At 63.3% G+C, this 57671-nt stretch carries 49 protein-coding genes, 1 tRNA gene and 1 pseudogene (1 of these 51 running past the window's edge); 22 read left to right on the top strand and 29 right to left on the bottom strand.

Annotation, left to right across the window (positions count from 1 at the left end; all coding sequences use genetic code 11):
* The 5 genes from prsT to RT688_RS00235 all read right to left on the bottom strand — a co-directional run.
* A protein-coding gene (prsT, locus tag RT688_RS00255; protein ID WP_313702851.1) for an XrtA/PEP-CTERM system TPR-repeat protein PrsT crosses the window boundary here: on the bottom strand, positions 1-968 show its beginning. The gene continues 1807 nt to the left of window position 1, outside the view; only the first 968 of its 2775 coding nucleotides appear in the window; it begins with the start codon at positions 966-968; its stop codon lies beyond the left edge, outside the window.
* Positions 969-1139: 171 nt separating this feature from the next.
* Positions 1140-1451 (bottom strand): hypothetical protein, encoded by a 312-nt coding sequence (locus RT688_RS00250; RefSeq protein ID WP_313702850.1) that lies wholly within the window; start codon positions 1449-1451, stop codon positions 1140-1142.
* 143 nt (positions 1452-1594) lie between these two features.
* Positions 1595-4882, bottom strand: a complete 3288-nt coding sequence (icmF, locus tag RT688_RS00245) for a fused isobutyryl-CoA mutase/GTPase IcmF (protein ID WP_313702849.1) — start codon at positions 4880-4882, stop codon at positions 1595-1597.
* Positions 4883-5094: 212 nt separating this feature from the next.
* Positions 5095-8649: an indolepyruvate ferredoxin oxidoreductase family protein gene (locus RT688_RS00240; RefSeq protein WP_313702847.1), complete on the bottom strand. Its 3555-nt coding sequence runs from the start codon at positions 8647-8649 to the stop codon at positions 5095-5097.
* 206 nt (positions 8650-8855) lie between these two features.
* A complete protein-coding gene (locus RT688_RS00235) occupies positions 8856-9788 on the bottom strand; it encodes a LysR substrate-binding domain-containing protein (RefSeq protein WP_313702846.1) in 933 nt (310 codons plus the stop codon).
* Positions 9789-9910: 122 nt separating this feature from the next.
* Between RT688_RS00235 and RT688_RS00230 the strand changes: the two genes are divergently transcribed.
* The gene (locus RT688_RS00230) at positions 9911-11131 is read left to right on the top strand and encodes an HD-GYP domain-containing protein (protein WP_313702844.1); all 1221 of its coding nucleotides are present in this window, start codon (positions 9911-9913) and stop codon (positions 11129-11131) included.
* A gap of 115 nt (positions 11132-11246) precedes the next feature.
* Here RT688_RS00230 and RT688_RS00225 read toward each other — a convergent pair whose 3' ends face one another.
* Positions 11247-12287, bottom strand: a complete 1041-nt coding sequence (locus RT688_RS00225; protein ID WP_313702842.1) for a GGDEF domain-containing protein — start codon at positions 12285-12287, stop codon at positions 11247-11249.
* A gap of 358 nt (positions 12288-12645) precedes the next feature.
* On the opposite strand from RT688_RS00225, the gene RT688_RS00220 reads away from it, so the two are divergent.
* The 12 genes from RT688_RS00220 to RT688_RS00165 all read left to right on the top strand — a co-directional run bounded on the left by RT688_RS00220 (position 12646) and on the right by RT688_RS00165 (position 23742).
* Positions 12646-12831 carry a Flp family type IVb pilin gene (locus RT688_RS00220; RefSeq protein ID WP_313702841.1) on the top strand — a complete coding sequence of 62 codons (186 nt, stop codon included), beginning with the start codon at positions 12646-12648 and terminating at the stop codon, positions 12829-12831.
* A 64-nt stretch (positions 12832-12895) separates the two neighbouring features.
* Entirely contained in the window at positions 12896-13444 is a 549-nt protein-coding gene (locus tag RT688_RS00215) for a prepilin peptidase (protein WP_313702840.1), read from the top strand.
* Between the two features lie 100 nt (positions 13445-13544).
* Positions 13545-14951 carry an ATP-binding protein gene (locus RT688_RS00210; protein WP_313702839.1) on the top strand — a complete coding sequence of 469 codons (1407 nt, stop codon included), beginning with the start codon at positions 13545-13547 and terminating at the stop codon, positions 14949-14951.
* Entirely contained in the window at positions 14948-15811 is an 864-nt protein-coding gene (gene cpaB / locus RT688_RS00205; RefSeq protein ID WP_313702838.1) for a Flp pilus assembly protein CpaB, read from the top strand. Before RT688_RS00210 ends, cpaB begins: the two co-directional genes overlap by 4 nt.
* A 24-nt stretch (positions 15812-15835) precedes the next feature.
* Complete coding sequence (locus RT688_RS00200) at positions 15836-17350, top strand: type II and III secretion system protein family protein (RefSeq protein WP_313702837.1); 1515 nt, start codon at positions 15836-15838, stop codon at positions 17348-17350.
* Positions 17351-17359: 9 nt separating this feature from the next.
* Positions 17360-17632: a hypothetical protein gene (locus tag RT688_RS00195; protein ID WP_313702835.1), complete on the top strand. Its 273-nt coding sequence runs from the start codon at positions 17360-17362 to the stop codon at positions 17630-17632.
* An 89-nt stretch (positions 17633-17721) separates the two neighbouring features.
* Positions 17722-18897, top strand: a complete 1176-nt coding sequence (locus RT688_RS00190) for an AAA family ATPase (RefSeq protein ID WP_313702834.1) — start codon at positions 17722-17724, stop codon at positions 18895-18897.
* A gap of 11 nt (positions 18898-18908) precedes the next feature.
* Positions 18909-20255 carry a CpaF family protein gene (locus RT688_RS00185; RefSeq protein ID WP_313702833.1) on the top strand — a complete coding sequence of 449 codons (1347 nt, stop codon included), beginning with the start codon at positions 18909-18911 and terminating at the stop codon, positions 20253-20255.
* Between the two features lie 33 nt (positions 20256-20288).
* Positions 20289-21266 (top strand): type II secretion system F family protein, encoded by a 978-nt coding sequence (locus tag RT688_RS00180; RefSeq protein WP_313702832.1) that lies wholly within the window; start codon positions 20289-20291, stop codon positions 21264-21266.
* Positions 21267-21275: 9 nt separating this feature from the next.
* On the top strand, positions 21276-22211 hold the full coding sequence (locus tag RT688_RS00175; RefSeq protein WP_313702831.1) for a type II secretion system F family protein: 936 nt from the start codon (positions 21276-21278) through the stop codon (positions 22209-22211).
* Between the two features lie 16 nt (positions 22212-22227).
* Complete coding sequence (locus tag RT688_RS00170) at positions 22228-23334, top strand: LytR C-terminal domain-containing protein (protein ID WP_313702830.1); 1107 nt, start codon at positions 22228-22230, stop codon at positions 23332-23334.
* A gap of 96 nt (positions 23335-23430) precedes the next feature.
* Positions 23431-23742: a BON domain-containing protein gene (locus RT688_RS00165; protein WP_313702829.1), complete on the top strand. Its 312-nt coding sequence runs from the start codon at positions 23431-23433 to the stop codon at positions 23740-23742.
* A gap of 153 nt (positions 23743-23895) precedes the next feature.
* On the opposite strand, the gene RT688_RS00160 is transcribed toward RT688_RS00165, so the two are convergent.
* Entirely contained in the window at positions 23896-24666 is a 771-nt protein-coding gene (locus tag RT688_RS00160) for a GIN domain-containing protein (protein ID WP_313702828.1), read from the bottom strand.
* 668 nt (positions 24667-25334) lie between these two features.
* Between RT688_RS00160 and RT688_RS00155 the strand changes: the two genes are divergently transcribed.
* A complete protein-coding gene (locus tag RT688_RS00155; protein WP_313702827.1) occupies positions 25335-26816 on the top strand; it encodes a sensor domain-containing diguanylate cyclase in 1482 nt (493 codons plus the stop codon).
* Between the two features lie 32 nt (positions 26817-26848).
* Here RT688_RS00155 and RT688_RS00150 read toward each other — a convergent pair whose 3' ends face one another.
* The 5 genes from RT688_RS00150 to RT688_RS00130 are packed head-to-tail and all read right to left on the bottom strand — an operon-like array spanning position 26849 to position 33898.
* Positions 26849-29488: an ATP-binding protein gene (locus RT688_RS00150; protein ID WP_313702826.1), complete on the bottom strand. Its 2640-nt coding sequence runs from the start codon at positions 29486-29488 to the stop codon at positions 26849-26851.
* Positions 29489-29493: 5 nt separating this feature from the next.
* Positions 29494-30678 carry an ABC transporter substrate-binding protein gene (locus RT688_RS00145; protein WP_313702825.1) on the bottom strand — a complete coding sequence of 395 codons (1185 nt, stop codon included), beginning with the start codon at positions 30676-30678 and terminating at the stop codon, positions 29494-29496.
* Positions 30675-32888 carry an EAL domain-containing protein gene (locus RT688_RS00140; RefSeq protein WP_313702824.1) on the bottom strand — a complete coding sequence of 738 codons (2214 nt, stop codon included), beginning with the start codon at positions 32886-32888 and terminating at the stop codon, positions 30675-30677. Before RT688_RS00140 ends, RT688_RS00145 begins: the two co-directional genes overlap by 4 nt.
* A gap of 9 nt (positions 32889-32897) precedes the next feature.
* Positions 32898-33299 (bottom strand): response regulator, encoded by a 402-nt coding sequence (locus tag RT688_RS00135; RefSeq protein WP_313702823.1) that lies wholly within the window; start codon positions 33297-33299, stop codon positions 32898-32900.
* Positions 33287-33898: a response regulator gene (locus RT688_RS00130; RefSeq protein WP_313702822.1), complete on the bottom strand. Its 612-nt coding sequence runs from the start codon at positions 33896-33898 to the stop codon at positions 33287-33289. The genes RT688_RS00135 and RT688_RS00130 overlap by 13 nt, the downstream gene beginning before the upstream one ends.
* 249 nt (positions 33899-34147) lie before the next feature.
* On the opposite strand from RT688_RS00130, the gene RT688_RS00125 reads away from it, so the two are divergent.
* Positions 34148-35794 carry a methyl-accepting chemotaxis protein gene (locus RT688_RS00125; RefSeq protein WP_313702821.1) on the top strand — a complete coding sequence of 549 codons (1647 nt, stop codon included), beginning with the start codon at positions 34148-34150 and terminating at the stop codon, positions 35792-35794.
* Positions 35795-36298: 504 nt separating this feature from the next.
* On the opposite strand, the gene RT688_RS00120 is transcribed toward RT688_RS00125, so the two are convergent.
* From RT688_RS00120 to petA, 12 genes and pseudogenes are all read right to left on the bottom strand, one after another.
* Positions 36299-38104 carry an AAA family ATPase gene (locus tag RT688_RS00120; protein WP_313702819.1) on the bottom strand — a complete coding sequence of 602 codons (1806 nt, stop codon included), beginning with the start codon at positions 38102-38104 and terminating at the stop codon, positions 36299-36301.
* A 113-nt stretch (positions 38105-38217) separates the two neighbouring features.
* Complete coding sequence (locus RT688_RS00115) at positions 38218-38919, bottom strand: hypothetical protein (RefSeq protein ID WP_313702818.1); 702 nt, start codon at positions 38917-38919, stop codon at positions 38218-38220.
* Positions 38916-40034: a hypothetical protein gene (locus tag RT688_RS00110; protein WP_313702817.1), complete on the bottom strand. Its 1119-nt coding sequence runs from the start codon at positions 40032-40034 to the stop codon at positions 38916-38918. Before RT688_RS00110 ends, RT688_RS00115 begins: the two co-directional genes overlap by 4 nt.
* Complete coding sequence (locus RT688_RS00105) at positions 40031-41131, bottom strand: hypothetical protein (protein ID WP_313702816.1); 1101 nt, start codon at positions 41129-41131, stop codon at positions 40031-40033. The genes RT688_RS00110 and RT688_RS00105 overlap by 4 nt, the downstream gene beginning before the upstream one ends.
* 461 nt (positions 41132-41592) lie before the next feature.
* On the bottom strand, positions 41593-41796 hold the full coding sequence (locus RT688_RS00100; RefSeq protein WP_313702815.1) for a hypothetical protein: 204 nt from the start codon (positions 41794-41796) through the stop codon (positions 41593-41595).
* Between the two features lie 519 nt (positions 41797-42315).
* Positions 42316-43370 (bottom strand): annotated as a pseudogene (locus RT688_RS00095) (tyrosine-type recombinase/integrase).
* Between the two features lie 108 nt (positions 43371-43478).
* Positions 43479-43554, bottom strand: a tRNA-Thr gene (locus RT688_RS00090).
* A 27-nt stretch (positions 43555-43581) separates the two neighbouring features.
* Complete coding sequence (locus RT688_RS00085; protein WP_313702813.1) at positions 43582-44067, bottom strand: ClpXP protease specificity-enhancing factor; 486 nt, start codon at positions 44065-44067, stop codon at positions 43582-43584.
* A 224-nt stretch (positions 44068-44291) separates the two neighbouring features.
* A complete protein-coding gene (locus tag RT688_RS00080) occupies positions 44292-44903 on the bottom strand; it encodes a glutathione S-transferase N-terminal domain-containing protein (RefSeq protein WP_056342583.1) in 612 nt (203 codons plus the stop codon).
* A 98-nt stretch (positions 44904-45001) separates the two neighbouring features.
* Positions 45002-45763 carry a cytochrome c1 gene (locus RT688_RS00075; RefSeq protein ID WP_313702812.1) on the bottom strand — a complete coding sequence of 254 codons (762 nt, stop codon included), beginning with the start codon at positions 45761-45763 and terminating at the stop codon, positions 45002-45004.
* Positions 45764-45787: 24 nt separating this feature from the next.
* Positions 45788-47203 (bottom strand): cytochrome bc complex cytochrome b subunit, encoded by a 1416-nt coding sequence (locus RT688_RS00070; protein ID WP_313702810.1) that lies wholly within the window; start codon positions 47201-47203, stop codon positions 45788-45790.
* Position 47204: 1 nt separating this feature from the next.
* Positions 47205-47819, bottom strand: a complete 615-nt coding sequence (gene petA, locus RT688_RS00065) for a ubiquinol-cytochrome c reductase iron-sulfur subunit (RefSeq protein ID WP_313702809.1) — start codon at positions 47817-47819, stop codon at positions 47205-47207.
* A 307-nt stretch (positions 47820-48126) separates the two neighbouring features.
* Between petA and mscL the strand changes: the two genes are divergently transcribed.
* From mscL to RT688_RS00045, 4 genes are read left to right on the top strand one after another with little or no spacing between them, the layout of a single operon-like run.
* A complete protein-coding gene (mscL, locus tag RT688_RS00060; protein WP_313702807.1) occupies positions 48127-48561 on the top strand; it encodes a large conductance mechanosensitive channel protein MscL in 435 nt (144 codons plus the stop codon).
* The gene (locus RT688_RS00055; RefSeq protein ID WP_313702806.1) at positions 48558-49742 is read left to right on the top strand and encodes a Do family serine endopeptidase; all 1185 of its coding nucleotides are present in this window, start codon (positions 48558-48560) and stop codon (positions 49740-49742) included. The genes mscL and RT688_RS00055 overlap by 4 nt, the downstream gene beginning before the upstream one ends.
* A 24-nt stretch (positions 49743-49766) precedes the next feature.
* Complete coding sequence (locus RT688_RS00050; protein ID WP_313702805.1) at positions 49767-50453, top strand: DUF2461 domain-containing protein; 687 nt, start codon at positions 49767-49769, stop codon at positions 50451-50453.
* A 12-nt stretch (positions 50454-50465) separates the two neighbouring features.
* Positions 50466-50840, top strand: coding sequence for a cupin domain-containing protein (locus RT688_RS00045; RefSeq protein ID WP_312547910.1), 375 nt, complete (start codon positions 50466-50468; stop codon positions 50838-50840).
* A gap of 342 nt (positions 50841-51182) precedes the next feature.
* Here RT688_RS00045 and RT688_RS00040 read toward each other — a convergent pair whose 3' ends face one another.
* The 5 genes from RT688_RS00040 to RT688_RS00020 all read right to left on the bottom strand — a co-directional run bounded on the left by RT688_RS00040 (position 51183) and on the right by RT688_RS00020 (position 54233).
* Entirely contained in the window at positions 51183-52214 is a 1032-nt protein-coding gene (locus RT688_RS00040; protein WP_313702804.1) for an NAD(P)H-dependent glycerol-3-phosphate dehydrogenase, read from the bottom strand.
* 6 nt (positions 52215-52220) lie between these two features.
* Complete coding sequence (locus RT688_RS00035; RefSeq protein WP_313702803.1) at positions 52221-52664, bottom strand: SH3 domain-containing protein; 444 nt, start codon at positions 52662-52664, stop codon at positions 52221-52223.
* 152 nt (positions 52665-52816) lie between these two features.
* The gene (gene secB, locus RT688_RS00030; protein WP_312547914.1) at positions 52817-53275 is read right to left on the bottom strand and encodes a protein-export chaperone SecB; all 459 of its coding nucleotides are present in this window, start codon (positions 53273-53275) and stop codon (positions 52817-52819) included.
* A gap of 270 nt (positions 53276-53545) precedes the next feature.
* Positions 53546-53809: a glutaredoxin 3 gene (grxC, locus tag RT688_RS00025; protein WP_313703142.1), complete on the bottom strand. Its 264-nt coding sequence runs from the start codon at positions 53807-53809 to the stop codon at positions 53546-53548.
* A gap of 22 nt (positions 53810-53831) precedes the next feature.
* A complete protein-coding gene (locus RT688_RS00020) occupies positions 53832-54233 on the bottom strand; it encodes a rhodanese-like domain-containing protein (RefSeq protein WP_312547939.1) in 402 nt (133 codons plus the stop codon).
* Positions 54234-54340: 107 nt separating this feature from the next.
* Between RT688_RS00020 and gpmA the strand changes: the two genes are divergently transcribed.
* The 3 genes from gpmA to RT688_RS00005 all read left to right on the top strand — a co-directional run.
* Positions 54341-55087, top strand: a complete 747-nt coding sequence (gene gpmA / locus RT688_RS00015; protein ID WP_313702801.1) for a 2,3-diphosphoglycerate-dependent phosphoglycerate mutase — start codon at positions 54341-54343, stop codon at positions 55085-55087.
* A gap of 3 nt (positions 55088-55090) precedes the next feature.
* Positions 55091-56500: a murein hydrolase activator EnvC family protein gene (locus tag RT688_RS00010; protein ID WP_409521852.1), complete on the top strand. Its 1410-nt coding sequence runs from the start codon at positions 55091-55093 to the stop codon at positions 56498-56500.
* 8 nt (positions 56501-56508) lie between these two features.
* On the top strand, positions 56509-57671 hold a 1163-nt coding region (locus RT688_RS00005; protein WP_313702800.1), incomplete at its 3' end, for a S41 family peptidase.

Raw genomic sequence — 57671 nt, 5'->3', positions numbered from 1 at the left:
TCGGCCTGGCCGTTCGACCCCAGATTCAGCTCGACCGCACCGGCCAGCAGGATGCTCGGCAGGTGTTCCGGCGCGCTCTTGAGGATCTTCTGCAGCGACTCGCGCGCGGCCGCGTATTTGCCCTCGGTGTGGTCGACCAGGGCCTGGGCGTGGAGCACGCCCAGGCTGTTCGGCGCGGCCTTGCGGCCCGCTTCGATTTCGGCGCGCGCTTCGGCGTACTTGCCCTGCTCGATGCGGATGTAGGCCTTCTCGACGTTGGCATTGCGGTCCTGCGGACGCAGCGCCAGCACCTTGTCGAACGCGGCCAGGGCCTCGTCCGGCTTGCCGGTGGCGCGCAGCATGCCGCCGCGGAACATCCAGACTTCGGGGTTGTTCGCATCCTTGGTGGTCGCCTCGGCGGCGTAGCGCTCGGCGGCTTCGCCGTCACGGGTCACCAGCGCGTGGCGCGCGAGGCCCATCAGCGCCGCGCCGCTGTTCGGCTGCAGCGCCAGCGCCGCGTCGTACGATTTCTTCGCTTCGGCCTGCTGGTTCTGCGCCAGCAGGGCGTCGCCGCGCAAGGCCAGCAGCGGCGCCGACTTGGCGACCAGCTCGGGCTTGAGTTCGTCGAGCGCTTCCTTGAACTTGCCTTGCGACTGCAGGGCGCGCGCCAGTTCCGGCAGCACGCGCTCGCTGGCGCCGCCCAGGCTGGCGGCGCGGCGCAATTCCTTCTCGGCCGAGACCGGGTCGCCGGTCTCGACATACAGGGTGCCGAGCGCCAGGCGCGCCTCGACGTCCTCGGGGCTCTTCGCCACGGCATTCTTCAGCTGGATCAGGGCGGCCTTCTGGTCGCCCTTCTGCTGGTACTGCTTGGCTTCGGCGAGCAGGGTAGCGGTCGATTCGTCGCGGCTGCAACCACCCAGGCCGGCCAGCAGCAGCGCGCTCGTCACGACGGCGGTGGTGAGTTTGATCTTGGAGACTTTACGGGACATGGGTTCCTCAGGGTGTGTGCTGACGCCGTCCGGAATCCGGCCGACGAGTTTCCTCACTAACAATAATACCTCAAGGAATGGCTTGTATCCCGCACAATGGAAATCGCTGTTGCATACGCGCGATTTCTTTTTGGACAGGTTTCCTGACGGCTGCGTTCAGACGGCAGCGGCTCATTCGGTGTCGCCCTTGCGCAGGCGGCTCAGCAGGGCCTCGACATTGTCGCCAACCGGCAAACCGTGCCGGCGCAGCAATTGCACGTGCAACACCAGGTTTTCCAGCACCAGCTTGGCCGATACCGCAAGCAGGGTCAAGAGGCGGTCCTCGGTGCTGAAGTTTTCCATCGCCGCGGCCATCTCGCACAGGTGGCTCGCCACCAGCTGGCGCAGCTCGTCCTCGGCAAAGGGCAGGTCGGCGAAATCGATCGGATCTTCCTGCTCGACTTCGCGCATCAGTTGCGCAAGGTGTTCGGGCTTGATCGGCATGCGTGGCTCCGAGGGTCGTGGTGAAGCCATTGTAGGGGAGGTGGCGTGGCAGTGGCCACGGGACTGCGCGCCGCCTGTTCGGAGTCATGCGCAAAAAAAAAGCCGGCGCCCGAAGGCGCCGGCCGGCGGCAAGGCGAAAGGCCTTACATGTTGCGGCGATACTGCCCGCCCACCTCGAACAGGGCGGTGGTGATCTGGCCCAGTGAGCAGACGCGCACGGCGTCCATCAGCTTCTCGAACACGTTGTGGTTGTCGATCGCGGCCTGCTGCAGCGCGGCCAGGGCGGCCGGCGCCTCATTCGCGTGGCGCTGGTGGAAGTCCTCCAGGCGCTTCAATTGCGACTGCTTCTCGTCGTCGGTCGAACGGGCCAGCTCGATCGTGGCCGGGGCGCCGGCGCCCTTCGGATTGCGGAAGGTGTTGACGCCGATGATCGGCAGCGAGCCGTCGTGCTTCTTGTGCTCGTAGAGCATCGACTCTTCCTGGATCTTGCCGCGCTGGTAGCCGGTTTCCATTGCGCCCAGCACGCCGCCGCGCTCGGCGATGCGCTCGAACTCCTGCAGCACCGCTTCCTCGACCAGGTCGGTCAGCTCGTCGATGATGAAGGCGCCCTGGTTCGGGTTTTCGTTCTTGGCCAGACCCCATTCGCGGTTGATGATCAGCTGGATCGCCAGCGCGCGGCGAACCGATTCGTCGGTCGGCGTGGTGATCGCCTCGTCGTAGGCGTTGGTGTGCAGCGAGTTGCAGTTGTCGTAGATCGCGATCAGCGCCTGCAGCGTGGTGCGGATGTCGTTGAAGTCGATCTCCTGCGCGTGCAGCGAGCGGCCCGAGGTCTGGACGTGGTACTTCAGCTTCTGCGAGCGGTCGTTGGCGCCGTACTTGTCGCGCATGGCGACGGCCCAGATGCGGCGCGCGACGCGGCCCAGCACCGTGTATTCCGGGTCCATGCCGTTCGAGAAGAAGAACGACAGGTTGGGAGCGAAGTCGTCGATGTGCATGCCGCGCGCAAGATACGCTTCGACAAAGGTGAAGCCGTTCGACAGGGTAAACGCCAGCTGCGAGATCGGGTTCGCGCCCGCTTCGGCGATGTGGTAGCCCGAGATCGACACCGAGTAGAAGTTGCGCACCTGGTGGTGCACGAAGTACTCCTGGATGTCGCCCATCACCTTCAGCGAGAACTCGGTCGAGAAGATGCAGGTGTTCTGGCCCTGGTCTTCCTTCAGGATGTCGGCCTGCACCGTGCCGCGCACGTTGGCCAGCACCCATTCCCTGATCTTGGCCGCTTCGTCGGCGGTCGGCTGGCGGCCATTGTCGGCCACGAACTTGTCGATCTGCTGGTCGATCGCCGTGTTCATGAACATGGCGAGGATGGTCGGCGCCGGGCCGTTGATGGTCATCGAGACGGAGGTGCTCGGGCTGCACAGGTCGAAACCGTCGTACAGCACCTTCATGTCGTCCAGGGTCGCGATCGAGACGCCCGAGTTGCCGACTTTACCGTAGATGTCCGGGCGCAGCGCCGGGTCGGCGCCGTACAGGGTCACCGAGTCGAAAGCAGTGGATAAGCGCTTCGCGTCCATGCCGGTCGACACCAGCTTGAAACGTTTATTGGTGCGGAAGGCGTCGCCTTCGCCGGCGAACATGCGGGTCGGATCCTCTCCCTCGCGCTTGAAGGCGAACACGCCGGCCGTGAACGGGAACGAGCCCGGTACGTTTTCCAGCATCAGGAAGCGCAGGATTTCGCCGTGGTCCTCGAACTTCGGCAGGGCGACTTTACGGATGGTGGTGCCGGACAGGGTTTTTTGCACCAACTTGGTGCGAATTTCCTTGTCGCGGATTTTGACGACGTAGTCGTCGCCGGCGTAGGCCGCCTGCATGTCCGGCCACATGGCCAGCAGCTTCTTCGCGCCGCCGTCCATCGCGTTCTCGCGCTCGGTGATCAGGTCGTCCAGGACCACTTCGCGGTTGGCAGCAAGCAGCATGCGCTTGGTTTCGCTCAGTTGCTGGCGCTCGCGGGCGAGCTTGACCTGTTTCGCGGTGTTCTTGTGGTAGCCGCGCACGGTGTCGGCGATCTCGGCGAGATAACGCGCGCGCGCCGGCGGCACGATGACGTTCTTGCCGCTCGAGTGCTTCTGCGACGGCGCGGCCAGTTTCGATGGCTCGACCGGCAGGCCCAGTTGCGCCAGCTTCGGCAGCAGGCCGTGGTACAGGGCGGTGACGCCGTCGTCGTTGAAGCGCGAGGCCTGGGTGCCGAACACCGGCATCTCGTCCGGGCTTTGCGACCACAGTTCGCGGTTGCGCTGGTACTGCTTGGCGACGTCGCGCAGCGCGTCCTGGGCGCCCTTGCGGTCGAATTTATTAATCGCGATGAAATCGGCGAAATCGAGCATGTCGATTTTTTCGAGCTGCGAGGCGGCGCCGAATTCCGGCGTCATCACGTACATCGAGGCGTCGACGTGCGGCACGATGGCCGCGTCGCCCTGGCCGATGCCCGAGGTTTCGACGATCACCAGGTCGAAGCCGGCGACCTTGCAGGCGGCGATCACGCTAGGGAGCGCGGCCGAGATCTCCGAACCGGCTTCGCGGGTGGCGAGCGAGCGCATGAAGACGCGGGATTGACCGTTCCACGGATTGATCGCGTTCATGCGGATGCGGTCGCCCAGCAGGGCGCCGCCCGACTTGCGGCGCGACGGGTCGATCGAGATCACCGCGATGTTCAGGCGGTCGTTCTGGTCGAGGCGGATGCGGCGGATGAGTTCATCGGTCAGCGAGGATTTGCCGGCGCCGCCGGTGCCGGTGATGCCCAGCGCCGGTACCTTCAGCGTGTCGGCCGCTTCCAACACCTGCTTGCGCAGGCCTTCGTCGGCCTTGCCGTTTTCCAGCGCGGTGATCAACTGGGCCAGCGGACGGTGGCGTTCGGCGATGTCGCCGGCGCGCAGGGCGTCGATCGAGGTCGGGGCATAGGTCGACAGGTCGATGTCGCAGGCTTCGATCATCGAGCGGATCATGCCCACCAGGCCCATGCGCTGGCCGTCTTCCGGGCTGAAGATGCGTGCGACGCCATAGGCGTGCAGTTCCTCGATCTCGGACGGGACGATGACGCCGCCGCCGCCGCCGAAGACCTTGATGTGGGCGCCGCCGCGTTGTTTCAGCAGGTCGATCATGTACTTGAAGTACTCGACGTGGCCGCCCTGGTAGCTGGAGATGGCGATGCCCTGCACGTCTTCGGCCAGGGCCGCGGTGACGACCTCGTCGACCGAGCGGTTGTGGCCGAGGTGGATGACCTCGACGCCGTTCGACTGCAGGATGCGGCGCATGATGTTGATCGAGGCGTCGTGGCCGTCGAACAGGGAGGCGGCGGTGACGAAGCGCACCTTGTTGGCCAGCTTCGGTTGCTCAGGCAGGCCGAGCTTGGCGGCGGGGGTGATGTCGTTCATGGTGTTCCTTCTGGAATCGGAAGCGGACAGGTTCGATTTGTACGGTATATGACGTTAACGTTAACGTCAAGCTTGAGGTGTGGTGATGAGGCGACCCGTAGGGTGGACGGGTTCCCCGTCCACGCGTTCAAGCAGCGTTAAATCGTTCGCGATGGATCAGACATGCGTTGGACGCGTGGACGGCAGAGCCGTCCACCCTACGTTCCTCCGCTTCAGGCGGCGCGTTTCTTGACGTTGCCGCTCAGCAGCTCCGCCTTGCGCAGGCGGAAGGCCTCGACCGCCTTTTCCTTCACGTGGCCGAAGCCGCGGATCTGCTCCGGCAGGCTGGCCAGCGCGACGGCGTCGGCATGCGAGGCGCCGTTCAGGGTCGGCAGCAATCCTTCGATCATCTGGCGGTATTCATTGATCAGCGCGCGTTCCATCTTGCGCTCGGTGGTGTAGCCGAACACGTCGAAGGCGCCGCCGCGCAGGCCTTTGAGTTTGGCCAGCAGCTTGAAGGCGCCCATCATCCACGCGCCGAACTCCTGCTTCACCAGTTCGCCCTTGGCGTTCTTCTTCGCGAACAGCGGCGGGGCCAGGTTGAACTTCAGCTTGACGTCGCCTTCGAACTGCGATTTCACCTGCTCGAGGAAGCGGCCATCGGTGTACAGGCGCGCCACTTCGTACTCGTCCTTGTAGGCCATCAGCTTGAAGTAGTACTTGGCGACCGCCATCGACAGCTTGTTGCCGAGACCTGCCGCGGTTTCGGCGGCGCGCACCTTCTCCACCAGCTCGGCATACACGCCGGCATAGGCCGCGTCCTGGTAGCCGGTCAGGAATTCGACGCGCTTCTTGACGACGGTCTCCAGGCTCTGCGGCATCTGCACCAGCACGGCCTGGGTCGGCGTGGCGGTCTTCTCGACGCGCTTGAAGTCGACCGCGGCGCGACGGCCCCACAGGAAGCTCTTCTTGTTCGATGCCACCGCCACGCCATTGAGTTCGATGGCGCGCAGCAGGGCGGCCTCGGTCAGCGGGATGCGGCCCTTCTGCCAGGCGTAGCCCATCAGGAACAGGTTGGTCGCGATCGAGTCGCCCATCAGCGCGGTGGCCAGCTTGGTCGCGTCGATGAAGTCGGCGCCGTCCGCGCCGCCCACGGCTTCCACGATCAGGCCGCGCACGTCCTCGGCCGGGAACTGCCAGTCGGCGTTCTGGGCAAAGGTGCCGGTCGGCTGTTCGTGCAGGTTGACGATGGCGAGCGTGCGGCCCGGGCGCATCTTCGAGACCGCGTCGGCGGCGCCGGTGGTCAGCATGTCGCAGCCGAGGATCAGGTCGGCCTCGCCGGTGGCGATGCGCTGGGCGCGCAGGCGCTGCGGCGACATCGCGATCTTCACGTGCGAGGTGACGGAGCCGTTCTTCTGGCTCATGCCGGTCATGTCCAGCACCGAGGCGCCCTTGCCCTCCAGGTGGGCGGCCATGCCCATCAGGGCGCCGACGGTGATCACGCCGGTGCCGCCGATACCGTTGATGAGGATGTTGTACGGATGCTCGACGGACGGCAGCACCGGTTCCGGCAGCGCGCCCCAGCCGTCGTCGTCGCTCTTGCTGACGCCGGCCTTGCTCTTCTTGAGCGTACCGCCTTCGACGGTGACGAAGCTCGGGCAGAAGCCCTTGGCGCACGAGTAATCCTTGTTGCAGGAGGACTGGTCGATCTGGCGCTTGCGGCCGAACTCGGTTTCCTTCGGCAGGATCGAGACGCAGTTCGACTGCACGCCGCAGTCGCCGCAGCCTTCGCAGACGGCTTCGTTGATGACCATGCGCTTGGCCAGGTCGGGGAACTCGCCTTTTTTACGACGGCGGCGCTTCTCGGCGGCGCAGGTCTGGTCGTAGATGATGACCGACACGCCCGGCAGTTCGCGCAGCTCGCGCTGGATGGCGTCCATCTCCTTGCGGTCGTGCAGGGTGACGATGGCCGGCAGGGCGCTGCGGTCCTCGTAGCGCGACAGGTCTTCGGTCACCAGCGCGATGCGCTTCACGCCCTCGGCCGCCATCTGCTGGGCGATGTGCGGCACCGACGTGGTGCCGTCGACCGGCTGGCCGCCGGTCATCGCGACCGCGTCGTTGTACAGGATCTTATAGGTGATGTTCACCTTGGCCGAGACGGCCGCGCGCACGGCCAGGTAGCCCGAGTGGAAATAGGTGCCGTCGCCCAGGTTCTGGAACACGTGCGGCACTTTCGAGAACGCGGCCTGGCCGATCCAGGGCGCGCCTTCGCCGCCCATATGGGTGGTCAGCTTGTTCATCTCGGGATAGATCGAGGTCGCCATCACGTGGCAGCCGATGCCGGCCAGCGCGAAGGAACCTTCCGGCACCTTGGTCGAGGTGTTGTGCGGGCAGCCGGAGCAGTAGAAGGCCGGGCGGAACGGCGTGGTGATCGCCTTTTGCAGCACGGCGTCCTTCGCGTCCAGGAAGGCCAGGCGGGCCTTGATCAGGTCGCGCGTGGCGCCGTCCTCGACCAGGCGCGCGATGCGGCCGGCGATCACGCGCGCTACTTGCGCCACCGAGAAATCGGCCTTCGGCGGCAGCAGCCAGTCGCCGCGCGGCGCGACCCATTCGCCCTTGTCGTCGAACTTGCCGATGATGTGGGGACGCACGTCGTCGCGCCAGTTGTAGAGCTGCTCCTTGAGCTGGTACTCGACGACTTGCCGCTTTTCTTCGACCACCAGGATCTCTTCCAGGCCTTGCGCGAATTCGCGCACGCCTTCCGGCTCCAGCGGCCAGATCATCGCGACCTTGAACAGGCGCAGGCCGACCTTGGCCGCCATGGCTTCGTCGATGCCCAGCTCTTCCAGCGCTTCCAGCACATCGAGGTAGGATTTGCCGGAGGCGATGATGCCGAGCTTGGCGTTCGGGCTGTCGATCGTAGTGTGGTTCAGCTTGTTTTCGCGGGCGTAGGCCAGGGCTGCATAGATCTTGTAGTCCTGCATCAGCGCTTCCTGGGCGCGCGCCTGCTGGCCCAGCGGCACCGACGACAACTTCGTGTTCAGGCCGCCTTCGGGCATGACGAAGTCCTGCGGGATCTTGACCTGCACGCGGTGCGGGTTGGCGTCGACCGAGGCGCTCGATTCGACCGTGTCGGCCAGCGCTTTAAAAGCGACGGCGCAGCCCGAGAAACGCGACATGGCCCAGCCGTGCACGCCGAGGTCCAGGTATTCCTGCACGTTGCAGGGGTAGAGCACCGGGATCATGCAGGCCGAGAAGATGTGGTCGGACTGGTGCGGCAGGGTCGACGAATACGCGCCGTGGTCGTCGCCGGCCACCAGCAGCACGCCGCCGTTCTTGCTCGTTCCGGCATGGTTCATGTGCTTGAAGACGTCGCCGCAGCGGTCCACGCCCGGGCCCTTGCCGTACCACATGGCGAACACGCCGTCGTACTTGGTCGGGCCGATCAGGTCGACCGTTTGCGTGCCCCAGACGGCGGTCGCGGCCAGGTCCTCGTTCACGCCCGGCACGAACTGCACGTGGTTCGCTTCCAGGTGCTTCTTCGCCTTCCACAGGGTCTCGTCGAGACCGCCCAGCGGCGAGCCGCGGTAGCCCGAGACGAAGCCGGCCGTGTCCAGGCCGGCGGCGGCGTCGCGCTCGCGCTGCATCATCGGCAGGCGCACCAGGGCCTGGATGCCGGACAGGAAGATGTTGCCGGTCTTGGCAGTGTATTTGTCGTCGAGGGTGACAGTGGTCAGACGCGAGGTGTAATCCTGCGCGGGCTCGCGCGGCGCGACGGTATCGGGCATGTGAGTCTCCAAGCTTTGTAGTTGGTGTTGTCCCGCCGGGCTGGCGCACCGGGTAGGTGCTGGGCGCGGCGGACGGGTGTCGCGGTCGGCGACGCATGGTGCAGACGAACCGGCAGGGGTTCATCGGTCGGCGTGGAGTGTATGGCCTTGCCGGCGGAAGGGGAAATACGGAATCGGGATGGGGGTATAAGAAAAACTGATAGCAGTTATTCAAGAAGCTGAGCACCGGGCCATTGCCCATTCGTGCACAGCATTTCGGTGACTTCACGCACCAGGCGGCTGATCGCGGAAGCCGCGTTCGTCAGCGGGATGTTGCGCGAGGCACAGAGGGTCACCTTGCGCCGGATTGCCGGGCTGTGCACCGGCGTAGCGATCAGGGCGCCGCTGTCGATTTCCGCACGCAGCGGAGCCAGCGGCAGCAGGGTGGCGCCCATGTCGGCCAGCAGGGCCGATTTCAGGATCGCGATCGAATTGATCTCGATGATGTTGGCCAGCGCCAGCCCGGCGCTGCCGGCGGCCTGTTCGATCAGCGGGCGCACGCCGTGCTGCTGGGCCGGCAGGATCAGGGTGCTTGCCAGCGCCGCGCCGAGGGTGATGGCCGGGCCTGGCGGCACCCAGCTCGCGCCGGCGCGGCAGATGTACATCAAGTCTTCCTCGACCAGGGGCGTGGTGTCGAACCCGGTCAGCTGGCCGTCGTCGAACAGGACGGCCAGGTTCAGCCGTCCGGATTTCAGCTGTTCGTTCAGGTTGCCCGAGATTTCCTCGGTCAGCTGCAGTGTGATTTCGGGATAGGTGGCGCGCGCGGCGGTCAGCAGGGGCAGGGCCAGGGCGCCTGAGATACTGTGCGGCAGCCCGAGCGTGACGCTGCCCGAGGGACGCGTGGTCGACTGCGTGACGGCCGCGCGGGCATCAAGCACCTGCTTCAGGATGGCCTGGGCGTGTTCATAAAAAATCTTGCCTGCATCGGTACTGAGCACGCCGTGGGCGGAACGGTGCAGCAGCTGGGCGCCGAGTTCTTCTTCCAGCTGGCGCAACTGTTGCGTAAGCGCCGGCTGCGCCACGTGCAGCACCAGCGCGGCGCGCGAGAGCGAGCCGTGATCGACGATGGCCACGAAATAGCGGAGCTGGCGTAGTTCCATAAGGAATTATTTTGTGCCTGGTTGCAACACTTAGTGGACAGAAAGTTTATGTAGGGAAAGTAGGTTGTTATACTGCATGGTCCGTCACGGTGGCGGAGATTAACACATCGTCAGACCGTAGCATGCTCAAGAAAATCGATTCCTCCCGGCTGCGCGTGGGCATGGCCATCCACGACCTGGACTGCGGCTGGATGGAACATCCCTTCGTTCGTGCCAGGTTTGTGCTGACCAGCGAGGACGAGATCCGCAAGATCGTCAACGCCGGCATCCGCGGCGTCGTCATCGACTGTTCCCGCGGGCTGGACGTGGCCGAGGCGCCGACCCTGGCCGAGACCCAGGCCCAGACCGAGAAGGAAGTCGCGGAAATCGCGGCCAGGCCGGTCAAGCCGGCGCGCACCACGCTCGCCGACGAGATGCAGCGCGCGGTGAACATCCGGCGCCAGGCGGTCGGCCTGGTGCGCACGGTGATGCAGGACGCACGCCTGGGCAAGGCGGTCGAGCTCGATAATGTGTCGCCGGTGGTGCAGAACATCACCGAGTCGATCCTGCGCAATTCCGGCGCACTGCTGGGGCTATTGCGCATCAAGACCAAGGACGACTACACCTTCCTCCATTCGGTGAGCGTGTGCACGCTGCTGGTGGCGTTCTGCCGCTCGCGCGGCATGGACGACGAGACGATCTACCAGGCCGGTATCGGCGGGCTGCTGCACGACACCGGCAAGGCGCTGGTGCCGGACCACATCCTGAACAAGTCTGGACGCCTCACCGACGAGGAATTCGCGATCATCAGGAAGCACCCGCGCGACGGCTACGACATCCTGCGCCAGACCCCGGAGATCGGCCAGATCCCGCTCGACATCACGCTGCACCACCACGAGCGGCGCGACGGCAGCGGTTATCCGGACCGGCAGGCCGAAGGCCAGATCAGCGAACTGGCGCAGATGGCGGCCATCGTCGACGTCTACGACGCCATCACCTCGGACCGCTGCTACCACAAGGGCATGTCGGCGGCCGACGCGCTGCGCAAGATCTACGAGTGGAGCAAGTTCCACTTCAGCCCGTCGCTGACCCAGGAATTCATGCGCTGCGTCGGCATTTATCCGGTCGGCACCATGGTCATGCTGGAATCGGGCCGCCTGGGCGTGGTGGTCGAGCCGCACGAATCGAACCTGCTGACGCCCAAGGTCAACGTGTTCTTCAATACCCGCAGCCAGACCTACATCCGTCCCGAGCTGCTCGACCTGTCGCGCGCGCTGGGCTTCGGCGGCGGCGACAAGATCGTGCGCCACGAGTCGCCCGAGAAGTGGGGGGTCGACCCGAACCGGTTTTTGCTGGTCGCCTGAGCGTCCGGCACGACCCTCATGGCTGCGTTGCATCGTCTTGCCGTACTAGCGTACTGTCTTCGACGATGCGCCTTGCCCTGAGAGTCGTGTCGAACGCTCGAAAACGTTCTGGAGCTTAAAAAAACTCGGCGGTGTCGTTCGAGGCGACGGTCTGCAACAGGCCGCGCTCGATCAGTTCGTCGTAGTGGCAGACCTGGTTGCGGCCGTGGGTCTTGGCGTAGTACAGCGCCTGGTCGGCATGGCCGAGCGTGACCACCGGCGAATCGTAGGGGCTGATGCTGACGAAGCCGACGCTCACCGTCACCCGCCCCACCTGCGGGAAATCATGCGCTTCCACGTTCGCGCGGAAGCGATCGATGATGCGGCGCGCGTTTTCCAGCGTGGTCGAGCGCAGCAGCACCACGAACTCTTCGCCGCCGAAGCGGAACACCCGGTCCTGGGCGCGAAACGCGGCCTGCAGCTGGTTTGCGATCAGGATCAGCACCTCGTCGCCGTACAGGTGGCCGAAGGTATCGTTGACGAGCTTGAAATGGTCGACGTCGACCACCGCCAGCCATTGCTTCTCCTGCGCATGATGCTGGCGCCGCTCGGGCTGGCCCGGCAGCGGCGGCTCCTGCTCGTGCGGGCACTGGAGCATGCGCGCCAACTGGTCCTCGAAGGTCTTGCGGTTCAGGAGACCGGTGAGCGAATCGCGCTCGCTGTAGTCGAGCAGGTTCTGGAAATTGCGGTAGACGCCGACGATGCCGGCGACCATGTGGATGGTCTGCTCCGGAAAGGGCGCGCCGCGCACGATCTCGAGACAGGTATCGGCTTTTTCGCCGAACCAGATCGGCAACCATAAAGTCCGCGTGCCGTCGGCAGCGACGGCTTCGGCGCTGGTCTCGCGCGCCGCCAGGCAGCCCGCCAGTTCGGGCAATGCGGTCAACGGCAAGTCCGGGGTGGCGCCGTCGAGCGGTTCATGGATCCGGGCGCGGCCGCCGGCCTCGATGCTGGCGCGCGGCCGGACGTAAGGCAGGCCGCCGAAGGTGAAGACGGACAACACCCGCGTCTGCGCGGCGGCGGCCAGTTCCTGCACTGCCGCGATTACCGAAACGTCGAGCATCGCGTGGTCGCGGTGGCCGGTCATGTCCACCATATGTTTCAGAAGGGAATCCATGTCATTCTCTGAAATGTAATCAACCCACTCGTCGCCCACGGCACGCTGCTATTTGCTTACCGAAGTCGAAATTTCCGAAGAGCAAGCGAAACAGCATAATCTGTTTTTGCATTTACAGCAATAATCTCGTCGGCTTTTCAGCATGCTGCGTGGCATCCGAACGCCACGTTTGCGCCCGCTCAAAAATTTCCCCAAGTAAATGATTCCTGTGGGAAAGCTTGCGTGCAGTCAACTTGCCGTACGGCATCAAAACGTATGATGAACTCACTGAAACGGAAACGACAAAGCAGCGTCAGCCGAGTCAGGGAACCACCTCCGTTTCAGGGTTGTTCTTATAAACCACCATATGGAGTTTGTCATGAAAACGATCTTTACCGCTATCCAAGCTTTCGTTGCTGACGAAGACGGTGTGACTGCCATCGAGTATGGCCTGATCGCCGCCCTGGTCGGTGTCGCGATGGCCGGTGCGGCCACGCTGCTGGGTGATCAGATCGAAGCGACCTTCACCAACGTGAAAACCACGCTGGAAAATGCGCTGAAATAATCACTTGGTCTCGCCCTCCGGACTCCGGTCCGGAGGGCTTTTTTTTTTTTTGAGGAGCGCACTCATGCCCGTCCAGACCTGGCTCGACTTGATGCTGCTTGTTCTCGTCGTCGCCGCCGCGATCACCGACCTGGCGACCAGAAAGATCCCGAATCTCCTGCTGCTCGCCGCCTGGTGCGGCGTGCTGGGCCTGCACCTGTCGGGCGCGACCCCCGCGGGGGCGGCCGGCAGCGCGCTGGCCGGCGCCGCCATCGGCTTCGGCCTGTTCATTCCCCTGTATGCGCTGCGCGGCATGGCCGCCGGCGACGTCAAGCTGATGGCGACGGTCGGCTTGTTCCTTGGCCCCGCGCAAACCCTGCATGCGTGCGTCCTGGCCTGGTGCGCCGGCGGCCTGATGGCGCTCCTGATGATCCTGGCCACGCGCCGCTGGCAGCTGGCCTGGATCAATCTGCGCCGGCTGCTGGTGGCGCTCCTGCCGCTGCCATGGCAGGCGCGGCTGTACCCCGGTCCGGTGCCGGACGGAGCGGGGCTGAAGAGCGCGGGCTCGATGCCCTACGGTCTGGCAATTGCTCTCAGTGCCTTATGGCTGCTGGGGCAGCGCTATCACGGCTGAGCCGCCAGCTTGCTTCATCTCAAGGGTGCCCAGGAAGCCCGTCGCTAGAATCAAATCAATGTCGTTAGAGAAATATTTTATTGTCTGCGAGGAGAATGCCATGATCGAAACGCTGTCGTTTGGCTCGGCCGAGCACGGCGCCGCGGCGTCGGCCGGCATGGCCGGGCGCATGCCGCCGGCGCCGCCGGGCGAGCCGGAGGTGGCGGCGATCCTGCCGCGCCAGGCGAAGTCCGTCAGCGATACCGGGCTCGATGCACGCCTGGTCTGTGCGCTGATGCTCAAGACCCTGCATGCGAACGGCCGCGCGCCCTTGCCTCTGCTCGCGGGCAAACTCAAGCTGTCGGTCAGCGTGCTGCGCGAAGTGCTGGCCAGCCTGATGGCCGAGCAGCACGTGGAAGTAGCCTGGTGCGGCGAATCCGACATCGACGTCCAGTACCAATTGACGCCGATCGGCCAGCGCGCCGCGCTCGACTGCCTGGCCGAGTGCCGCTATATCGGCCCGGCGCCGGTCACGCTGGGCGCCTGGCGTGCGATGGTCGAGCGCCAGTCGCTGCGCCAGGCCGGGGCGGGCCGCCCCAGTGCGGCCGACATCGCCGCCGTGCTGGCCGACGACGGCCTCGAGACGCAGCAGCGCACGCTGCTCGGCGCCGCCCTGCATGCACAGCGCGCCTTGCTGTTGTACGGGCCGAGCGGCAGCGGCAAGAGCACGCTGGCGCGCAAGCTGGCGCGCCTGCTGCCGGGGGCCGTGGCGGTGCCCTACGCGATCCTGGTCGGGGACCGCATCGTGCGCTTCCATGATCCGCTGCGCCATCCGGCGCCGCTGCCCCTGGCGCGCCAGCAGGAGGAGCGGCGCAGCTGCGATGCGCGCTGGGTCGTGTGCCAGCGTCCGCTGGTGCATGTCGGCGCCGAACTCGAGCCGGAAGCGCTCGAGCCGCGCTACGACGCGGACCAGGGCGTGTACCAGGCGCCCCTGCACCTGCAGGCGAACAACGGCATCTTCGTCATCGACGACCTCGGGCGCCAGCGGGTGCCGGCGCCCGAGCTGCTCAAGCGCTGGTTCGGCATCCTCGACGGCGGCCCGGCGCGCATCACGCTCGGCGGCGGCCAGGCCGAGACCATGCCGTTCGAGGCCATGCTCGTCTTCGTCACCGACCTGGCGCCGGCCGGCGTATTCGATCCCGCCCTGCTGCGCCGCATCGGTTACCGCATCGCGCTCGGGCCGCTGGCCGAACCGGCCTACCGCGCGCTCTGGCGGCGCCTGTGCCGGCTGCGCCGCCTCGATTGCGATGAAGCGCTGCTCGACCACCTGGTCGCGCGCCTGCACCGCGCCAGCGGCACGCCGCTCCTGGCCTGCCATCCCGAGGAGCTGCTCGGACGCCTGTTCGACTTCGCCGGCAGCGCCGGCACCGAGCCGCGCCTGACGGTCGCCGCCCTGGAGCAGGCCTGGAGCAGCATGTCCGCCGGCGCCGCCCCGGCCCCGAACCACCTTGCAGGAATCGCATCATGAAGAACAAACGCGCCCTCATTGTGATGGCCGTCGCCATCCTGTTCGGCCTGACGGCCGTGGTGCTGGCTTCGCGCTGGCTGCTGCAGCAGCCGGGCGCCGGCACCGGCCACATCGTGGTCGCCGCGGCCGACATCAATCTCGGCCAGCGGCTCACGCCCGAGATGCTCAAGCTGGCGGAGTGGCCGGCAGACAGCCTGCCCAAAGGGGTATTCACCGATCCGCAGAAGCTGGCCGGGCGGGTGGTCAAGAGCAGCGTGCTGGCCGGCGAACCGGTGAGCGAGGCGAAGCTGGCGCCGAGCGGCACCCTGGGCGGCTTGTCGGCCCTGATCACCGAAGGCAAGCGCGCCATCACGGTGCGCGTCAACGACGTCATCGGCGTAGCCGGCTTCACCCTGCCGGGCAACTACGTCGACATCATCGTCAGCACCCAGAAGGATCCGGTTCCGGGAGCGGGCGGGCGCGAGCAGGATATCTCGAAGATCGTGCTCGAGCGGATCCTGGTGCTGGCCGTGGCCCAGGAAGTCAACCGCGACGAGACCAAGCCGCGCGTGGTGAATGCCGTCACGCTCGAGGTCACGCCGGAACAGGCCGAGAAGCTCGACCTGGCGCGCAGCGTCGGCACCCTGTCGCTGGCCCTGCGCAACCAGGTCGATCCGCAATCGGCCCAGACCGACGGCGCCACCAAGCTCACCCTGCTGCCGGGCGTCGAGCCGGTCCCGACCAAGCCGGCGCCGGCCAAGCCGGCCGCCGCGCCGCGCCGCCCCGACAAGCCGGCCGTGCACCGTGTCGCCACGCCGCCGGTACGGCGCAACTGCGTCAGCGTCATCAACGGCCTGCAGTCTTCGCAGGAATGTTTCTGATCCCCTTCGCGTGCAGGTGAAACCATGAACACGAGTACCAATCAATCCCGCCTTGCATGCCGCGTTGCGCTCAGCGGTATGGCGCTGGCGCTGGCGGGCGCCGCCCAGGCGGCGCGTCCGGTGGCGCAGGCCGAGACCCCCGTCGTGGCCGGCGAGCATGCCGAAGTCGGTCCACGCTGCAAGGGCGAGGCCGCGCGTCCGGCGCAGGTCGCGCTCCAGATGGGCAAGTCGACGCTGATGCGCCTGCCGGAGTCGGTGCAGAACCGCAGCGTCGGCAACCCTTCCGTGGTACAGGCCATGTTGGTGGCGCCCGATACGATGTACATCGCCGGGGTCGACGTCGGCACCACCAACATGATCGTGCAGGGCCGCAGCGGCCTGTGCAGCGTGCTCGACATCACGGTGGCCATGGATCCGACTGCGCTGCAGGCGACGCTGGCGGCCGTCATGCCGGAAGAGAAGGACATCCGCGTGCTGGCGGCGGCCGACTCGCTGGTCCTGACCGGCACCGTCTCCGACGCTTCCGCCGCCGCCCGCGCCGCCGAGCTGGCGCTGGCCTATGTGCGCAAGCCGCTGCGGCCGATGAGCGCGGTGCCGAAAGAGCTGGCCCCCGACCAGGCCGGCGGCGGCGGGGGAAATGCCGCCAGTGCCGCCAACCTGCGCGTGGTCAACCTGTTGAGCGTCAGCGCACCGCAGCAGGTGCAGCTTGAGGTGAAGGTCGCCGAGGTGTCGAAATCCCTGCTGGAGCGGCTCGAGGCCGGCGCCAGCTGGCGTTTCACTTCGGGCAGCTGGGCTGCCGCCCTGGTCTCGAATTTCCTGACCGGGAACGCCGCTTCCAGGCTGGCCGCCGGCCGCAGCACCGACAAGGGCTTCGTCCTGGACAGCGAGACCAAGGACAGCCTGGTGCGCGTGCTGGCCGAGCCGAACGTGATGGCGATCAGCGGCCAGGAAGGCAGTTTCCTGGCCGGCGGCAAGTTCTATATTCCGGTCGCGCAGGAGAGGGACAAGGTCACGCTCGAAGAAAAGGAATTCGGCGTCGGCCTGCGCTTTACGCCGACGGTGCTCAGCGGCGGCCGCATCAACCTGCGCGTGGCGCCCGAGGTATCCGAACTGTCGCGCGAAGGCATCGGCATCAGCACCAATGGTCTGATCGGCGGCGCCGTCCTGCCGGTGGTGACGACACGCCGTGCCAGCACGACCGTCCAGCTGTACGATGGCCAGAGCTTCGTCATCGGTGGCCTGATCAAGAACAACCTCGTCACCAACCTGAAGGGCGTGCCGGTGCTCGGCGAGCTGCCGGTATTGGGGGCGCTGTTTCGCAGCACCGACTTCCAGCAGGATCGCACCGAGCTGGTGTTCGTGATCACGGCGCGCCTGGTCAAACCGCTCACCGCCACCGGCTACGCGCTGCCGACCGATGGCGTGGATGCGCCTTCGCGCGCCGCCCTGATGCTCGGCGGACGGCTCGAGGGCGCGGCCAGGCTTCCCGAACGCAGTGCGCCGCCGGCCCAGAGCGTCGACGGTTTCGAACTCAAATAGGAGAAGGTCATGGCTACTTACAAGACCATTGCATGTGTCGCGGCGCTGCTGCTGGTACAGGGCTGCGCGACCGCGCCGCGCTTCGACCGCCAGTTCGGCGCGTCGGTGCGCGCCAACGTGGCGGCGCAAACGATCGATCCGCGCGGCGCGGCGAATGCCAATCCGGCCGCCGGCATCGACGGTCCGGCCGCGCGCGCCGCGCATGCCCGCTACCAGCGTTCGTTCGCCCAGCCGCAATCCGAGTCCGGGTCGCTGGTCAACACGCTCGGCACCGGGCAGTGAACAGCGCTCCGCCGCGCCCGCATTCCAGTCCGTTGCGCCCTGCGCGCCCGCCTCCGCCATCGATAACCTGAGCCTCGATGAGGATCGTCATGAAAGCCCTTTTGATCAGCCGCGACAGTCTGCTGTATGCCGAAATCGCCTCACAGGGCGCGGCACGCGTGCCGCCGCTGAACGTAGCCGCCAGCCGCGTGTCGATGCGCGAAGCACTCGACCGCCCGGTGGCCGACGCGCCGGGCCTGGTGATCGTCGACGCCAGCGCCGGCAGCGCCGAGGACGGCGATTTGCTCGAACGCCTGGCGCGCCAATACCCGGAAGCGCAGTTCATGCTGCTCACCAGCGAGCATCGTCCGGAACTCCTGATCCGGGCGATGCGCGCCGGGGTGCGCGAAGTGCTGCAGCTGCCCCTGGTGCACCGCGCCTTCCACGAAACGATGGACCGCATCGCGACCGCCGCCGGGGTTGCCCAGCTGCGCGACGGCAAGGTGCTGGCCTTTATTGCCTGCAAGGGCGGCAGCGGCGCGACCTTCATCTCGACCAACTTCGGCTATGCGCTGGCGACGCTGGCCGAGAAGAAGGTCCTGCTGATCGACCTACACGGCCAGTTCGGCGACGCCGCGCTGTACGTCTCGGACCAGAAGCCGACCATGACCCTGTCCGACGTCTGCGAGCAGATCGCCCGCGTCGACGGGCCCTTCCTCGATTCCTGCCTGGTGCACGTCACGCACGGCTTCGGCGTGCTGGCCGCGGCCGACGACCCTTCGCAGGCGAAGGAAGCCAAGCCCGAGCACATGGATGCCATCCTGCGCGTGGCGCGCCAGCACTACGACTACATCGTGCTCGACGTCGGGCGCCAGATCGACGCCGTCTCGCTGCGCGCGCTCGACAGCACCGACACCATCTATCCGGTGCTGCAGCTGGCGCTGCCCGACATCCGCGACGCCCGCCGCCTGCTCGACATCTTCCGCTCGCTCGGCTATCCGAACGAGAGCATCCGCCTGATCGTCAACCGCTACGAGAAGGGCGGGCGCCTGCGCCTGCCCGACCTGCACGCCGCGCTCGGCTGCGAAGTCGTGCACACCGTGCCCAACGATTACATCGCCGTCACCGACTCGGTCAACCAGGGCGTGCCGGTGCTCGAGCTGTCGCGCGCGAGCGCGGCGGCGCGCAGCCTGGCCGACCTGGTCGAACTGGTCACCGCGCGCCGCGCGCCCGAAAGCCGCGGCCTGTTCAATCGCCTGTTCGGCCGCGGCGATACCGATTATTGAAAGGAGAAGCCATGTCGCTGCGTGAACGCCTGTCCGTATCCGATGACGAGCGCCGCTCCGGCGTACTTCCGGCCGAGGCCGGCAACAGTGCCTACCAGGAGCTCAAGAAGACGATGCACCAGATGATCCTCGACCGGATCGACCTGGAGCGTCTCAAGCGCCTGACCGCCGAGCAGTTCAAGCACGAGTTGGCCCTGCTGATCCAGCGCATCATCGAGGAAGAACGCATCGTCCTCAACCAGCACGAGCGCCACAACCTGGTGCTCGACATCCAGCACGAGATGCTCGGCTTCGGCCCGCTCGAGCCGCTCCTGAACGACCCGAGCGTCTCCGACATCCTGGTCAATACCGCCAGCCGCGTCTATGTCGAGCGGCGCGGCAAGCTGGAATTGACCGACGTGTCCTTCCACGACAACGCGCACCTGATGAAGATCATCGAGAAGATCGTCTCGCGCGTGGGCCGCCGCGTCGACGAATCGAGCCCGATGGTCGACGCGCGCCTGCCGGACGGTTCGCGCGTGAACGCCATCATCCCGCCGCTGGCGGTCGATGGCCCGCTGCTGTCGATCCGCCGCTTCGGCGCGACGCCGCTGACGGTGCAGAACCTGCTCGACTACAAGAGCATGACGCCGCCGATGATCAAGGTGCTGGAGGGACTGGGCATCGCCAAGATCAACATCCTGATCTCGGGCGGTACCGGCAGCGGCAAGACCACGCTGCTCAACCTGCTGTCGGGCTTCATTCCGGCCACCGAGCGCATCGTCACCATCGAGGACGCGGCCGAGCTGCAGCTGCGCCAGCCGCACGTGGTGCGCCTGGAGACGCGCCCGCCGAACATCGAGGGCAAGGGCGAGGTCACCCAGCGCGCGCTGGTGAAGAACTCGCTGCGCATGCGGCCCGACCGCATCATCCTGGGCGAGGTGCGCGGCCCGGAAGCGCTCGACATGCTGCAGGCGATGAACACCGGCCACGAAGGTTCGCTCGCCACGATCCACTCGAACACGCCGCGCGACGCACTGGCGCGGCTCGAGAACATGGTCGGCATGGCCGGCGTGAACCTGACGCCGCGTGCGATCCGCCAGCAGATCTGTTCGGCCGTGACGGTGGTGGTGCAGGCTTCGCGCCTGATCGACGGCTGCCGCAAGGTGGTCAGCATCCAGGAAATCACCGGCATGGAAGGCGACATCATCTCGATGCAGGAGATCTTCCGTTTCGAGCAGACCGGGGTCGACCGCGACGGCAAGGTGCTCGGCCATTTCAGCGCGACCGGGGTGCGCCCGCGCTTCGCCGACCGCCTCAAGATGTACGGCGCCGACATCCCCGACGACACCTTCGACCCCGACCGCATCTACCAATGAACCGGCAGGCCGCGCCTGCAGTGGAGCCGTGCAATGGATCTCCTTTTCTACAGCTTCGTCGTGTTCCTGTTCGCCGCCGTGATCCTGCTGTGCGAGGGCGTCTGGCTATGGTGGTCGAGCACCCACGGCAAGGCGGCGCAGCGCGTGGCGCGCCGGCTTCAGGTGATGTCGGGCGGGACCGGGCGCTCGGGCGAACGCATCTCGATCCTGAAGCAGCGCCGCTTCAGCAGCCACGACGGACTGGACCGCCTGCTGCACCGGATCCCGGCGGCGCACCGTCTCGATGCGTTGCTGGTGCAGGCCGGCAGCAAGCTGACGGTCGACCGCTTCATCGGCTGCTCGCTGGCGGCGATGCTGCTTCCCCTGCTGCTGGCGGCGCGCTGGCCGCTGCCGCTGCCGGTGCGGCTGGCGCTCGCGCTGCTGGCGCTGGCGACGCCCTGGATGCTGGTGCGGCGCGCACGCACCCGGCGCCTGCGCCGCATCGAGCACCAGTTGTCCGATGCCGCCGACTTCATCGCACGCGCGCTGCGCGCCGGCCACTCGTTCACCAATGTGCTGCAAATCGTCGGCAACGAACTGCCCGAGCCGCTCAGTGGGGAATTCCGCATCGCGCGCGAGGAGATCAACTACGGCGTGCCGATGGGCGAAGCGCTGCACAACATGGCTGCGCGCATCCCGCTGACCGACCTGCGCTACCTGATCATCGCGGTGCTGATCCAGCGCGAGTCCGGCGGCAACCTGGCCGAGATCCTCGGCAATATCAGCCAGATCATCCGTGACCGCCTGAAGCTCGCCGCCCAGGTGCGGGTGCTGTCGGCCGAAGGGCGCATGTCGGCCTGGATCCTCGGGCTGCTGCCGTTCGCGGTCACGCTGGTGCTGGTGGTGGTGAATCCGAAATACGTGAGCATGCTGTGGACCGATCCGGCCGGCGTGCGCCTGCTGTGGTACGCGGCCGGGATGATCCTGTTCGGGGTCGTCTGGCTGCGCAAGATTATCCGCATCCGGATCTGAGGAATCGTCATGAATGCCGCCCAACTATGCTTCCTCCTGCTTGTCTTCGCGATCGTGTGCGCCCTGGCCTGGCTGGCGATGGCCTTGTTCGCGCCGGAGGCCCTGCGCGCCAGGCTGCGCCGCTCCGTCGGCAAGTCGGAAACCACCCAGCTCGAGTCGAACGGCTGGGTCGAGAAGGTGGCCAAGGTCAGCCAGCCGCTGACCAAGCTGTCGATTCCCGAGGAGGGGTGGGAAAAATCGGCGCTGCGCACGCGCTTCATGAACGCCGGCTGGCGCAATCCGGTGGCGCCGACCCTGTTCTTCGCATCGAAGACGGTGCTGGCGCTGCTCGGGCCGGCCATTGTCGGGACGCTGGTGGCATTCTCGGTGATCGTGCTCTCGGGCGGCAAGCTGATGTTCCTGCTGCTGCTTAGCGCCACGGTCGGCTATTACTCGCCGAACATGGCGCTGCACCGCCTCGCAAGCCGGCGCAAGCGCGAGATCTTCGAAACCCTGCCCGATGCGCTCGACTTGCTGACCGTCTGCGTCGAGGCTGGCCTGAGCCTGGAGCGCGCCTTCGTCAAGGTGGCCGGCGAGATTCACATCAAAAGCGTCACGCTGGCCCAGGAATTGCAGATCGTGCTGATGGAAATGCGTGCCGGCTTCACCAAGGAAAAGGCGCTGCGTAACTTCGCATTGCGCAGCGGCGTCGACGACGTCGATACGCTGGTGGCGATGCTGATCCAGTCCGAGCGTTTCGGCACCAGCGTGGGCGACTCGCTGCGCGTGTATTCGGAAAACCTGCGCAACAAGCGGCGCACGATGGCCGAGGAGTGCGCCGCCAAGATCGGCCTCAAGCTCCTGTTCCCGCTCATCTTTTGCATCTTTCCGACGCTGCTGATGGTATTGCTGGGGCCGGCAGCGATGCAGCTCAGCCGGACGCTTGCCGCCGTTGCCACACGTTGAATTACAGGGGATGGTCATGAAAACACGCAGGATTCTCAAGAAAATGTCGATACTGGGCGCCGGCATGCTGTTGCTGGCCTGCGCCGACGTCGCGCGCCAGCCGGACGCCCAGCCAGGGCCGGATGCCGACAGCGCCTACAGCCAGGGCCGCGCGCACCACCTTGCCGGCCGCTACGACGAAGCGGTCCAGGCCTACCGCGCGGCGCTCGCCGCCGATCCGCGCCATGTGCGGGCCCGCAATGCCCTGGCGGCCGCCTATGCGCGCCAGGGCGATTACGCCCAGGCCATTCCGATCTGGCGCGAACTGACCGCGGACCTGACGCTGTCGTCCGGCCCCGCCAACGCCTACCTGTTCGCCAACCTGGGCTACGCCTATCTGCTCGGCGGCGACTATCAACAGGCCGTCGCCGCACTGGAAAAGGCTTGCCTGCTCGATCCACTGAACCACCGCGCCTGGGAAAACCTCGGCGAGACCTTACGCCGGCTGGGGCAGGACGCGCGCGCCGGGCTGATGTTCCGCCAGGCCAGCGCGCTGCGCGAGCACGATTTCCGCAGCGATTACGCGGCCGCCGGCGGCAGCGCGGTGAGCGCGATCCAGGCCGCGGTCGAGGCGCCGCGGCCCGACCCCGAATGGGCCGTAACCCAGGTGCTCACGGGCGCCGACGGCATCCTGACGGTGCGCCGCATTCCGTCGCAGCGCGCACTGGCCCAGGCACTGGCCCGGGAAATGCCGGGCAACCTGCCGCCGGCGCCACCGCCATCACCCGGCGGTTCGGCGCCCGTATTGCTCGAAATTCGCAATGGAAATGGGGTGACCGGCATGGCGCGCGCACTGTCGCGCCAGGTCGGCGGCGATGGCGTGCGCGTCACACGGCTGAGCAACGAGCAAGGCTTCAACGTGCGCCGCACCCGCATCGAGCACCAGGCCGCTTATCGCGACGCGGCCGAGCATCTGGCCGCACGCTTCGATGGCGTGGCCGTGGTCCAGGTCGAAAGCACCAGGCCGGCCGACCTGCGCCTGGTCATCGGCAAGGATCTGGTGGACGGCAAGCTTGCATTACGGCCCGCCGCGCCCGGCGCCACATCGGCTGTTGCGATCGCGTCACTCATGAAGACGCCTTGAGGCCGCATACACCCGGCACTGTTGTTCCGTATCGAATCGCGTCGACAGGCGCACCCGAAATGGGACGATACCGTCTCGTTTGAAGGGAGCGTTGCCATGAAAATTGCACAGCGTTTCATCACCATCCTCGTCGCCGCCGCCGCAGTGTCCCTCACAGCCTGCGCGCCGACGGCCACCAGCGAGGGCACCGGCGAATACATCGACGATGCCGTCATCACCAGCAAGGTGAAGGCCGCCTTCGCTGCCGATCCCACTGTCAAGGCCACCGAAGTGCAGGTCGAGACCTTCAAGGGAACGGTACAGCTGAGCGGCTTCGTCGAATCGCGCGAAAGCGCCCAGAAGGCCGTGCAGCTTGCCCGCGACGTCAAGGGCGTGAAGGAAGTGCGCAACAATACGGTCATCAAGTAAGCGGTCATCAAGTAAGCGGTCGTCAAGTAGGCGGTCGTCAAGTAGGCGGTCGTCAAGTAGGCGCCGCCGCGACGGCGCGCCTGCCCCGGCAGGCAGCCGGCGCCGCCTCATGCGTGCGCCGGCACCACTGCGCCTCCTGCCGCGATCGCCGCTTCAGCGCCAGCTGACCTTGCCCAGGCCCTCGGTCGTGGCCCTGCGCTGCGCCGGCTTGCCGTACACCGTGGCCGACCCCATGCCGCTGAGGTTCAGGTTCGCCGCCGAGCCGGCGTACACGGTCGCGCCGCCGAGGCCGCTCATGTCGAGGTCGACGACGTCGGCGCGCAGCTTCTCGGCGTCGAGGTTGCCCACGCCCGCCAGCGTGGCGCGCAGCGTCTTCGTCTGGCCCGCCACGGCCAGCTGGCCGGCGCCGCGCAGCGCCAGGTCCATGCGCTCGGCACGGCCGGCGTCGATCGTCATGCTGCCGACGCCGCCCAGGCGCGCATCGACATTCCGGTAATTCCCGTTGAGGGTGACCGTGCCGGCGCCGTCGAGCGCCAGCACGATGCGCTCGCCGCCGAAACCGCTGACCGTGCTCGCGCCCACGCCTTCGGACACGAACTCGGCCAGGTTCGGCACGGTCAGCTCGGCGCGCAGCTTCGGCTCCTTGCTGCCGCGCCTGTCGTTGCTGCGTTTTTCGGTATCGATCTCCAGCGTCTCGCCGTGCTGGCGCGTCGTCACGCGCGCCACGTCCTCGCGTTCGCCCGAGATCACGAGCGCAGGCTTGGCGCCCTGGCGCAGGACCAGGTCGACCACGCCGTCGAGTTTGACGCGGGTGACACGGGCATCGACAGCGCGCGCCTCGCGGATCACATCGGCGGCGCAAGCCGTGCCGGCGCCGAGCGCCAAAGTGGAAGCCACCAGGGTGGCGCCGAGCAGTTTGTTCATGGTCGTCTCCGTGCGTGTGTGGATGGCTGCACTCTATACGTCGTCGCCCTGCCGCGGCGGGGTCGTGCGACGGACCGTAAGATACGCGGAGTGAAGCGTTGGAAATTCCAGCCGAAGCAGACGGTACAGCGCAGCCAGCGGTGCAGCGTGCGCTCAGCGGTAGCTTGGCGCCGACCACCGTCACCCAGCTTTCGTATTCATGGACCAGTTACAGCACGCCGGTGCAGGACATGCGCCGGGTCGGTGATGAAACAGCGGCGCTGCCCGCAAGGAAGGCAAAAGGCGAAGCGGGGTTCCAGGCGCGAAGCGCGGGTTGTTCAAGATGTGTTTTCGCTTTGACCCGGCGCGCTGAGGAAGCTGTAAAACCTGTAATAAATAAGCGTTTCCGTCTACATCTATGTGTTTCCAGAAACCATCATTTGTTGATTTTCATAAGCTATAATGCAAGATTATCAGTTTCTTCAGACTGGCTGGTTCACCGTTCATTTTGTCGTCCTTGCGAGGTGCGCAGCAGTTTAACTGTGGAGTGCCGTGGACATGTTTTCCGGTGATAGAAGCTTCCTGTTTTGTTCGCTCCAATGACTCTTCGGCTTTCGATCAGGTCCAGCCTGGCAATCATGATGGCAGTATGCCTGGTGCCAGCCTCTATAGTTGGGGTGGGGCTGCTGATGTATTCCTACCACCAGAGCAAACTGCAGTTAATCGAGAACTCTCTAACGATGGCGCGCACGATTTCGCACCTCGTCGATCAGCATTTCTCGAACGTCGAGTCGACGCTGCAGGCCCTGTCGACCTCACCTTCCTTGTCTTCGGGCGATACGTCGGCTTTCTACTGGCAGGCCAAGGAGGCGCTGCTGACCCAGAAGGTCGCCAACATCGTCCTGACCGATGCGAACGGCTTGCAACTGATGAATACGTTGAAACCGCTGGGCGAGACCTTGCCGGAAAACGGTTCGCAGATCCGGGTGCACGATTTCAGGGTGGGGAACACCGCCATCGTCTCCAACCTGTTCAAGGGAAAAGTCGCGGGCCGTCCGGTGATCGCGGTGGCCGTACCGGTGCGCCGCTCCGGCCAGACCTTGTACGGCCTGAGCGCCGGCATGTCGCCTGACATTTTCGAGACCATGCTACGGCAGCAGAAACTGCCTTCGCAGTGGCTCTCGGCAGTTGTCGACCGCAACGGCGTCATCGTCAGCCGTATCGGCAGTCCACGTTCCTATGTAGGGCAGCCTGCCACGGCGGAGCTCAAGCACGCGATGGCGGAAAGCGACGAGGGCAGGTTCGACGGCATGACACCGGATGGCGTGCCCACCTATTCCGTCTTCAAGCGTTCCGAAAGAACGGGCTGGACCGTGGTCATCGGGGTTCCCACCCAATATATCGATGGACAGCTGCGCCAAGCCTTGTCGAGTCTGTTCACCGTCATCGGCGTCGTGTTCCTGGCCGGGCTGCTGGCGACCAGGCTGCTGGGAAACCGGATTGTCGCGGCAATTTCGGCCCTGGTCTCGCCAGCGGCCGCCTTGGGAAGCGGAAAAGTGGTGACGGTGCCGCCACTGCCGCTGGTCGAGGCGGACCAGGTGGGCAAAGCGCTGATGCGTGCATCCGAAATGTTGGCGCAGACACGTTACCAGGCCACCCATGACAGTCTGACCGGATTGCCCAACCGCGTCCTGTTCCACGAAATTATTGGACAGCAGGTGTCGCTTGCGGAACGCAACAAGACCAGCCTGAGCCTGCTCTACATCGACTTGAACCGCTTCAAGCCTGTCAATGACCAGTATGGCCATGCTGCCGGCGACCGGCTGCTGGTGCATGTGGCCATGCAACTGCGCCGCAGCCTGCGCGAATCCGATTTTGCGGCGCGGCTCGGTGGGGACGAGTTTGCCGTCGTCCTGATCGGTACCGGGGCGGCCAACGCCGTGCGTGTCGCAAGCAAGATCCTGGAAAAGCTTGCCGTTCCCCTGGTGCTCGACACCGCAACGGTCCAAGCCGGCGCCAGCGTCGGGATCGCGAGTTATCCCGAGAACGGGCGCGGCGTCCAGGAATTGCTCCATGCTGCCGACGAAGCCATGTATCAAGCAAAAGCGGCTGGCGAGAATCAGATCATTTTGAGTTCTCTGATGAAAACAGAAGCCGAGGCGGCAGCCTGATCGGCCGGGGCTATCGCGCCCCTGCCGCAGCCCTACCTGGCCTCGGCGCCCGCCAGAGTAGACGAGGGCGGCGCTTGTGCCGGCTTGTCGGCAACAGGCACCGGCGCGGCCGGCAGCCACAGGACGATTTCGGTACCCTTGCCGAGCTCGGACTCGACGGTGATGGATCCATGGTGCAGATCGATGATTTCCTTGACGATGGCCATGCCCAGGCCCGTACCCGGTATCTTGCCTGAGGCATCGGCCCGGAAAAAGCGCTCGAAGATCCTCTCGGTATGCGCTTTCGACATGCCGATGCCGGCGTCGCGGACCGCCACGCCCACTTGGCCGCTGTGCTTGCCTGTCCCGTTCTCGATGCGCACACGGATCGGGCCGCCATGCGGGGAGTACTTGACGGCATTCGACACGACGTTCAGGAGCGCCTGGCACAGCTTGTCCGGATCGCCCCATACTTCCACCGATTGCTCAGGATGCAGCACGTCGACCGGCCAGCGTGCGGGATCGGCCGCCAGCGCGGCCAGCGCCCGCTCCACCAGCGCGACCGGCAGCACACGTCCGTAGCGGAAATCCTTGCCTCTCCGGGCCTCGATGCGCGCGAGATCGAGCAGCTCATTGATGATTTTCACGAGTCGTTCGGTTTGCTCATGAATGGTGCCGAGCAGGTCGCGCCGGACCTCGGCCTCGAATTCGTCCGCCAGCAACAGTTCGGTGAACCCATAAATGCTCGCCATCGGCGTGCGCAGTTCATGTGCCGCCGTGGCCAGGAAGTCGCTCTTCATGCGATCGATCTCCATCTCGTGCGTCACGTCCCGAAAATAGAAAAGTTTGCGCGCGGTATGTGCCTTGCTGGTCACCCCGGTTATCGCCAATACGCCATGGCGCGGCAGGGAAAGCGTGAGCAGGTGGAGCGCCGGGTTGCCGGGGACCTGCTGCGAGGCGGAACAGAAGGCGGCAAGCCCCGGGTATTCGGCAGGCTCCTCGATGATTCCGCGCAGGCAGGCGTCCAGTCTTTCCTCGGGCTGGTCCAGGATCGCCTCGGGCGCAATCCCCGTCATGCGGGAGAAGGCCGCGTTGACAAACCGCACCATGCCATGATGGTCGATCGACAACAAGCCGGTCGGGCTGGACGACAACATGGTGTCGAGCTGGTCGTTCCTGTCCTGCAATGCTGCCTCAGCGATCTTGGTCGCCGTAATGTTCTCGTGGGCGATGACGACGCCGCCGATGCCGCCGCGCAGGCGGCTGACGCGTAGCCGGTACCAGCGCGGCTGCGCCGGGGCATGGCAGGCATACTCGGTTTCGAACAGGTGCGATTCGCCGCGCAGGACCGCGCGCACGCCCTCGGCCACGGCGGCTGCGCCTGGAGCGCCCTGGGCCTGGCTGCATATCTCGAGATAGTTGACGCCGGTGCCGATCGCCTCGGGAGCGGCGCCGTTGGCGCTGCCGAACTCGCGCCACGACTTGTTGACGGACAAGATGAAACCATCGGCGTCGAGTACGCAGATATGGGCCGTCAGTCCGTCCAGTGTGGATTGGGCAAAGTCCAGCATGTAGCGCAGCTGGTTCCTCGACTCGCTCAGCTCGCGCGTGCGCTCTTCGACGCGCTGTTCGAGCTCTTCCTGGATCTGCGCGAGGCGGCCGACCATCGACGCGAACGAGCGCCCGAGGCGGCCGATTTCATCCTCCACCGGGTAATGCCAGGTGAAGTCGAGGCGGCCGCTGTCGCGAATGCCGTCGACGCGGGAAGTCAGTTTCTCGAGCGGCGCGGTCAAGGTGCGCGCCATGCGCCGTACCACGAACAGGATCGGCACCAGCACGGCGATGCCGACCAGGGAGTAGCCGGCCAGCCAGAGGCTCAGCGGACGCAGCAAGCTGCCCGCCGCGATCCCCGCTTCCAGCGCCAGCTCGCTGTTGCTGAACGGGCCGCCCAGGTGGACCGGATAGTGCACCTTCAACAAGCTGCTGCGCGAGCCGTCGCCGATCAGCACGCCGCCGGCATCGACCAATTGCAGGTGATAGGGCATCGGCCGCGTCTCGTCACGCGGCGACAGGGTCACCAGTTGCTCCAGGTCCGCCTGCATCAGCAACACGCCCTCGGCCCGGGCCGAGGCTGGATACACGACCGGGATCAGGATCTGCAGCTGGTAGGGGCCCTGGCCATCGCGACGAATCAGCTCCGCCGATGCGACGCCGCCCTCCATGATCTGCGTGATTTTCGAAGGCGGCACCTCGACATCCGCGGCGGCGTGCTGCGCCAAGCCGACCGGGGCGCCGGCATAGTCCAGCAAGGCCAGCGTAGCGCCGCGCCGGACCAGCACATCGCTCTGGAGAAAGGGCGCCAGGTATTCTTGCCTGCCTGAGCTTGTATCGGTCAAGCTGTTGCTCACCAAAGGGTTTTGCGCCATGGCGAGGACGTGGCTATACACATTGCCGATTTCCAGCTCAACCCGCTGGGCAGCCAGTTGGGCGTCATGGCGCAGGCTCGCCTCGACCTGCTCCTTGATGAGCAGGGCGGTGACCGCAAACGATGCCGCGCCGCCCGTGACCAGCACGATGGACAGCAGGGACAGGGCGCGAATACCGATGCGCCCGGCCAGCCCGGAACTGTCGAAACGGCGGCGCAGCCATGTCGACGCCGCAGCGCGTGCGCGCCGCATCGTGTTCAAACACATTCGCATCATCTTGCTTCTTGCTTGACCAGGCGGCCGTCCCTGGTGAATCGGGCCATGAACACATCGTCGGCGTCCAGCGCGTCGCGCCGTCCTTGTGCGAATGGCCGGACATAGCGCTTGACGAGGCCGGCATGCGTGTCGATGCGTTCGAGCGCCTGGCGCACGCGCGTGCGGTCGGTGGTGCCGGCCAGGTCGATCGCTTTTCCAAGCAGGTGCATGAGGTCGTAGGCATGCGCAAAGCCGGCTGAAGACACCCGTTCGACCGCAACTTTTCCTGGCGCCGCGGACACGGCGCGCAGCACGCGTTGGCGCACGGGCGACAGTTCGCCATCGAACGTGAAGCTCTGCACGATGCTCAGGTCGACCTGCGCGATGGCCGGGCCCGCCATGGCGAACAGGTCGCCGCCCGTGACCCCGGAATGCGCCGCGACCGGCATGCGTTGCGCTGGCGGCAACGTGGCGATCTCGCGCAGCAGCAGCGCCGCCTCGTGCTCGTTGGCGACAAGGATGACGCCGCTTGCCCCGGCATCGCGCAAGGCCCAGTACTGCGGCAGCAGGGTCTGCTCGCCCCAGCTGTACCACTGGATGTGAAAGGGAAAGGAGGCGCGCTGCGCGAACCGGCGCAGGGCCTCGGCGCTGCTGCGGCCCCATGCCGTGTTCGGCACCAGCAAGCCGATGGTGCGCACCGCCTTCCGGCCGGTCAGGAAACGGCTCATCGCCTGCATTGCCCAGTTGTCGGTGACGGCCAGGCGGAACACGACCGATGGCTTGCCATGATCGGCCGTCACATCGTTGGCCGCCGACCAGGGCGCCAGCAGCGGCACGTTGGCGCGCCTGGCAAATGGTTCGAGTTCCAGCAGCACGGGGGAGAACTTGCCGCCGAACACGGCCACCAGGTCGGGAAGCTGCAGGAATTCCTGGAAGTTCCCGATGGCGCGGGCGGGAATCGAGCGGTCGTCCCGCGTGATCAGGTTCAGCATGCGGTTGCCGAGTACGCCGCCGCCGGCATTGATCTCGGCGATGGCGAGCCGGATGCCCTGCTCGATCGCCTGGGCCGAGGTGCTGTGGACCAGTCCGAATTCGGCCGTCAGCGCGACCGTCACCGGCCGTGGCGGACGCGCCGCGGCCCAGGTGGGGGCGAACGGCAGGGCGCACAGGGCCAGCCAGGGCAGGGCGGCGCGGCGCTTCATGCCAGCATTGCAGCGATCTGATCGGCGTGGACCGGCCGCGAAAACAGGTAGCCCTGCAATTCCTGGCAGCCCCATTCGCGCAGCATTGCGGCTTGGGCTTCGGTTTCCACGCCCTCGGCAACGACTTCCAGGCCGAGCGAGGCCGCCAGTGTCAGGATGGTGCGCGGAATGGCCGAGCTGCGCTCGTCGCCCCCCATCGCGAACACGAAGGAGCGGTCGATCTTCAGGCGATCGATCGCCAGGTGATGCAGGCGGCCCAGGCTGGAGTGGCCGGTGCCGAAGTCGTCGACCGCAATGCCGATGCCGCTGGCGCGCAGCTGCACCAGCACTTCCGCGGCATTGTCCACTTCATCCATGAGTTCGCTCTCGGTGACTTCGATTTCCAGGTAGCGCGGATCGGCGCCGCAGCGCTCGACCACGGCCGCGACCTGCGCTCCGAAGCCGGGCTCGCGCAACTGCCTGCCGGCGATATTGACGGCGACACGAACCGGCCGCAGGCCGCGCTTGCGCCAAGCCACCTGCTGCAGGCAAGCCTGTTCGAGCACCCAGGCGCCGATGGGCACGATCAGGCCGGTTTCTTCCGCGAGCGGAATGAACTCCGCCGGGGAGATATCTTTCTGTCCCGGGATGCTCCAGCGCAGCAGGGCTTCGACACCCGTGATGGCGCCGGTTGCGGCTGCCACCTGCGGTTGGTACACCAGGTGCAGTTGTTGCTTTTCAAGCGCCTGGCGAAGTGCACTGGTGAGCGAAAAACGCGCCATGCGGCGCCGGCTCAGCTCGTCTTCGTAGATCTGGGTGCAGTTGCCGCCATTGCGCTTGGCCGTGTCGAGGGCGATCTCGGCATTGCGCAGCAGCGTGCTCGCGCTGCCTCCATGGTCGGGAAAGGCCGCGATGCCGGCACTGAGCGACACGTATAACTCACGGCCGGCATGGACGGCCGGGCTGGCAAGGCCGGCGCGCAGGGCGGCGATCAGCGTGGTCATCCTGGCACAGTCATTTCCCATCGCCAGGACGATGAATTCGTCGCCGCCCAGCCTGGCCACCAGCATCTCCGCGCCTGCGACCCGCTGCAGGGCAAGCGCCACCGTGACCAGGATGTGGTCGCCGACATCATGGCCGAGCGTATCGTTGACTTCCCTGAAATGGTCGATGTCGATTGCCAGGATGGCGAAGGGCTGGCGCTGGTCGCGCGCGCGCTGGACCGCCTGCGCCAGCCGGTCCAGGAACAATGCCCTGTTGGGCAGTTTTGTCAGCGCGTCCGTATGCACCAGATAGTCGATTCTCTCGTAGGCCTTGCGTGCAAACATCAGGTCATAGAACAAGGCGACGTAGCCGCAGACTTGCCCAGCCCGGTCCCGGTAGGCGCTGATGTGCAGCCACTCCTCGTATAGTTCGCCGTTACGCCGGCGGTTGCAGATTTCTCCCTGCCATTCGCCCTCGGCATCGATCGTCTGCCACATCTGCGCATAAAACTCCGGCCCATGGCGGCCGGAACTGAGGACGTGCGGCGTGCGGCCGACGACTTCGCTCGCCTCGTAGCCGGTGGTGGCGGTAAACCCCGCGTTCACGCCGATGATGCGCCGCATGTGGTTCGCCACCATCCAGGCATCGCTCGTCCCGGCAAAGACATCGGCCAGAAGCAACTGCTGGACCGGACGTTCGACTTCGGTGGCGGCGGCGGGACGCAACAGGCACAGGAGCGATTCCGAGGAAGGCGGTTCGGCACGCAAGGCGTGCAGGAACAGCATCGCATGCGAGCCGCGCACGGCGTGCACGGCCAGCTTTTCGATGCGCCCCCGCTGGCCCGAAGCCAGGTCGAACAGTTCCTGCGCCAGCGGGCGTCCGGCTGAAGCCTTGATGAGCTCCGTCAGGCGCGCGCCGATCAAGGTCCGCGTTTCGAGGCCGAACAGTTTTTCGGCCTGCAAAGTCGCGTGGGTGATGACGCCTTCCTGGTCGATCACGACGAAACCGAAGCTGCTCAGTGTGCGCACCATGTCCGCAAAGGCGCCCTGGATGCGCGAAGCGATCTCGCTCTCCGGGCTTTCGTGCGCCTGCCGGCTGCGCAGCAGGCGGAACTCGGCCGCCAGCATGCCGAAGTCCTCGGCGTAACGGGCCAGTTGCTCCTTCAGGCCGGCAATCGACAGCTCGCTGCCGCTGTCGGAGACAAAGGACGATCCCGCCAACGCATTATCAACGTGGATGCTTGTCATGGTGGTCACTCACTCGGCACCAAGGGCGTGCTCAAGATGCGAAATCAGGGCCAAAGGACTGAACGGCTTGACGAAATACGCGTCCGCGCCAGCGCTCTTGCCGTGGGCGATGTCGCTTTCCTGGCCGCGCGCCGTCACCAGGACGACATGGATGCCGTTGAGCTCGGGAGAGTGCTTGATGCGCCTGCAGAGCTCGAACCCATCCATCTCGCCCGGCATCATTACGTCGAGAATCACGGCGTCCGGTTGGTCTTGCGCGATCCCAGTCATGGCCTCGGCGCAGTCGGATGCTTCGCGCACGTCAAACCTGCGATGCAGCGTGAGGGAGATCAGGCGGCGCAACACTGCCTGGTCGTCGACGACCAGTACTTTTTTGGCGGGCGAGGGTTGCACCATACTCAGGTCGAACATTCCACCGCCTCCCGTTGGGCCAGGAGGCCTTCTGCAAGCTCGCGCAACTGCGCGAAAGGCACCGGCTTGGGAAGGAGCGTCACGCCGCGCGGCAAGCCGCCGCGGTCAGCGATCTCGTCCGGACCCAAGCCCGTGACGACGACAATCTCCATGCCTTCCCGCAGAGGGGAGACGGCCAGCGCCTGCAGCATCTGGAAACCGTCCATGCCCGGCATGCGCAGGTCGAGGATGAGCAGGTCCGGGCTTTCTCGGCCGATACGCATCAGGCCTTCATAGCCATTCGCCGCCATCGACAGGTCCACGGGGAAATCCCATCCCGCGATACGCAGCTTGTATAGCTTCAACAAGGCGTTATCGTCTTCGACGACCAAGATTTTCAAGCGCTCGCTAGGCATGACGGGGCTTGGGAGTCCAGGAGTATTTTGTCTTGAAAGCAGTTTTTCGACGGAGCTGCGCATGATGCGCCGATGGCCTCCGTCGGTCTTCCATGCCTCCAGCAAGCCGCTTTCGACCCACATCTGGGTCGTTCGCAGTGATACGCCGAGCAACTCGGCCGCTTCACGTGTTGTGCAGAATGCAATTTTGGTGGTGAGAGGCATAAATATAAGAAATATTTTTTTCCTGATGGGAAGATGCTATCATTTAATATCATTTATTGCAATTTTGATTTATTGATATCGCAAAAAATGCATTCTCTTGTCGTTTCGTCGGGACGGTCGTGACCCTTGTTTGTCCGGACACGTGCATACCAGGACGAAACCCGCTCCCATGCTGCTGTTTGACGCGCATGCGCCATCCCGCTGGAAGCTGGTACTTGCATGCTTTTCTAGAACAGAAGGGAAATATCAATGCGTTTTGACAACATGAAAATCGGCACCAGACTGGCGCTCGCGTTTTCGCTGCTGATCCTGCTGATCGGCGTGGTGGCCTTCAGCGGCTGGCGTTCGCTGGTCGAATCCGAGCGGCGAATCACGGAAATTGTCGAGGGTAACAACCGAAAAGCCGCGATCGCCAACGATGTGATCGACAGCCTGAACGTGATTGCCGGCAGTGTGCGCAATTATCTGTTGACCGAGGACCCGGCCATGCGCGAGCAGCAAAGGGCGCTGATCGCCCAGACCCGGCAGAAATACGATGCAGCCTTCAAGGAAATGCATGGCTTGCTCAGCCATGACAAGGAGCGCCAGTTGTACGCGCTGATGGCCAGCCACCGTGATCAGGTGCGGCCCTTGTTCAACCAGGTGCTGACGCTGGCGGACAGGGGCGAGGCGGAACAAGCGAAAAAGTTCCTGCAACAACAGGCGCAAGGACCGCTCGACAGCTGGTTCGCGGACGTGTACGCCCTCATCGAGGAAGAAGATGCGTTGACCGCCTCGGCCGTGGCATCGCTGAAGGAAGAGTTCCGCAGCGCGGGCAAGCTGATGGCGGTCGTGCTGGCGGTTTCCGTGCTGACCGGTATTGCGGCGGCCGTCCTGATCACCCGTTCGATCACGGTTCCGCTGAACCACGCCGTCGACATTGCCCAGACGATCGCCGGTGGCGATTTGTCCCCGCGGATCGAGGCGCTGCGCAAGGACGAGACGGGCGACCTGATGCGGGCCTTGCGCGCGATGAACGACAGCCTGCACCGGATCGTGGAACAGGTGCAGCACGGCACCGGCACGATCACGACGGCCTCGTCCGAAATCGCCAGCGGCCAGCTCGACCTGTCGGCGCGTACCGAAGAACAGGCCAGCTCGCTGGAAGAAACCGCATCGTCGATGGAAGAGCTCACCGCCACGGTGAAGCATAACGCGGCCAGCGCCCGCCAGGCAGACGCCATGGCCATTGCCGCATCAGAAGTCGCGCGCAAAAGCGGCGAGGTCGTTGCCGAGCTGGTCGGGACCATGGGCGCGATCAATGCCTCGGCCACGAAAATCGCCGACATCATCAGCGTCATCGACGGCATTGCTTTCCAAACCAATATCCTGGCGCTGAATGCGGCGGTCGAGGCCGCGCGCGCAGGCGAGCAGGGACGCGGATTCGCCGTGGTGGCGACCGAAGTGCGCAACCTGGCCCAGCGTTCGGCGACGGCCGCCAGGGAGATCAAGAACCTGATCGACGATTCGGTCCGGAAGGTCGCTTCGGGAACGGAACTGGCCAACCACGCCGGCGCCACCATGCGTGATGTCGTCGACAGCGTGAAGCGGGTCACCGATGTGATTGGCGAGATCAGCGCCGCCAGCCAGGAGCAGAGCGCAGGGATCGAACAGGTCAATCGGGCCGTGGTGGAAATGGATACGGTCACCCAGCAGAACGCGGCCCTGGTCGAGGAGGCGACCGCCGCGGCGGAAGCCTTGCAGGCGCAGGCCCGTCATCTGTCCAGCCTGGTCGCCGTGTTCCGGCTCCGCGCCGCCGTGCCGGCCAGCGTGCCGGCCACAGTGCCGACCAACGGCGCGCCGGCGCAGGATGGCCACTGGAGCACGCTGCCGGCCCTGTCCCATGACACGGCCTGAGCAGAGGCGCAGCATCCTTGTCGCGCCGGCGGACCTTGCCTGATTGCCGGCGTAAGCAACCGCCAGCGCCCGAAAACAAAAAGCCCAGCCATGGAGGCTGGGCTTTTTGCGTTGCTGCTTTTACTGATATCTGGTGCCGGCTGCCGGTTTCGAACTGGCCACCTGATGATTACAAATTAGCTGAGAAGACAGTATGTCTTTGATTTTTAAAAGAATTGTACCGTAATCTGTCGAACTTGAAAGTACTTTAAGATCAATAATTTAGCGTAATTTAACGGAATCGTAGAAAGCTGAGCATTGTACTGATTGTGTACCCCAGCCAGGCCAGCTGCGCAGCTTTACAAGGATCAGGTCCGTAGCGCGTGTGTCAGCTCAGCAGCGGCGTGGCCACGCTACCTGGATAGCAGATATAAGTACCCTTTTGTCGAACCATACCGAAGGTTGATGCCAAATTCTCTAAACTTTAGCTTTCGAGCCGTTCAAAGGTAGTCGAGATGACAAGAGTTATGCAGTGACGGGTTGTTCCGCTTCGAGTGCCAAAGATTTCAGGAACAACTTGCGCAAACCGTCGAGCTTGTCTTTAGCGATGGCGCCGGCCTCAACAGCTTTCAAGGTATGGACTGGCTTTTGGTCGTCACGAACAGGAAGATTCAAGCCAAGGAACTTTTCCATACACTGATGGATGAAGCAAGGCTCTGCAAGACGGCTTGTGCCAGCCTTGTTCTTCAACATCTCATTCACGACTTTGTGGTGGTCTTTGTCCTGGTCGTCGTCCAGCATTAAACCATAGGGGATGCCAAACCCTTCAAGTAGAGCAATATAGCGATGTAGATTGTACTTCCCCATCGCATCGACCACTGCCACGCGATGACGGCTCAAATCGTGCCAATCCCGCGCAAGTAGCCAGGCGAACAGTGCTTTCTCAGTCGCTCCTTCCACCAGAAGCACACGGTCGGCAAAGAACATCGAAGCTCGCTCAGAATCGAGCCAGAGCTGATAGCGCAATCGTTCTTCATGCTCTGCAATAACCGCGTCTTGGGTTGCACCTTTTAGCAACGTCTTGGCGTTCCCTTTCGCGTTATCTGGCACGTTCACATCGTTAACGTAATTTTCCAGCCACGACTTGAACTCATATCCTTGACCAAGGACGCCACTCAGGTCAGTCTTCTTGACCTGACCAATACTACTCACCCCATTATCGCGGCGAACACGAACAATCTGGCAAAGGTCGTCCGCCACTTTGCCTACGAAAATTGGCGAATGACTGGTCACGATCACCTGTTGAGTGTCTCCTGATCCCAGCCTACGCAGATGGTAGGCCATATTCTCCTGTTGAGCGGGATGCAAAAACGCTTCTGGCTCCTCAAATAAGATAAGCGTGAAATCCGGGGCGAATTCCTTCTTCCCGGCCACCTTGCCTTCGGTGAAGCTTGGCGCGAGCTTGATCAGCTCGTACAGGAATGAGCGCTGAAACCCGTGGCCATAACGATCAAGTGCAAAGGATGTTTGGCCAAGCATCGCGTCTACGAAGCCATGCCGAATCAGGTTTTTGGTGATATCCTCCGGTGCAACCGGATTTACTCCCATATCGAATCGAACTCCCCATTGCTCAATGGACTGATTGATAGGCTTCGAAATCTGAGTCAAGAATCCTTCGTCTCCACACGCCTCGGCGTTCAATTTTCCGAACGCCCCTTCCATTTCCTTGAAAGCTGGGCTGTCCGCGATAACGCGCTTCAGCATCAAATTGAGCATATCCCGTAAGGGCGATGGGCCGCTGGTTTTCATCTGCTCCGCAGCGGTCGTAAGTGCCGGAATGTAGATGACGCTGCCAACCTTAGCGGTGCCGACGTTTTTTGCTCCATAAAATAGGTCTTTTTCCGGCTCGCCATTTATGACGGCGTAGATATTGCTTTGGCTCGACTTGAACCTGTCTTTGTCGTTGGATGCAAAGTAGCGACGGACAGTGAGACTGTGACCGTTTACCCCAGCCTTATATTTGTCCGCCAAGCCCTCCCATTCATTATCCGACAGCTGAAACGTTAGCTCGACCCAAGATTCATCAATCTGAACGTCCTTCATCTTAGGAAGGTCGTTATCGGAATGCTTGAAATCTTCATAGAACGCGCGTAGCGCAGCAACTACGTTGCTCTTGCCGGCGTTATTTGCGCCAACGATCATCGTGTAGTCGTGGACCTCGATGTCGGTATCGACGATAGATCGGAAGTTGTGGATGCTGAGACGGCGAAGCTTCATGATTCCTGTGGTGTGTTTGTTGAGTATCCGTTTCGACACTGCCGACACCAGCATGGATTGCTTTGGCGACTAGCGGTGTGTTTGGCTTCGGGTATCTTAATGATGTCTACAGTGCGGCGAAAGTACACCATAGGTAGGCTGATATACAACTGTATATCGACGGATTGCTACTTTGCGTTCAGTCTTGTATTGAGGTAATTCATATAGAGTTCAGCTACCGTGTCTTCATACTCTTCATCGAACGTGAAACCGGCATTCCGGGAAATCGTTAGATCGATGGGCTGAGAGTCATACTCAACCTGGACAGTCATGCGCTCAATAACTTCTTGTATCTTGGGGAATGCCATTGCTGACGCGGCAAGAGCGTCACCTCCCGAGGTAGCGCGTACTTCGAGCTTTGCCAAGCCACCCTTGTTGAGTGGGAGATTCGCAGCAAAGATGCTGCTGACTTTTATTACGCTCATACCGTGCTCGAGGAAATATCGTAGAACGTCCATTGCCGGCGTCGTTATGGAGGAAATCGAGAATCCGAAGTCGAGCATGTCACTAAGACATCTTGCGAAAGACTTTAATGAGCGAGGATTCCCGTCGATCCGTAACAGCCATTGTGCGCCAGCCTGATGAAAGAAGGAAAAGACCACAATCTTATGCGTGACAAGTTGGTTTGTAATCTCCTCGCCAAGTGGTGATGTGTAGGTGGTTGTGGTGCGTACCTCTTCAATGAACCTTCCATTGATGATTCCTTCTCGTGCATAAGAGAGGTCGAAACCGGCTGAGCGTGCACGATCATACGTCTGATTGCGCATGAGCTGCAGGAACTCGCGAGGCTTTACTCGTACGCTTACATCAAACCACTTAGTGGAGATCATGTTTCCGTCTCGGTCAAGGTGCTGAGTACTTTGTGTGCCGCCTCTTCTATGAGACGACCAAGCCGAACATCTTCTGCCTTAGTAAATTGAGATCGGGAAGCAGCATACTCGCCATCACCCTTATATGGATAGAAGCCCTTGGCTACATAAGAGAACATGGTGCAAGTGTCTGGCTCCGCAAACTGCGCTTCGAATTCGTAAAGATCGGAGTCGAAGTAGCTGGTTCGAGCAGTCCAAACGATACGGGCGATGTAGAAACCTTGGGCGAGCAGGTCCGTTGCTTGTTTGGATACTAAGACTCCTTGTCCGCGAAGTGCTGCTCTGGAAATATGCACATCAGGGCTGGCACTTTCGCTCTCGCCGTCATCAGATGTGTCCCCCTCAGTTGAGTTAAGAACTGGATCGACTTCGGTGATCTCTTCGGTATCGTTTTTGGGCTGGTGGAGATAGACGTCACTGACGTCCACAAAAGAGAATCCTTCGATCGACCTAATCAGCGTTGTAAAAAACTTTGTACGTATACTTGGCGAAGTTTTTTGTTCTAAGCTGACTTCGTTAATATCTAAGGGATCGTCTACATTCTCCTGGACATCAGCGATCAGATCTTTCAACCACTCATCAACGTCTTCATTTTGGGGGCCAGTAATCAGAACTTGATCGTCCTTCTCTTCGAAAAAAATTTCCGCCTTCTTCGTGACAATCTGGCGAAATTCATTCCTATCGAAGCGAAATTTCTTGTAAGTTACCTCGATCCTAAGAGGTTCTCCTTCTTTACGGACGACCTTCGCTGAATTGCCATTTTCGGCTATCGTATCAACAAGACGATGTGCTGCAGCTTCATAGACATCGATGGTAGCTGAGGAACGGACGCGAATGCAGGTTACTCTTTCTTTTCGATAACCCGTATCAAACAGCGCAGCCAACGTTTGGAACGCATCATAGTCGAGGAGCAGGCGAGAAAAAAATTTTGCCAGTTGTCGACGTGGCGTAGTCTTTGAAATGACGATGCCATATTGGAAAAACAAATTGCGAAGCTGCTGGTTGGTTACCGCGCTCTGGGTAAGAGCATCAAAGAGCGACTTATCACTTGCGCTGTAAATGCTGCCGGTTTTCATTTTCCTTTGCGCTCCCATCCAAGTTCGATCGACGAAAAGCGAGTCGTAACAATCTCAACAAGCTCTAGGTCGATCGATTCTAGTCGATCCCGTTTTGCGCTATCAAAGCCCCATTCAAGGATGTACATTTCAATTGCACGCTTAAAGTTGCTGCGAAGATCACTGTGCGGAGTGTCATGAAGAACACGAACCCGAATCGGATGGGATCCTTTTAGCAACTGAAGATTGGATAATGTATCGATAAAGTAGAGAAATTCTTCGGCAGAGTTGCCGGGTCTGTTGTAGAAGATCACAACACCATTTGGATATACTTCGCCTGTTTCAGCTGAGCGCACCTCATCATGCTCGACAATCACAAATGGCCCGCTAATCATTTCTATAGTGGCGGGACGAGCATATTCGTCCCCATGTGTTTTGTGCAGCTTTAGATCAGGGTAAAAAAACCGATAATTGCGACGCGGGAATGTGCTCTCGGCGATCAATCGGTTCACGTCAGCTCGCAGCGTTGTCATAAACGAGATGAGACGGGGTTGCACGATATGCAGATACATATCGCTTTCGATGGGGAGTGACGATAGATTCGTGGAATTTTCTACAGATTCCGCTTCCTCAGTTGCGCTTTTGTATTGCTTTGGCTTGAAAACATCTTGGAGGTTCTTGTCATATTCCCCGTCGTGGTTGTATACGAAGAGTAAGCCGCGAATCTCGCATTCTTCGTTCTTCAAGTTGTAGCGAGTATTCCATGTCTCGCTACTTCGAGCACAATCAATTGTCTGAGCCAGCGATTTAAGTGCGCTTCGTATTTCACCTGCTTTGATTGAAGATTTCGCATAACTTTTCAAGTCGGTGTTCAGGAACACACGTTTTCCAAGGTAGGGGTCCCCATAGGAGAAGACCACGTCAACTGGATGTGTATGTACGGCTTTCTTCGTGGGCGCGTGTTTCCCTTGCTTTGTACAAGCGAAGTTCTGATCTACAAGCGGAATACGCTCCCATCTAAACCAATCGAAAACCTCCTTCGAAAGTTTGTTTGCAATCTCCGCAATGTTCGATGTTTCGCCGCTCACAAATTCCTCCCTAGACACTGGGATGATCATACGATATTTTTTCTTTTTTGCAACTAATTTGTGTGAATGATGTTAGAAACACCGGCGACCGCCTATCCTGCACTAGACTCAACTGCTAACGATTTCTTGGAATTACCAAGAATTTTTTCGCTCAACGTTGGTCATACCTGGGCTCGGCAGTCGTTGGGTACCGTGGCGCCTCGGTATTCTAAGAATTTCAAAGTCATCCACAGAGTGGCTGGCATCGTCGCTCGCTGACTTGGTCGCGTCGCGTGACCGAAAGCGGTCTTCAGGGAGGGAACGGTTGGCCGTGTGCGGCTACGTAGGGTGATATGTGCTTTGCCTATGCGCTTAATCCGGCGCGCCCTGCGCGCATCACACATCGGCATGTCGGGCGCGCAGGGCGCGCTGAGACTTTAAGGGTGAGGACTTAACCGGCGCTTACATGCTAAGCGAGGAGAAGGCATTCGCATGGCGGATGCGCGGAAGCGCTAGGTAGGGTGGTCCGGCGTCGCCAAGTCGCGAGCAAAATTGTAAGCATGCGCGAGCATGTCGGCCAGAGCGATATCGCCATCGATGTAGCGTTGTTGCAGGATGAGGTCATCAGCTTGTGCATGCATGTCTTCGATCGCGAAGTTAGCTCGCATCCTTGCGACATGGAGATGCGCATTGTTGAAGATTAAGTAAGATTCCATGGTTCTGAATTAGAAGCCCCTCAGTGCTTCGTCCATGGTCCTGCTGGGTATGCCCCGTAGTCTTTTCCGCTTTCATCATCTATTCCAAAAGTAATTGAACCGAGATGAGAGTAATGAAAGAAAAGCGGGTCAGCTAATGAAATATTCTGATAACTGACTGTTTAAAAAGGAAGAAATGTTCAGTTTGGAGGCAAAGTTGTACAGTTTGGTTACCAAGTTAAAATATTGGTCTAGCAAAACCAGACGAGTTTTCCAGCAAAACTGGGTGGTTTTGCTGAAAGAATTGATCGGTATTTCAACTCCAAAAAAGCAAACACTTATTAATTCAAGAACTTATTCAATGCCAAACAATTTATTCATCTTTTGGGTTTGATCCGAAGCCTTTTAAGAAATAAGAATAGCGAATGGCTTGCAAAGAAAAATATTCGAATTTTTGGTCAACCCGCTGAAAAACCGACACCGAACATGTGCGCCAAGCTCCAGAACGCGTCGGACAGAGTTGTGAAGCAGATGAACCGATCACTCGTCCGCAGTTTTTCCACGCGATGCCAGCAAGTCCAGCTTGGCAACAAGATCCTCGGCGCGGAGGTGCGTGTAGCGTCTGAGCATCTGCATGGACTTGTGGCCGCTGATGGAAGCCACCTCCTGGTCGCTAAGGCCACGTTCGACAAGACGGCTTATAGCCTCATGCCGAAGGTCATGAAAGTGCAGATCTCCGATCTGAACGGATTCCTTGATTCCGGCCCAGATCTTCGCGAACTGGTATGGCCGGCACACACCGTCTTTTCCCGGTTCGCCAAAAAAGATGAGGTCACTCGTCTTTGGCCGAAGCGGGTTCTCGATCGCAGGGTTGAAAGCGGTGGCAGCTCCCACGGTGAGCGGGACCGTGCGGGCGGAGTTGTTCTTGGTATCTGTCAGCCTCGCCACGTGCGACATCAAGTCCACATGGGCAGTGCGCAAGTTCAGGATTTCTGACTGGCGCATACCTGTCTCGATAGCGATTCGCACGATCCAGCCAAGCATCGGATTGCTGTGCTGGTCGACGGCCTGCAGCAAACGCTTCTCTTCGGCCTGGTTAAGACGGCGGTCACGGCCTTTCCCTGGGCTCGGCTTGCGGATCGCGGACACAGGGTTGTGCCCAGGCCCCATTCCTAAATAGCGATGGTGAACAGGTTGCTGAGTAAGGCCAGCTCGATCCGCACTGTGTTGTTTGATTTGCCTGCGGCGATACGATGATCGCGATAGGACGCGACCAGGTCGCTTGAGAGCGCCGCCATCGAGTACTTGCCGAGAAAGCCCGCTAGGTGCTCGGCCGTGATCTTCTCGCTGCGCTGTGTGGTCGGCTTCTTGGTCGGCGTGACTTCCTTCAGATACCGCTGCAGCGCCTCTTTGACGGTCAAGCGCTCGGCGCCGGCCCGTGAGATGTACACCCCGCGAACCATCTCATCTTCGGTGCTGCGCGCCCAATCCGTGGCGTCGCGTTTGGTGCGGAAAGTCTTGGAAGTGATGGACCATCCTTGCTTGCGAATGATGGCTTTCCATGTCCCTGCGTCAGTCTTAACGAACGTTGCCATTGAGCCTCTGTGATCTGTAGCTGTACCTGAAGTGTACCTATTCACGATTCACAAAGACGAATGCCTTAGATGAAGATCATCTAAGGCATTGTTTTCTAAGCTAAATTTTGGTGCCGGCTGCCGGTTTCGAACTGGCCACCTGATGATTACAAATCAACTGCTCTACCAAATGAGCTAAGCCGGCGTAATCTGTACGGCTGGGATTATACCGTCATTTAATCCGCGTCAGCGTCGGACGGCCGCCTTTTTTCGGCGGTTCCTTGTTGTCGTCGTCGGAAGAATGCGACACCTCGGGCGGCGCCGTTTCGCTGGCGCTGGCAGGCACGGCGGACAGGCTCGGGGCGGGCGTTGCTTCTTCTTCCGGCGTGGCCATCTCGGCCGCGGTCATGCTGACGTCGAAGGCCATGCCCTGGCCGTTCTCGTTGGCGTAGATCGCCAGCACGTTTTGCACGGGCACGTAGATCTCGCGCGAGACGCCGGCGAAGCGGGCGCGGAAGTGGATCGCGTCGTTGTCCATCTTGAGGCCCGAGGTGGCGCCGTAGCTGATGTTGAGGATGATCTCGCCCTTCTTGACGTATTCCATCGGAACCGTCGTGGCCGAGTCGACCCGCACCGCGAGATAGGGCGTGTAACCGCTGTCGGTGCACCACTCGTAGATGGCGCGCAGCAAATAGGGCTTGGTGGAAATCTCAGGCATGTGCAAATGGGTGTTGTTTGGTCCGACAAGGCGCTGACCGTCGAAGACGGACATGCCGGCCTTGCTATTCGGCGTGCATACGCGGAACGCCAGTTTACTGCGATTCGCCAAAAGGCGGCGCAAACTGGGATATCAGGGGTGCTGGGTCAGCAAGGTGCAACAGCAAGGTATTGGCGTGGGGCCAATACCTTGCAGCGCTGACTTGTCGATAACGACGTCGCCGATTAACGGCGCATCACCTTTTCCGATGGGGTCAGCGCTTCGATGTAGGCAGGGCGCGAGAAGATGCGCTCGGCGTACTTCATCAGCGGCGCCGCGGTCTTCGACAGTTCGATGCCATAGTGGTCCAGGCGCCACAGCAGCGGTGCGATCGCCACGTCGAGCATCGAGAACTCGTCGCCCAGCATGTACTTGTTCTTCAGGAACAGCGGGGCCAGCGTGGTCAGGCGGTCGCGGATTTCGGCGCGCGCCTTGTCGTGGGCCTTCTCGTTCGTCTTGTTGCGGTCGCTTTCCAGGACGTGCACGTGGACGAACAGTTCTTTTTCGAAGTTGAACAGCATCAGGCGGGCACGGGCGCGCATCAGCGGGTCGGCCGGCATCAGTTGCGGATGCGGGAAGCGCTCGTCGATGTACTCGTTGATGATGTTCGATTCGTACAGGATCAGTTCGCGCTCGACCAGGATCGGCACCTGGCCATACGGGTTCATCGTCGAAATGTCTTCCGGCTTGTTGAAGAGGTCGACGTCGCGCACCTCGAAGTCCATGCCCTTTTCGAACAGGACCAGGCGGCAGCGTTGGGAGAACGGGCACGTGGTGCCGGAGTAGAGAACCATCATGGTTTATAGTTCCTTAAGAAACAAAGGGGTGAAGCGCCGAGCGACTCACCCCGAAAAATGATTGCCCGTATTATAGCCAAGCGGGCAATGAAAACGAATTACTTCACGTCTTTCCAGTACGACGCGTTCAAACGCCAGGCCAGGAAGGCGAAAATCGACAGGAAAATCAGGACGATAACACCGAGTTTCTTGCGGGTACCTTGCGCTGGCTCAGCCATCCAGCTCAGGTAGGCAACCAGGTCGGCGGTCGCGGTGTCGAACTCCTGGACGTTCATGGTGCCGGGCGCTACCTGCTCGAAGCCGGCGAACTTGTGGATCGTCTTGTTGGCGTCGTGCGGATCCGGCGCGTCCACCATTTTCACCGTACGGATACCCTGCAACTGCCACATGGCATGCGGCATTGCCACGTTCGGCAGCACCATGTTGTTCCAGCCGGTCGGGCGCGTGTCGTCCTTGTAGAAGGTGCGCAGGTAGGTGTACAGGTAGTCGGCGCCGCTGCCGGCCGGCGAGGATTTCGCACGCGCGATCACCGACAGATCCGGCGGCACCGCGCCGAACCAGGCTTTCGCATCGGCCGGGCGCATTGCCGTCGTCATCATCTCGCCCACTTTGTCGGCGGAGAACAACAGGTTGTTCTTGATCTGGTCCTCCGAGAGGCCCAGGTCGCGCAGGCGGTTGTAGCGCATCGCACTGGCCGAGTGGCAGTTCAGGCAATAGTTGACGAACAGCTTGGCGCCGTTCTGCAGCGACGCCATGTCGTGGCGTTCGGGTGCGCGGTCGAGCGGGAAGCCGCCTTCTGCCGCGAATGCCAGTCCCGGCACCAGCGCCAGGACCGCGATCAGTTTCTTCGTAAAGTTCATGGTTGTCCTTGGCTTGTCCGTTGATCAATGCGGGTGGAAGGTCACGCGCTTGGGCAGCGGCTTGAAGCGGCCGGCCGCGCTCCACCACGGCATCAGGAGGAAGAAGCTGAAGTACAACAGGGTGCACACCTGCGAGATGGTGGTGTACGCCGGGGTCGGCAGCTGGGTACCGAGGTAGCCCAAGGCGACGAACGAGATGCCGAACAGCGCATACACCCACTTGTGCCAGTCCGGACGATAGCGGATCGACTTCACCGGCGAGTGGTCCAGCCACGGCAGGAAGGCGATGATCACCACCGACGAGCCGAACAGCACCACGCCCCAGAATTTCGCTTCCAGCACCTGCGGCAGCATGCCGATGATCAGGAGCAGGGCGATCACGGCGATCGCCACCTTGGCCTTGTACGCCAGGCGCGACTTCATCCAGATGAACACGACGTACAGGGCGATGGCCGCCATCAGCACGTACATGAAGTCGGCGGTCGTCGCGCGCAGCACCGAGTAGAACGGCGTGAAGTACCAGGTCGGCGCGATGTGCGGCGGGGTCTTCATCGAGTCGGCCGGGATGAAGTTGTTGTACTCGAGGAAGTAGCCGCCCATCTCAGGCGCGAAGAACACGACCGCCGAGAAAATCAGCAGGAACACCGACACGCCGAAGAAGTCCTTCGTCGAGTAGTAAGGGTGCGACGGGATCGCGTCGACCGGGTGGCCGTCGGCGCCGATGTTTTCCTTGACTTCGATGCCGTCCGGGTTCGAGGAACCGACTTCGTGCAGCGCGATCAGGTGCGCCGCGACCAGGCCCAGCAGCACCAGCGGCAGGGCGATGACGTGGAAGGCGAAGAAGCGGTTCAGGGTCGCATCCGACACGACGTAGTCGCCGCGGATCCACAGCGACAGGTCAGGACCGATGACCGGGATCGCGCCGAACAGGTTGACGATCACCTGGGCGCCCCAGTACGACATTTGCCCCCAGGGCAGCAGGTAGCCGAAGAAGGCCTCGGCCATCAGGCACAGGAAGATCGCGAAGCCGAACAGCCAGATCAGCTCGCGCGGCTTGCGGTAGGAGCCGTAGAGCAGGCCGCGGGTCATGTGCAGGTAGACGATGATGAAGAAGGCCGAGGCGCCGGTCGAGTGCATGTAGCGCACCAGCCAGCCCCAGGGCACCTCGCGCATGATGTACTCGACCGAGCCGAAGGCGAGATTCGCATCCGGCTTGTAGTGCATCGTCAGGAAGATGCCGGTGACGATCTGCAGCACCAGCACCAGCATGGCCAGCGAGCCGAAGATGTACCAGACGTTGAAGTTTTTCGGGGCGTAGTACTTGCCCCACTGGTCATTCCAGAGTTTCGACAGCGGGAAGCGGTCGTCGATCCAGGCCAGCGCCTTGTGACCGGCCGGCGCCGTCTCCGGCAGCCGGGTTTCCTTGAATGGGCCGCCCATGTTATGCCTCCCCTTTTTCGTCTTTGCCGATCACGATCTTGTTATCGGACAGGTACATGTACGGCGGGATATCCATGTTCGTCGGCGCCGGCTTGTTCTGGAACACGCGGCCGGCCAGGTCGAACGTCGACCCATGGCAGGGGCAGAGGAAGCCGCCGTGCCAGTTGTCGGGCAGGTTCGGCTGCGGACCTTCGGCGAAACGGGATGACGGCGAGCAGCCCAGGTGCGAGCAGATGCCCACGGTGACCAGCACTTCCTTGTGCTCGGGGCGGGCGCGGTATTCGTTCTTCGCGTACTCCGGCATGTCGAGCTGGTAGACCTTGTCGGAGTTCGGATCAGCAAGCAGCGGATCGTTCTTGGGAAGGCTGGCCATCATTTCCGGCGTGCGGCGCAGGATCCAGACCGGCTTGCCGCGCCATTCGACGACCTTCATCTCCCCCGGCTTGACGTCCGAGATGTCCACTTCGACCGGAGCGCCGGCCGCCTTGGCCCGCTCGGATGGCTGGAACGTACTGACCAGGGCGCCTGCCGTGGCTACACCGACGACCCCACCCGCCGCACATGTAGCGACGAGCAAGCCGCGCCGGCCTGAATCGACCTGCTTTTCATTACTCATACCAACCCCACTCCGTGAAATTACGAAACTTTAGAATCAATAAAGAGCTTGCAGCAACACAAAATTATATGTGAATGGCAATCTTTATTGGAGAAAAAATATTACGTGCGCAGCAATAAGGGGACGGACATCCCGTCGGCAGCCGGATGCTGCGGCGCAGATCAGCCATCCTGCATGAGTGGCGAGGCGTGAGCCGGGGCACGTAGCGAGGGGCGGAACCCGGGCGTGCGTACGGCATCCAGGGCCTTGCGGTATCATCGCATTAGCTATTTCAATAACAACCTTAAACAAAACTAGGAGAAACGCAATGGCGATGATGGAAGAGTTTAAAAAATTTGCAATGCGCGGCAATGTGGTCGATCTCGCGGTCGGCGTGATCATCGGCGGCGCCTTTGGGCGCATCGTCGATTCGCTGGTCCAGGACGTCATCATGCCGCCCATCGGCCGCCTGTTCGGCGGCCTCGATTTCGCCAGCTACTATATTCCCCTGAATGGCCAGGCCTATGGGCTGGCGCTGGCGGAAGCGAAAAAAGGCGGCGCGGTCATCGCTTACGGCAACTTCGTCACCATCCTCCTGAACTTCATCATCCTGGCTTTCATCATCTTCCAGATGGTGCGCCTGATGAACCGCCTGCGCCAGCGCATGGTGCCCGAGGAAGCGGCCAAGGCGCCGGCAACCCCCGAGGATATCCTCCTGCTGCGCGAAATCCGCGACTCCCTGCGTAACACACCGAAGCAGTGAAAGACATCGCCAACACATCCTCCCCGAGCACGGCGCGCCGGCTGTGGCTGCTGTTCGCCCAGGCGGTCACGATCGTGCTGGCGATCTATTTCGTGCTCACCGTGTTCCGTCCTGACTGGCTGGGACGTGCGCCGGTCCAGGTGCCGGTCGGCCCGAAGGCCAGCGCGGTGCCGGTGCTGCAGGCGCCATCGGCGCCGGCCGCAGGCAGCTACCGCGAGGCGGCCGGGCGCGCCATGCCCGCGGTCGTCAACATCCTCACCAGCAAGGCGTCGCGCGAAGCGCATCCGATCCTGAAGGATCCCTTCTTCCGCCGCTTCTTCGGCGACCGCCTGCCGCCCCAGGAGCAGCTGGCGAGCCTCGGTTCGGGCGTGATCGTCAGCGCCGAGGGCTACATCATCACCAACAACCACGTGGTCGAAGGCGCCGACGCGATCGAGGTTGGCCTGGCCGACGGACGCAAGGCGGCGGCAAAGATCGTCGGCACCGATCCCGAGACCGATCTGGCCGTGATCCGCATCAAGGAGGACAAGCTGCCCGTGATGGTGCTGGGCCAGCCGGACGAGGCGCGCGTCGGCGACGTCGTGCTGGCGATCGGCAACCCCTTCGGCGTCGGCCAGACCGTCACCATGGGCATCATCTCGGCGGTGGGGCGCAACAACCTGCACATCAACCATTTCGAGAATTTCATCCAGACCGACGCCGCGATCAACTTCGGCAACTCGGGCGGCGCCCTGGTCGACACCCACGGCAACCTGCTGGGCATCAATTCGGCGATCTACTCGCAGACCGGCGGCTCGATCGGCATCGGCTTCGCCATCCCCGTCTCCACCGCGCGCACGGTGCTCGAATCGATCATCAAGCACGGCCAGGTGGTGCGCGGCTGGATCGGCATCGAGTCGCAGGACATCACGCCGGAACTGGCGGACAGCTTCGGCCTGGCGCGCAAGAGCGGCGCCATCATTGCCGGCGTGGTGCGCAACGGCCCGGCCGACCGTGCCGGCGTGCGCCCGGGCGACATCCTGCTGTCGGTCGAGGGCAAGCCGGTCGCCAGCACCGGCGACATGCTGAACCTGGTCGCCCAGCTCGAGCCGGGCGCCAAGGCGCGCCTGACGCTGATGCGCCAGAACCGCGAGTCGACGGTGGACGTTACCGTCGGCAAGCGCCCGCGCCAGAGCGAATAATTCCCTACACTTTCCGGATTTTCCATGCACCTGCGTGACCTGACGCAATACCTGACCGAGCTCAAAGAAAACAACACCCGCCCCTGGTTCATCATGAACAAGCCGCGCTACGACATCCTGCGCGAAGAGTTCCATGCCGTGGTCAGCGAGCTGATCCGTGAACTGGCGAAGTTCGACAAGCAGGTCGGCGCCTGCGACCCGAAGAAGGCGATGTTCCGCATCAACCGCGACATCCGTTTTTCGAACGACAAGACGCCGTATAAAACGCGCTTCTCGGCCGGCATCGCGCCGAACGACAAGCGCCGCCCGAGCGCCGGCGCCGGCCCGACCTATTATTTCCAGATCGAGGGCGACGGCACCCTGGGTTTCGGCGCCGGCGAATACCTGCCCCCGCCGAAGCGCCTGAAGGCGATTCGCGAGCACATCGTCAACGATGCGACAGGGTTCGCCAAAATATTAAAGAATAAACACCTGCGCGCGACCTACCGCAGCTTGCTGGAAGAAGACCGCTTGCAGCGGCCGCCGAAAGGGTTCGATGCGGACCACCCGCACATCGAGTACATCAAGCTGAAGAGCTTTTTTGCCTGGACCGAGGTGCCCCTGGCCCTGAACAAGCCGGAGCAGCTGGTGCCGCAACTGGCGCGCGGATTCGAGGATGCGTTCGCGCTGGTGACCTGGCTGCGCGGCGTGACATATACGGACGAAGAGTAGAAAGGGGGCGGCATGGCCTTGCAACACGCAGCATCGGGCGAACGGATCGCCTTGCAACGCGGCGAAGACGACATCGCCAATTTCACGTCGATCGCGCTGGCGAAGACCGAGCACATGGAACTGATCCGGCTGGTCGTCCCGAAGGACAAGCCGATGCCCGAGCACCGGGTCGAAGGGGAGATGACGCTGCTGTGCCTGGAAGGAGAGATCGCCTTCGACGCCCACGGCCGCACGATCGTCCTGCGGCCGAACGAGATGGTGTATCTCGCCGGCGGCGAACCGCACGCGATCCGCGCCAACGTCGACGCGGTGGCCCTCATGACCATCCTGCTGGGGCCAGTGCGCAGCGGCGGCCCGACCAGGGACCCGCGCGGGCAGGGCGGCTGAGCCAATAGCGGTGCCGAAGGGACGTAGGGTGGACGGGTTCCCCGTCCACGCGTTCAACGCACGTTAGCGCGCTCCGATATCAATCGTTTGACGCAACGTCGACCGTAGGGTGGGCGCGGCCGGCGTAGGCACCCCGTGCCCACGCGAACCGCCTAGCCAGGTTGGCTCAACTGTTGTTGCTGCCTTCGGTATATCGAAACGTTTCCGAATGATCATTCGGAAGCGCGAACTTCAGGCAGGTGGTTCAGCCCAAGTCGAGCCAACACCGTGCACGCGTCCGCGTGGGCACGGGGCGCCCACCCTACGGTCACCGTAAAGGCGACCGCAACGAAGCAATCAAGCTTACGCCAACTCGTTCCTCGGATCGCGCGCCAGCAACTGCGCCACCATTTCTTTCGCGTCGTAACCGTCGAACAGCACCGCCGCCACCGCATTGGTGATCGGCATGTCCACCCCCATCCTGGCCGCCAGTTCGCGCACCGCCTTCGAGCACGGCACGCCTTCGGCCACGTGGCCGAGTTCGGCGACGATGGTGTCGAGCGGCTTGCCTTCGGCCAGCGCCAGGCCGACGCGGCGGTTGCGCGAGAGGTCGCCGGTGCAGGTCAGGATCAAGTCTCCCATGCCGGTCAGGCCCATGAAGGTGGCCGGCTGCGCGCCCAGCGCCTCGCCCAGGCGGGTGATCTCGGCCAGGCCGCGCGTGATCAAGGCAGCGCGCGCGTTCAGGCCCAGGCCCAGGCCGTCGGCGGCACCGGTCGCGATCGCCAGCACGTTCTTGACCGCGCCGCCCACTTCCACGCCGATCAGGTCGTCGCAGGCGTAGACGCGCAGGTTGCCGCCGTGGACGGCGCCGACCACACGGTCGCGCAGTTCACGCGAGGTCGAGGCCACCGTCAGGGCGCAGGGCAGGCCGCGCGCCACTTCCTGGGCGAACGAGGGGCCGGACAGCGCCGCGCCCGGCACGGCGTCGCCCAGCACCTCGCGCACCACCTGGTGCGGCAGCAGGCCGGTGCCGTATTCGAAACCCTTGCACAGCCAGACCACGTTCGGGATCTTGCGGCCTTTCAGGCTTTCGAGCAGCGGACGCAGGCCGGCCACCGGGCAGGCCGCGATCAGGAGCGGCGCCTCGTCGTCGCCGGCCTCGGTCACGTGCGCCAGCGCGGCGTCGAAGTCGGCGGTGACGCGCAGCGATGCCGGCAGCGGCTGGCCCGGCAGGTAAGCGGTGTTTTCGCGTGCCGCTTCGGTGGCGGCCATCTGTTCGGGATTGCGGCCCCACAGCAGCACATCGTGGCGCGCGGCCACGGCAATGGCGACCGCGGTGCCCCAGGCGCCGGCGCCGAGGACGGTAATCTTGTTCATGTTTTTCAGTTCTTGCATGGTGTCTTAGAAGCCCCAGATGTCGGCGGCGCGCACGTAGCCGACGATGCCGTCGCGGTGGCGCACCTGGGCCCAGCCGCCTGAGGCGGGCGCGAGCAGTTCCAGCAGCACGCCCTTGTCGGCGCTCATCACGAGTGCCGCGTTGTCGTCGGGCGCGGCGCGCACGCGGGCCAGGGCGGCCTTCACGACCACGTTGCGCCTGGCCGCCAGGCCCTTGGCTTCGGTCCAGGCCAGTGCGCCGTCGGCGTCGCGCACCTTGACCCAGTCGCCGTAGCGCGCCACGACCTCGACCGGCATGCCGCGCGGCGCGATGAACAGCTTGGCGCCGCGCGCGGAAGGCGCGTCGTACAGCACCACGGCGGGCGCACCGACGGAACGGAAATCGAAGGCGGAGGCAGTGCCGCATGTCAGTGCCAGCAGCATGCTTGCGGTCAGTCGGGAACAGGTCATCGCGGGCCCCGGGTTGGCAAACCAGACGCCAAATTGGCAGGAAGGGCAGGCGCCGCGTCAGCCGCGCCTGCCCATCGAGAATCTTGGAAGGACAGCCGCCACATGGGCGCCCGTCCTTGCAGCCACCGAAGCCGGCGGCTGGATACGGCTACTTAGTTGGTCGGTGCGGCGGCGGCTTCGGCCATTGCCTGGCGACGCTGCTGGTAGAACACCTCGAAGTTGATCTCGGCCAGGTGCACAGGCGGGAAGCCGGCACGGGTGATCACATCGGCGATGTTGCTGCGCAGGTAAGGGTAAACGATGTTCGGGCAGCCGATGCCCAGCAGCGGATCCATCTGGTCGGCCGGGATGTTGCGTGCCTCGAAGATGCCGGCCTGCTTGCCTTCGACCAGGAAGGCAACCTTGTCCTTGACCTTGGCGGTCACGGTGATGGTCACGGTCGACTCGTAGATGCCATCGGCGATCGCTTCGGCGCCGACGTCCAGCGAGACCTCGATGGTCGGGGCTTCCTGCTCGAGGAAGATCGCCGGGGAGTTCGGTTGTTCCAGCGACATGTCTTTCAGGTAGACGCGTTGGATTTGGAATACTGGTTGCAGGTTTTCGTCAGACATGGAACGCTTTCGTTATGAAGTAAAAGGGACGGCAAGCGCCGCCCCCGATGGGCTTGGAGTCAAACGCACCGGCAATTGTATCAAAATCAATTTGGAAGCAATAGCTCCGGCGGGAGGCTTTGATCAAGCCCGGAGAGATGCCCGTTCGCGGCAACAAAACGCAGGGCGGAAGGTCGGCGCGTGGGCGCGGGCGTCCGCGCCCACGCGGTGGTGCGTTGCGCCTGCCGCGCCGCCGGGAAGGCCGCGCGGCAGGCGCACTACTTCGCTACCTTATTCGCCTTTGAGCAGCGGCTCCAGGCGCCCGGCCTGGTCCAGCGCGTACAGGTCGTCGAAGCCGCCGACGTGGGTCTCGCCCACGTAGATCTGCGGCACGGTGCGGCGGCCCGTCTTCTGCATCATGATCTGGCGCTGTTCCGGGTCGAGGTCGACGCGGATGCGTTCGATGTCGGTCACGCCCTTGGCTTCGAGCAGGCGCTCGGCGCGTACGCAGTAGGGGCAGCTGGCAGTGTGGTACAGGACAACGTGTGCAGTCATCATTCTTCCTTCCGATTCTGGGTTACTTGGTTACCGGCAAGCCGGCCGCGGTCCAGGCGTTGATGCCGCCGTCCAGGCTGAGCACGTCCTCGAAACCGGCCGCCTTCAGCTGGCGCACGGCCTTGTCCGAACGGGCGCCGCTCTGGCAGACGACGACGACGGTGCGGGTTTTCGATTTTTCCAGCTCGCCGATGCGATTGCTCAAGTCTGCCAGCGGAATGTTTTTCGCGTCGCGCAGATGACTGGCTGCAAACTCGTCGGCGCTGCGCACGTCGAGCACTAGGGTCTTGCCGCGATTGATGAACTGGGTCACCTGCAGCGCGGTGGCGCGGCGGCCCTTCGGCGCCAGGGCTGGCCACAGCAGCGCACCACCGGAAATGGCAGCGATTGCAACAATGAAGATATTATCGAGGATGAATTTCACAAGGCTTCCATTGGTTGAAGTCAATCCGAGCATTATAAAATAGAAGCCGGACCGGATATCTCCGAGGCTTCAAGTAACCCTTTTGCTGACTTTTTGAAGAAGAGCTTATGTACAAAATCGTATTCATGCGCCACGGCGAATCCACCTGGAACCTCGAGAACCGCTTTACCGGCTGGACCGACGTCGACCTGACCGAGAAGGGCGTCAACGAGGCGCGCACCGCCGGCCGCGTGCTGCGCGAAGCCGGTTTCCGGTTCGACGTCGCCTACACCTCGGTGCTCAAGCGCGCGATCCGCACGCTGTGGCTGGCGCTGGACGAAATGGACCAGATGTACCTGCCGATCAAGAACGACTGGCGCCTGAACGAGCGCCACTACGGCGCCCTGCAGGGCCTCGACAAGGCCGAGACCGCCGCCAAGTTCGGCGACGAGCAAGTGCTGGTCTGGCGCCGCAGCTACGACACTCCGCCGCCCGCGCTGGAAGCGTCGGACGACCGCGTCTCCTTCGATGACCCGCGCTACGCCGGCCTGGAGAAGTCGCAGATCCCGCTGACCGAGTGCCTGAAGGATACCGTGGCGCGCGTGATGCCGGCCTGGAACGACGAGATCGCCCCGGCCATCCGCGCCGGCAAGAACATCCTGATCTCGGCCCACGGCAACAGCCTGCGCGCCATCATCAAGATGCTCGACAACATCAGCGACACCGACATCGTCGGCCTGAACATCCCGAACGGCCAGCCGCTGGTCTACGAACTGGACGAGAACCTGAAGCCGATCCGCCACTACTACCTGGGCGACCAGGAAGCGATCAATGCCGCCATGGCGGCTGTCGCCAACCAAGGGAAGGCGAAGTAAGTCTTGCGTTTTCCAGTCAAGAAGTCGGCCGGCAGCGCCCTGCTGTGCGGCCTGCTGGCCTGCGTGCTGGCAAGCACGGCCCTGGCCGCCAAGCCCACCGAGCGCAGCCGCCAGAAAGCGGCTGCCGAGGCCAAGCGCGCCGGCATCCAGCAACAGCTGTCGGAGCTGAAGAGAGAAATCAGCCGCACCGAGGACCAGAAAGAAGACGTCGCCGACGACCTGGCCGAATCGGAAGCGGCGATCTCGAACGCCAACCGCGCGCTGCGCGACCTCGCCAACGAGCAGCAGGAAACCAATGCGCGCCTGCAGGACCTGGCGACCGAGCACGAGCGCCTTGCGCAAACAATTGTTGCGCAGAAAAAACAATTGTCGGCCCTGCTGCGCGAGCACTATGTGGCCGGCAACGAGGACCGCATCAAGCTGCTGCTCTCGGGCGACAATCCGAACCGCATCAACCGCGACCTGCAGATGATGGCCTACGTGTCGCAGGCCCAGGCGCGCCTGATCGCTTCGCTGAACGCGAACTTGGCGCAGGTGCAGGAAAATCGCGACAAGGTCGAGAACGCCAAGACTGAACTGGAAGAAATTGCACAGGAACAGCGCGATCAAAAGGCTGTCCTGGAGAAGGAAAAAGTGCGCCGCGCCGCCTTGTTGAACAGCCTGTCGAGCAAGCTGGTGGCCCAGCGCAAGCAGGCCGACACCCTGCAGCGTGACGAGCAGCGCATGAGCGGCCTGGTCGACCGCCTGACGCGCCTGATCCGCGAGCAGGCCGAGGCCGAGCGCAAGCGCCAGGAAGCGCTGGCCGCCGCGCGTGCCAAGGCTGCGGCCGAGGCGAAGGCCCGAGCCGAGGCGCGCGCCGCCGCGAAAGCCGAACGCGAGCGCCTGGCGCGCGAAGCGGCCAAGGCCGGCAAGCCGGCGCCGAAACCGCTGCCCGAGCCGGAAGAGCCGAAGGTGGCCGAGCAGGCGCAGGAAGAGCGGACCCCGGACATCTCGCTGGCGCCGGCCGCGCCGGCAGGCGCCTTTGCCAAGATGAAGGGACGCTTGACCCGCCCGGTCAACGGCACCATCGCGGCGCGCTTCGGCGCCAAGCGCGGCGGCGACGGCCCGAGCTGGAAAGGCATGTTCATCAAGGCGCCGGAAGGCACCGAGGTGCGCGCCGTGGCGCTCGGCCGCGTGGTGCACTCGGGCTGGATGCGCGGCTTCGGCAACCTGATCATCGTCGACCACGGCGGCGATTACCTGTCGATCTACGCCAACAACCAGACCTTGTTGAAACGCCTGGGCGACGCCGTGCGCGCCGGGGAACCGATCGCCAGTGCGGGCAATACCGGCGGTAACGAGGAATCGGGTCTATACTTCGAGCTCAGGCATCTAGGCAAGGCTTTCGATCCGGCGAGCTGGATCAACTTCTAGGGGTAGCAATGGGCAACAAAGCAAAGAACGCGGGACTGGTCGGCCTCGGCCTGGTGGCCGGGGTGGCCTTGACGGTGCAGGTCTCGGCCTGGGCGCAGAAGGGCGCGGACAGCCCGTTGCCGCTCGAGGAGCTGCGCCAGCTGGCCGATGTGTACGGCCTGATCAAGAGCGACTACGTGGTGCCGGTCGAGGACAAGAAGCTGCTGTCCGAAGCCATTTCCGGCATGGTCGCCTCGCTCGACCCGCATTCGGTCTACCTCGACCAGAAGGCCTACCGCGAGATGCGCGAGAGCGTGCAGGGCAAGTTCGTCGGCATCGGCATCGAGGTCGCCAGCGAAGACGGCTACGTGAAGATCGTCTCGCCGATCGAGGATTCGCCGGCCTACCGCGCCGGCATCAAGGCGGGCGATTTGATCACCCGCATCGACAACGTCCCGGTCAAGGGCCTGGCGATCGACGAGGCCGTGAAAAAAATGCGCGGCAAGCCCGGTACCAAGGTCACGCTGACCATCGCCCGCCGCGGCGACGACCGCCCCTGGGTGGTGCCCGTGATGCGCGAGGAAATCCGCGTGCAGAGCGTCAAGGCCAAGATGGTCGAGCCCGGCTACGCCTGGGTGCGCATCAGCCAGTTCCAGGAAGCGACCCTGGACGAACTGGCGAGCAAGACTGCCGCCCTGTACCAGGACAACCCGGACATCAAGGGCCTGGTGCTCGACCTGCGCAACGACCCGGGCGGCCTGCTGCCGGGCGCGATCGGCGTCTCGAGCGCCTTCCTGCCGAAGGAAGAACTGATCGTCTCGACCAAGGGACAAATCGCGGACTCGAAGCAGGCGTATTATGGCCGGCGCGAATTCTACGCCCCGCGCGGCGCCGACCCGCTGGCGAAGATGCCGGCGCAATTGAAAACCGTGCCGATGGTGGTGCTGGTCAACGGCGGCTCGGCCTCGGCCTCGGAAATCGTCGCCGGCGCCCTGCAGGACTACAAGCGCGCGATCATCATGGGCAGCCAGACCTTCGGCAAGGGTTCGGTCCAGACCCTGCGTCCCCTGTCCGCCGACACCGCCATCAAGCTGACCACGGCGCGCTACTACACGCCGAAGGGCCGGCCGATCCAGGCCACCGGCATCGCGCCGGACATCGCGGTGGAAGAAACCGCCGAGGGCGACGGCCT

Origin of the sequence: Massilia sp. (assembly GCF_032106685.1) — a bacterium.
Taxonomy (GTDB): domain Bacteria; phylum Pseudomonadota; class Gammaproteobacteria; order Burkholderiales; family Burkholderiaceae_D; genus Telluria.
This window is presented reverse-complemented; position numbering and strand designations above follow the sequence as displayed.

Excerpts from the sequence above, each read along its gene's own strand:
- RT688_RS00250 (WP_313702850.1), bottom strand. The coding sequence starts at position 1,451 with ATGCCGATCAAGCCCGAACACCTTGCGCAACTGATGCGCGAAGTCGAG.
- icmF (WP_313702849.1), bottom strand. The coding sequence starts at position 4,882 with ATGAACGACATCACCCCCGCCGCCAAGCTCGGCCTGCCTGAGCAACCG.
- RT688_RS00240 (WP_313702847.1), bottom strand. The coding sequence starts at position 8,649 with ATGCCCGATACCGTCGCGCCGCGCGAGCCCGCGCAGGATTACACCTCG.
- RT688_RS00235 (WP_313702846.1), bottom strand. The coding sequence starts at position 9,788 with ATGGAACTACGCCAGCTCCGCTATTTCGTGGCCATCGTCGATCACGGC.
- RT688_RS00230 (WP_313702844.1), top strand. The coding sequence starts at position 9,911 with ATGCTCAAGAAAATCGATTCCTCCCGGCTGCGCGTGGGCATGGCCATC.
- RT688_RS00225 (WP_313702842.1), bottom strand. The coding sequence starts at position 12,287 with ATGGATTCCCTTCTGAAACATATGGTGGACATGACCGGCCACCGCGAC.
- RT688_RS00220 (WP_313702841.1), top strand. The coding sequence starts at position 12,646 with ATGAAAACGATCTTTACCGCTATCCAAGCTTTCGTTGCTGACGAAGAC.
- RT688_RS00215 (WP_313702840.1), top strand. The coding sequence starts at position 12,896 with ATGCCCGTCCAGACCTGGCTCGACTTGATGCTGCTTGTTCTCGTCGTC.
- RT688_RS00210 (WP_313702839.1), top strand. The coding sequence starts at position 13,545 with ATGATCGAAACGCTGTCGTTTGGCTCGGCCGAGCACGGCGCCGCGGCG.
- cpaB (WP_313702838.1), top strand. The coding sequence starts at position 14,948 with ATGAAGAACAAACGCGCCCTCATTGTGATGGCCGTCGCCATCCTGTTC.
- RT688_RS00200 (WP_313702837.1), top strand. The coding sequence starts at position 15,836 with ATGAACACGAGTACCAATCAATCCCGCCTTGCATGCCGCGTTGCGCTC.
- RT688_RS00195 (WP_313702835.1), top strand. The coding sequence starts at position 17,360 with ATGGCTACTTACAAGACCATTGCATGTGTCGCGGCGCTGCTGCTGGTA.
- RT688_RS00190 (WP_313702834.1), top strand. The coding sequence starts at position 17,722 with ATGAAAGCCCTTTTGATCAGCCGCGACAGTCTGCTGTATGCCGAAATC.
- RT688_RS00185 (WP_313702833.1), top strand. The coding sequence starts at position 18,909 with ATGTCGCTGCGTGAACGCCTGTCCGTATCCGATGACGAGCGCCGCTCC.
- RT688_RS00180 (WP_313702832.1), top strand. The coding sequence starts at position 20,289 with ATGGATCTCCTTTTCTACAGCTTCGTCGTGTTCCTGTTCGCCGCCGTG.
- RT688_RS00175 (WP_313702831.1), top strand. The coding sequence starts at position 21,276 with ATGAATGCCGCCCAACTATGCTTCCTCCTGCTTGTCTTCGCGATCGTG.
- RT688_RS00170 (WP_313702830.1), top strand. The coding sequence starts at position 22,228 with ATGAAAACACGCAGGATTCTCAAGAAAATGTCGATACTGGGCGCCGGC.
- RT688_RS00165 (WP_313702829.1), top strand. The coding sequence starts at position 23,431 with ATGAAAATTGCACAGCGTTTCATCACCATCCTCGTCGCCGCCGCCGCA.
- RT688_RS00160 (WP_313702828.1), bottom strand. The coding sequence starts at position 24,666 with ATGAACAAACTGCTCGGCGCCACCCTGGTGGCTTCCACTTTGGCGCTC.
- RT688_RS00155 (WP_313702827.1), top strand. The coding sequence starts at position 25,335 with ATGTATTCCTACCACCAGAGCAAACTGCAGTTAATCGAGAACTCTCTA.
- RT688_RS00150 (WP_313702826.1), bottom strand. The coding sequence starts at position 29,488 with ATGTGTTTGAACACGATGCGGCGCGCACGCGCTGCGGCGTCGACATGG.
- RT688_RS00145 (WP_313702825.1), bottom strand. The coding sequence starts at position 30,678 with ATGAAGCGCCGCGCCGCCCTGCCCTGGCTGGCCCTGTGCGCCCTGCCG.
- RT688_RS00140 (WP_313702824.1), bottom strand. The coding sequence starts at position 32,888 with ATGACAAGCATCCACGTTGATAATGCGTTGGCGGGATCGTCCTTTGTC.
- RT688_RS00135 (WP_313702823.1), bottom strand. The coding sequence starts at position 33,299 with ATGTTCGACCTGAGTATGGTGCAACCCTCGCCCGCCAAAAAAGTACTG.
- RT688_RS00130 (WP_313702822.1), bottom strand. The coding sequence starts at position 33,898 with ATGCCTCTCACCACCAAAATTGCATTCTGCACAACACGTGAAGCGGCC.
- RT688_RS00125 (WP_313702821.1), top strand. The coding sequence starts at position 34,148 with ATGCGTTTTGACAACATGAAAATCGGCACCAGACTGGCGCTCGCGTTT.
- RT688_RS00120 (WP_313702819.1), bottom strand. The coding sequence starts at position 38,104 with ATGCTGGTGTCGGCAGTGTCGAAACGGATACTCAACAAACACACCACA.
- RT688_RS00115 (WP_313702818.1), bottom strand. The coding sequence starts at position 38,919 with ATGATCTCCACTAAGTGGTTTGATGTAAGCGTACGAGTAAAGCCTCGC.
- RT688_RS00110 (WP_313702817.1), bottom strand. The coding sequence starts at position 40,034 with ATGAAAACCGGCAGCATTTACAGCGCAAGTGATAAGTCGCTCTTTGAT.
- RT688_RS00105 (WP_313702816.1), bottom strand. The coding sequence starts at position 41,131 with ATGATCATCCCAGTGTCTAGGGAGGAATTTGTGAGCGGCGAAACATCG.
- RT688_RS00100 (WP_313702815.1), bottom strand. The coding sequence starts at position 41,796 with ATGGAATCTTACTTAATCTTCAACAATGCGCATCTCCATGTCGCAAGG.
- RT688_RS00085 (WP_313702813.1), bottom strand. The coding sequence starts at position 44,067 with ATGCCTGAGATTTCCACCAAGCCCTATTTGCTGCGCGCCATCTACGAG.
- RT688_RS00080 (WP_056342583.1), bottom strand. The coding sequence starts at position 44,903 with ATGATGGTTCTCTACTCCGGCACCACGTGCCCGTTCTCCCAACGCTGC.
- RT688_RS00075 (WP_313702812.1), bottom strand. The coding sequence starts at position 45,763 with ATGAACTTTACGAAGAAACTGATCGCGGTCCTGGCGCTGGTGCCGGGA.
- RT688_RS00070 (WP_313702810.1), bottom strand. The coding sequence starts at position 47,203 with ATGGGCGGCCCATTCAAGGAAACCCGGCTGCCGGAGACGGCGCCGGCC.
- petA (WP_313702809.1), bottom strand. The coding sequence starts at position 47,819 with ATGAGTAATGAAAAGCAGGTCGATTCAGGCCGGCGCGGCTTGCTCGTC.
- mscL (WP_313702807.1), top strand. The coding sequence starts at position 48,127 with ATGGCGATGATGGAAGAGTTTAAAAAATTTGCAATGCGCGGCAATGTG.
- RT688_RS00050 (WP_313702805.1), top strand. The coding sequence starts at position 49,767 with ATGCACCTGCGTGACCTGACGCAATACCTGACCGAGCTCAAAGAAAAC.
- RT688_RS00045 (WP_312547910.1), top strand. The coding sequence starts at position 50,466 with ATGGCCTTGCAACACGCAGCATCGGGCGAACGGATCGCCTTGCAACGC.
- RT688_RS00040 (WP_313702804.1), bottom strand. The coding sequence starts at position 52,214 with ATGCAAGAACTGAAAAACATGAACAAGATTACCGTCCTCGGCGCCGGC.
- RT688_RS00035 (WP_313702803.1), bottom strand. The coding sequence starts at position 52,664 with ATGACCTGTTCCCGACTGACCGCAAGCATGCTGCTGGCACTGACATGC.
- secB (WP_312547914.1), bottom strand. The coding sequence starts at position 53,275 with ATGTCTGACGAAAACCTGCAACCAGTATTCCAAATCCAACGCGTCTAC.
- grxC (WP_313703142.1), bottom strand. The coding sequence starts at position 53,809 with ATGACTGCACACGTTGTCCTGTACCACACTGCCAGCTGCCCCTACTGC.
- gpmA (WP_313702801.1), top strand. The coding sequence starts at position 54,341 with ATGTACAAAATCGTATTCATGCGCCACGGCGAATCCACCTGGAACCTC.